The 54,883-nt window shown below is 64.1% G+C and carries 58 protein-coding genes and 1 riboswitch (1 of these 59 cut by a window edge); of the genes, 27 read left to right on the top strand and 31 right to left on the bottom strand.

Annotated elements, in window-relative coordinates; translation table 11 throughout:
- Positions 1-572 carry the 3' portion of a helix-turn-helix transcriptional regulator gene (locus BLT75_RS11450; protein ID WP_245706495.1) on the top strand. 523 nt of this gene lie to the left of the window's left edge, so only the last 572 of its 1,095 coding nucleotides appear in the window; the start codon falls outside the window, past its left edge; the stop codon is at positions 570-572.
- Between the two features lie 4 nt (positions 573-576).
- On the opposite strand, the gene nqrM is transcribed toward BLT75_RS11450, so the two are convergent.
- From nqrM to BLT75_RS11435, 3 genes are all read right to left on the bottom strand, one after another.
- Entirely contained in the window at positions 577-813 is a 237-nt protein-coding gene (gene nqrM / locus BLT75_RS11445) for a (Na+)-NQR maturation NqrM (RefSeq protein WP_093031338.1), read from the bottom strand.
- Positions 814-833: 20 nt separating this feature from the next.
- Positions 834-1,859, bottom strand: a complete 1,026-nt coding sequence (locus BLT75_RS11440) for an FAD:protein FMN transferase (RefSeq protein WP_245706493.1) — start codon at positions 1,857-1,859, stop codon at positions 834-836.
- A gap of 62 nt (positions 1,860-1,921) precedes the next feature.
- Positions 1,922-2,110, bottom strand: coding sequence for a hypothetical protein (locus BLT75_RS11435; protein WP_093031334.1), 189 nt, complete (start codon positions 2,108-2,110; stop codon positions 1,922-1,924).
- Positions 2,111-2,215: 105 nt separating this feature from the next.
- Here BLT75_RS11435 and BLT75_RS11430 point away from each other — a divergent pair, with 105 nt between their 5' ends.
- Positions 2,216-2,740 carry a CBS domain-containing protein gene (locus tag BLT75_RS11430; RefSeq protein ID WP_093031332.1) on the top strand — a complete coding sequence of 175 codons (525 nt, stop codon included), beginning with the start codon at positions 2,216-2,218 and terminating at the stop codon, positions 2,738-2,740.
- A 69-nt stretch (positions 2,741-2,809) separates the two neighbouring features.
- Here BLT75_RS11430 and nqrF read toward each other — a convergent pair whose 3' ends face one another.
- The 6 genes from nqrF to BLT75_RS11400 are packed head-to-tail and all read right to left on the bottom strand — an operon-like array spanning position 2,810 to position 8,657.
- Positions 2,810-4,030: an NADH:ubiquinone reductase (Na(+)-transporting) subunit F gene (gene nqrF / locus BLT75_RS11425; protein WP_093031330.1), complete on the bottom strand. Its 1,221-nt coding sequence runs from the start codon at positions 4,028-4,030 to the stop codon at positions 2,810-2,812.
- A gap of 13 nt (positions 4,031-4,043) precedes the next feature.
- On the bottom strand, positions 4,044-4,652 hold the full coding sequence (nqrE, locus tag BLT75_RS11420; protein WP_093031328.1) for an NADH:ubiquinone reductase (Na(+)-transporting) subunit E: 609 nt from the start codon (positions 4,650-4,652) through the stop codon (positions 4,044-4,046).
- Entirely contained in the window at positions 4,652-5,305 is a 654-nt protein-coding gene (locus BLT75_RS11415) for an NADH:ubiquinone reductase (Na(+)-transporting) subunit D (RefSeq protein ID WP_093031325.1), read from the bottom strand. Before BLT75_RS11415 ends, nqrE begins: the two co-directional genes overlap by 1 nt.
- Entirely contained in the window at positions 5,305-6,108 is an 804-nt protein-coding gene (locus BLT75_RS11410) for a Na(+)-translocating NADH-quinone reductase subunit C (RefSeq protein ID WP_093031322.1), read from the bottom strand. Before BLT75_RS11410 ends, BLT75_RS11415 begins: the two co-directional genes overlap by 1 nt.
- Positions 6,101-7,309, bottom strand: a complete 1,209-nt coding sequence (locus BLT75_RS11405) for an NADH:ubiquinone reductase (Na(+)-transporting) subunit B (protein ID WP_093031320.1) — start codon at positions 7,307-7,309, stop codon at positions 6,101-6,103. Before BLT75_RS11405 ends, BLT75_RS11410 begins: the two co-directional genes overlap by 8 nt.
- A gap of 4 nt (positions 7,310-7,313) precedes the next feature.
- Positions 7,314-8,657: a Na(+)-translocating NADH-quinone reductase subunit A gene (locus BLT75_RS11400; RefSeq protein ID WP_093031317.1), complete on the bottom strand. Its 1,344-nt coding sequence runs from the start codon at positions 8,655-8,657 to the stop codon at positions 7,314-7,316.
- A gap of 499 nt (positions 8,658-9,156) precedes the next feature.
- On the opposite strand from BLT75_RS11400, the gene BLT75_RS11395 reads away from it, so the two are divergent.
- Both BLT75_RS11395 and BLT75_RS11390 read left to right on the top strand, forming a co-directional pair.
- The gene (locus tag BLT75_RS11395) at positions 9,157-9,609 is read left to right on the top strand and encodes a DODA-type extradiol aromatic ring-opening family dioxygenase (protein WP_245706492.1); all 453 of its coding nucleotides are present in this window, start codon (positions 9,157-9,159) and stop codon (positions 9,607-9,609) included.
- Positions 9,610-9,635: 26 nt separating this feature from the next.
- The gene (locus tag BLT75_RS11390; RefSeq protein WP_093031314.1) at positions 9,636-10,487 is read left to right on the top strand and encodes a fumarylacetoacetate hydrolase family protein; all 852 of its coding nucleotides are present in this window, start codon (positions 9,636-9,638) and stop codon (positions 10,485-10,487) included.
- A 127-nt stretch (positions 10,488-10,614) separates the two neighbouring features.
- On the opposite strand, the gene cmk is transcribed toward BLT75_RS11390, so the two are convergent.
- Positions 10,615-11,232 (bottom strand): (d)CMP kinase, encoded by a 618-nt coding sequence (gene cmk, locus BLT75_RS11385; protein WP_093031311.1) that lies wholly within the window; start codon positions 11,230-11,232, stop codon positions 10,615-10,617.
- Complete coding sequence (gene aroA, locus BLT75_RS11380) at positions 11,229-12,575, bottom strand: 3-phosphoshikimate 1-carboxyvinyltransferase (RefSeq protein ID WP_093031308.1); 1,347 nt, start codon at positions 12,573-12,575, stop codon at positions 11,229-11,231. The genes cmk and aroA overlap by 4 nt, the downstream gene beginning before the upstream one ends.
- A gap of 157 nt (positions 12,576-12,732) precedes the next feature.
- Here aroA and BLT75_RS11375 point away from each other — a divergent pair, with 157 nt between their 5' ends.
- Positions 12,733-13,563 (top strand): hypothetical protein, encoded by an 831-nt coding sequence (locus BLT75_RS11375; RefSeq protein ID WP_093031305.1) that lies wholly within the window; start codon positions 12,733-12,735, stop codon positions 13,561-13,563.
- A 5-nt stretch (positions 13,564-13,568) separates the two neighbouring features.
- On the opposite strand, the gene trmB is transcribed toward BLT75_RS11375, so the two are convergent.
- The 8 genes from trmB to BLT75_RS11335 form a co-directional block, all read right to left on the bottom strand.
- Complete coding sequence (trmB, locus tag BLT75_RS11370) at positions 13,569-14,282, bottom strand: tRNA (guanine(46)-N(7))-methyltransferase TrmB (RefSeq protein ID WP_176827954.1); 714 nt, start codon at positions 14,280-14,282, stop codon at positions 13,569-13,571.
- 102 nt (positions 14,283-14,384) lie between these two features.
- Positions 14,385-15,566 carry a methionine adenosyltransferase gene (gene metK / locus BLT75_RS11365; protein WP_093031300.1) on the bottom strand — a complete coding sequence of 394 codons (1,182 nt, stop codon included), beginning with the start codon at positions 15,564-15,566 and terminating at the stop codon, positions 14,385-14,387.
- A gap of 6 nt (positions 15,567-15,572) precedes the next feature.
- Positions 15,573-15,623: riboswitch (SAM-SAH riboswitch) on the bottom strand.
- A gap of 31 nt (positions 15,624-15,654) precedes the next feature.
- Complete coding sequence (gene lnt, locus BLT75_RS11360) at positions 15,655-17,172, bottom strand: apolipoprotein N-acyltransferase (RefSeq protein ID WP_093031297.1); 1,518 nt, start codon at positions 17,170-17,172, stop codon at positions 15,655-15,657.
- On the bottom strand, positions 17,169-18,056 hold the full coding sequence (locus BLT75_RS11355; RefSeq protein WP_093031294.1) for a hemolysin family protein: 888 nt from the start codon (positions 18,054-18,056) through the stop codon (positions 17,169-17,171). The genes lnt and BLT75_RS11355 overlap by 4 nt, the downstream gene beginning before the upstream one ends.
- A 33-nt stretch (positions 18,057-18,089) precedes the next feature.
- Complete coding sequence (gene ybeY / locus BLT75_RS11350) at positions 18,090-18,584, bottom strand: rRNA maturation RNase YbeY (protein WP_093031291.1); 495 nt, start codon at positions 18,582-18,584, stop codon at positions 18,090-18,092.
- A 101-nt stretch (positions 18,585-18,685) separates the two neighbouring features.
- Positions 18,686-19,702: a PhoH family protein gene (locus BLT75_RS11345; RefSeq protein ID WP_093031288.1), complete on the bottom strand. Its 1,017-nt coding sequence runs from the start codon at positions 19,700-19,702 to the stop codon at positions 18,686-18,688.
- Positions 19,703-19,840: 138 nt separating this feature from the next.
- The gene (locus BLT75_RS11340) at positions 19,841-20,146 is read right to left on the bottom strand and encodes a hypothetical protein (protein WP_093031285.1); all 306 of its coding nucleotides are present in this window, start codon (positions 20,144-20,146) and stop codon (positions 19,841-19,843) included.
- Positions 20,147-20,159: 13 nt separating this feature from the next.
- Positions 20,160-20,747 carry an OmpA family protein gene (locus BLT75_RS11335; protein WP_176827952.1) on the bottom strand — a complete coding sequence of 196 codons (588 nt, stop codon included), beginning with the start codon at positions 20,745-20,747 and terminating at the stop codon, positions 20,160-20,162.
- 466 nt (positions 20,748-21,213) lie between these two features.
- On the opposite strand from BLT75_RS11335, the gene BLT75_RS11330 reads away from it, so the two are divergent.
- Positions 21,214-21,537 (top strand): hypothetical protein, encoded by a 324-nt coding sequence (locus BLT75_RS11330; protein ID WP_176827950.1) that lies wholly within the window; start codon positions 21,214-21,216, stop codon positions 21,535-21,537.
- 12 nt (positions 21,538-21,549) lie between these two features.
- Here BLT75_RS11330 and miaB read toward each other — a convergent pair whose 3' ends face one another.
- Positions 21,550-22,869: a tRNA (N6-isopentenyl adenosine(37)-C2)-methylthiotransferase MiaB gene (miaB, locus tag BLT75_RS11325; RefSeq protein ID WP_093031279.1), complete on the bottom strand. Its 1,320-nt coding sequence runs from the start codon at positions 22,867-22,869 to the stop codon at positions 21,550-21,552.
- A gap of 124 nt (positions 22,870-22,993) precedes the next feature.
- On the opposite strand from miaB, the gene BLT75_RS11320 reads away from it, so the two are divergent.
- Entirely contained in the window at positions 22,994-23,860 is an 867-nt protein-coding gene (locus BLT75_RS11320; protein WP_093031275.1) for a hypothetical protein, read from the top strand.
- A 76-nt stretch (positions 23,861-23,936) separates the two neighbouring features.
- Here BLT75_RS11320 and BLT75_RS11315 read toward each other — a convergent pair whose 3' ends face one another.
- Positions 23,937-24,734, bottom strand: coding sequence for a phytanoyl-CoA dioxygenase family protein (locus BLT75_RS11315; protein ID WP_093031272.1), 798 nt, complete (start codon positions 24,732-24,734; stop codon positions 23,937-23,939).
- 90 nt (positions 24,735-24,824) lie between these two features.
- Between BLT75_RS11315 and BLT75_RS11310 the strand changes: the two genes are divergently transcribed.
- Positions 24,825-25,721 carry a LysR family transcriptional regulator gene (locus BLT75_RS11310; protein WP_093031269.1) on the top strand — a complete coding sequence of 299 codons (897 nt, stop codon included), beginning with the start codon at positions 24,825-24,827 and terminating at the stop codon, positions 25,719-25,721.
- On the opposite strand, the gene irrA is transcribed toward BLT75_RS11310, so the two are convergent.
- Positions 25,722-26,141, bottom strand: coding sequence for an iron response transcriptional regulator IrrA (irrA, locus tag BLT75_RS11305; protein WP_093031266.1), 420 nt, complete (start codon positions 26,139-26,141; stop codon positions 25,722-25,724). It lies immediately after the preceding gene.
- 188 nt (positions 26,142-26,329) lie between these two features.
- Here irrA and fabA point away from each other — a divergent pair, with 188 nt between their 5' ends.
- The 3 genes from fabA to BLT75_RS11290 all read left to right on the top strand — a co-directional run bounded on the left by fabA (position 26,330) and on the right by BLT75_RS11290 (position 29,001).
- A complete protein-coding gene (fabA, locus tag BLT75_RS11300; protein WP_093031263.1) occupies positions 26,330-26,839 on the top strand; it encodes a bifunctional 3-hydroxydecanoyl-ACP dehydratase/trans-2-decenoyl-ACP isomerase in 510 nt (169 codons plus the stop codon).
- A gap of 134 nt (positions 26,840-26,973) precedes the next feature.
- Positions 26,974-28,203: a beta-ketoacyl-ACP synthase I gene (gene fabB / locus BLT75_RS11295; RefSeq protein WP_093031260.1), complete on the top strand. Its 1,230-nt coding sequence runs from the start codon at positions 26,974-26,976 to the stop codon at positions 28,201-28,203.
- 6 nt (positions 28,204-28,209) lie between these two features.
- On the top strand, positions 28,210-29,001 hold the full coding sequence (locus BLT75_RS11290; protein ID WP_093031257.1) for an enoyl-ACP reductase FabI: 792 nt from the start codon (positions 28,210-28,212) through the stop codon (positions 28,999-29,001).
- A gap of 85 nt (positions 29,002-29,086) precedes the next feature.
- Here BLT75_RS11290 and BLT75_RS11285 read toward each other — a convergent pair whose 3' ends face one another.
- Entirely contained in the window at positions 29,087-29,515 is a 429-nt protein-coding gene (locus BLT75_RS11285; RefSeq protein WP_093031254.1) for an FKBP-type peptidyl-prolyl cis-trans isomerase, read from the bottom strand.
- A gap of 127 nt (positions 29,516-29,642) precedes the next feature.
- Here BLT75_RS11285 and BLT75_RS11280 point away from each other — a divergent pair, with 127 nt between their 5' ends.
- The 10 genes from BLT75_RS11280 to BLT75_RS11235 all read left to right on the top strand — a co-directional run bounded on the left by BLT75_RS11280 (position 29,643) and on the right by BLT75_RS11235 (position 39,414).
- Positions 29,643-30,329: a haloacid dehalogenase type II gene (locus tag BLT75_RS11280; protein WP_093031251.1), complete on the top strand. Its 687-nt coding sequence runs from the start codon at positions 29,643-29,645 to the stop codon at positions 30,327-30,329.
- Positions 30,329-31,156, top strand: a complete 828-nt coding sequence (locus tag BLT75_RS11275) for an alpha/beta fold hydrolase (protein WP_093031721.1) — start codon at positions 30,329-30,331, stop codon at positions 31,154-31,156. Before BLT75_RS11280 ends, BLT75_RS11275 begins: the two co-directional genes overlap by 1 nt.
- Positions 31,153-32,127 carry a threonine ammonia-lyase gene (locus BLT75_RS11270; protein ID WP_093031248.1) on the top strand — a complete coding sequence of 325 codons (975 nt, stop codon included), beginning with the start codon at positions 31,153-31,155 and terminating at the stop codon, positions 32,125-32,127. The genes BLT75_RS11275 and BLT75_RS11270 overlap by 4 nt, the downstream gene beginning before the upstream one ends.
- 102 nt (positions 32,128-32,229) lie before the next feature.
- Positions 32,230-33,018 carry a 3-oxoadipate enol-lactonase gene (gene pcaD / locus BLT75_RS11265; RefSeq protein ID WP_093031243.1) on the top strand — a complete coding sequence of 263 codons (789 nt, stop codon included), beginning with the start codon at positions 32,230-32,232 and terminating at the stop codon, positions 33,016-33,018.
- 17 nt (positions 33,019-33,035) lie between these two features.
- Entirely contained in the window at positions 33,036-33,749 is a 714-nt protein-coding gene (locus BLT75_RS11260) for an alpha/beta fold hydrolase (RefSeq protein ID WP_093031240.1), read from the top strand.
- On the top strand, positions 33,749-35,086 hold the full coding sequence (locus BLT75_RS11255; RefSeq protein ID WP_093031237.1) for a class-II fumarase/aspartase family protein: 1,338 nt from the start codon (positions 33,749-33,751) through the stop codon (positions 35,084-35,086). The genes BLT75_RS11260 and BLT75_RS11255 overlap by 1 nt, the downstream gene beginning before the upstream one ends.
- A 60-nt stretch (positions 35,087-35,146) precedes the next feature.
- Positions 35,147-36,346 (top strand): TCR/Tet family MFS transporter, encoded by a 1,200-nt coding sequence (locus BLT75_RS11250; RefSeq protein WP_093031234.1) that lies wholly within the window; start codon positions 35,147-35,149, stop codon positions 36,344-36,346.
- An 86-nt stretch (positions 36,347-36,432) separates the two neighbouring features.
- The gene (locus BLT75_RS11245; protein WP_093031718.1) at positions 36,433-37,524 is read left to right on the top strand and encodes a Zn-dependent alcohol dehydrogenase; all 1,092 of its coding nucleotides are present in this window, start codon (positions 36,433-36,435) and stop codon (positions 37,522-37,524) included.
- 269 nt (positions 37,525-37,793) lie between these two features.
- Complete coding sequence (locus BLT75_RS11240) at positions 37,794-39,026, top strand: mandelate racemase/muconate lactonizing enzyme family protein (RefSeq protein WP_093031715.1); 1,233 nt, start codon at positions 37,794-37,796, stop codon at positions 39,024-39,026.
- A gap of 103 nt (positions 39,027-39,129) precedes the next feature.
- Complete coding sequence (locus tag BLT75_RS11235) at positions 39,130-39,414, top strand: ArsR/SmtB family transcription factor (RefSeq protein ID WP_093031712.1); 285 nt, start codon at positions 39,130-39,132, stop codon at positions 39,412-39,414.
- A 20-nt stretch (positions 39,415-39,434) separates the two neighbouring features.
- On the opposite strand, the gene BLT75_RS11230 is transcribed toward BLT75_RS11235, so the two are convergent.
- Entirely contained in the window at positions 39,435-40,430 is a 996-nt protein-coding gene (locus BLT75_RS11230) for an AraC family transcriptional regulator (protein ID WP_093031231.1), read from the bottom strand.
- A gap of 98 nt (positions 40,431-40,528) precedes the next feature.
- Between BLT75_RS11230 and BLT75_RS11225 the strand changes: the two genes are divergently transcribed.
- Both BLT75_RS11225 and BLT75_RS11220 read left to right on the top strand, forming a co-directional pair.
- Entirely contained in the window at positions 40,529-41,737 is a 1,209-nt protein-coding gene (locus BLT75_RS11225) for an acetyl-CoA C-acetyltransferase (protein ID WP_093031708.1), read from the top strand.
- A 12-nt stretch (positions 41,738-41,749) separates the two neighbouring features.
- Positions 41,750-43,894 carry a 3-hydroxyacyl-CoA dehydrogenase NAD-binding domain-containing protein gene (locus BLT75_RS11220; protein WP_093031228.1) on the top strand — a complete coding sequence of 715 codons (2,145 nt, stop codon included), beginning with the start codon at positions 41,750-41,752 and terminating at the stop codon, positions 43,892-43,894.
- Positions 43,895-43,970: 76 nt separating this feature from the next.
- On the opposite strand, the gene BLT75_RS11215 is transcribed toward BLT75_RS11220, so the two are convergent.
- Positions 43,971-45,662 (bottom strand): thiamine pyrophosphate-binding protein, encoded by a 1,692-nt coding sequence (locus tag BLT75_RS11215; RefSeq protein WP_093031225.1) that lies wholly within the window; start codon positions 45,660-45,662, stop codon positions 43,971-43,973.
- Between the two features lie 104 nt (positions 45,663-45,766).
- Here BLT75_RS11215 and BLT75_RS11210 point away from each other — a divergent pair, with 104 nt between their 5' ends.
- Positions 45,767-46,456 (top strand): GntR family transcriptional regulator, encoded by a 690-nt coding sequence (locus tag BLT75_RS11210; protein ID WP_093031222.1) that lies wholly within the window; start codon positions 45,767-45,769, stop codon positions 46,454-46,456.
- A gap of 7 nt (positions 46,457-46,463) precedes the next feature.
- The gene (locus BLT75_RS11205; protein ID WP_093031218.1) at positions 46,464-47,204 is read left to right on the top strand and encodes an aspartate/glutamate racemase family protein; all 741 of its coding nucleotides are present in this window, start codon (positions 46,464-46,466) and stop codon (positions 47,202-47,204) included.
- A gap of 151 nt (positions 47,205-47,355) precedes the next feature.
- Here the strand turns inward: BLT75_RS11205 and BLT75_RS11200 are convergent, their stop codons facing one another.
- The 6 genes from BLT75_RS11200 to BLT75_RS11175 all read right to left on the bottom strand — a co-directional run bounded on the left by BLT75_RS11200 (position 47,356) and on the right by BLT75_RS11175 (position 53,012).
- Positions 47,356-47,601 carry a MoaD/ThiS family protein gene (locus BLT75_RS11200; protein ID WP_093031215.1) on the bottom strand — a complete coding sequence of 82 codons (246 nt, stop codon included), beginning with the start codon at positions 47,599-47,601 and terminating at the stop codon, positions 47,356-47,358.
- The gene (locus tag BLT75_RS11195; protein WP_093031212.1) at positions 47,594-49,855 is read right to left on the bottom strand and encodes a xanthine dehydrogenase family protein molybdopterin-binding subunit; all 2,262 of its coding nucleotides are present in this window, start codon (positions 49,853-49,855) and stop codon (positions 47,594-47,596) included. The genes BLT75_RS11200 and BLT75_RS11195 overlap by 8 nt, the downstream gene beginning before the upstream one ends.
- Positions 49,855-50,334: a (2Fe-2S)-binding protein gene (locus BLT75_RS11190; RefSeq protein WP_093031209.1), complete on the bottom strand. Its 480-nt coding sequence runs from the start codon at positions 50,332-50,334 to the stop codon at positions 49,855-49,857. Before BLT75_RS11190 ends, BLT75_RS11195 begins: the two co-directional genes overlap by 1 nt.
- Positions 50,331-51,212: an FAD binding domain-containing protein gene (locus BLT75_RS11185; protein WP_093031206.1), complete on the bottom strand. Its 882-nt coding sequence runs from the start codon at positions 51,210-51,212 to the stop codon at positions 50,331-50,333. Before BLT75_RS11185 ends, BLT75_RS11190 begins: the two co-directional genes overlap by 4 nt.
- 183 nt (positions 51,213-51,395) lie before the next feature.
- Positions 51,396-52,232, bottom strand: a complete 837-nt coding sequence (locus BLT75_RS11180; protein ID WP_093031203.1) for a tryptophan 2,3-dioxygenase — start codon at positions 52,230-52,232, stop codon at positions 51,396-51,398.
- Positions 52,233-52,235: 3 nt separating this feature from the next.
- A complete protein-coding gene (locus BLT75_RS11175; protein WP_093031200.1) occupies positions 52,236-53,012 on the bottom strand; it encodes an alpha/beta hydrolase in 777 nt (258 codons plus the stop codon).
- A gap of 273 nt (positions 53,013-53,285) precedes the next feature.
- On the opposite strand from BLT75_RS11175, the gene BLT75_RS11170 reads away from it, so the two are divergent.
- Together BLT75_RS11170 and BLT75_RS11165 are read left to right on the top strand one after the other, a co-directional pair.
- Positions 53,286-54,086, top strand: a complete 801-nt coding sequence (locus tag BLT75_RS11170; protein ID WP_093031197.1) for an enoyl-CoA hydratase family protein — start codon at positions 53,286-53,288, stop codon at positions 54,084-54,086.
- A gap of 108 nt (positions 54,087-54,194) precedes the next feature.
- On the top strand, positions 54,195-54,883 hold a 689-nt coding region (locus BLT75_RS11165; RefSeq protein WP_176827948.1), incomplete at its 3' end, for an acyl-CoA dehydrogenase family protein.

The following is a 54,883-nucleotide window of genomic DNA, read 5'->3' as shown; positions in this document are numbered from 1 at the left end:
TTCTCGACGACCGTATGAACGTGATTATGGGCAACGAGGAGTTCCGGCGACAAACCGAAGAGGCAGGCGTGTTCCGCAAGGATCCGCGCGGGCGGCTTTCGTTCCGTCAGGACAGCGATCTGGGCCGGGCACGGGCGCTGATGACCGGGGTCGAAGGACACGGGCGGTTTGGGGCGCGTCCCCGAAAGGAGGCATTGGAGGTCGATCATTCAGGCGGCCCTGCGGCCACCGGTGCCCTGTGCATCGACATATCTCCCTTGCACAAGAACCGCGAACTGGGAGAGGGGCCGGTGGCCGGGTATCTGTTGATGAGCACGGATACCAGCCGCCGCTATCGGCTTGAGTTGCCCACGATAGCCTCGCTCTTCGACCTGAGCAACGCGGAATGCGCCGTGCTGGAACTTATGGCCGAAGGCAAGACCAACAAGCAGATCGCCCAAGAGCGTGGCCGTTCACTGGATACGGTCAACGCTCAGGTGAAATCCATCTTGCTGAAGTCGAACTGCGCCAACCGCACCCAGGCGATCCGGATGGTCACGAATATTTCGTCGGGATTTCTGGTCCGGGACTGAGACGTTACCCGGAGCGTTCCATGTCGGCCGCCACCTTGCGGGCACGCGGGCATTGCAGACGATCGCGCAGCGGGCTGTCGGGGTCGATCTCCTTGGAGCAGACAACGCAACGGTCGGCCCCGGATATGGCGTTCAGGCCACCGCAGCTCCCCTTGATCCGCTTGCCCATCAGGATGACGCCAAGGGACATGCCCAGCATCACGATCATCAGCACGAAAAAGGCCAGCAGAAATGTTGTCATCTCGGGTGTCCTGTCCAGGGTCAGTCAGCGTTGAGCAGGTCGGCAAAAGCGCTGCTCTGTGCCGTCATATAGGCATCTTCGCCGCCTTGCACATCCCTTTCGATGAAATACACGGCGAGTTCATTGGCTTCAGCAATCTTCAAACCCTCGTCGAGGCCCAGCACCAGCATGGCGGTGGCCCAGGCATCGGCCATCATGGCAGTGTCGGCGATCACGGTGACCGAAGTGGTGCGGTGGGTTACCGGGCGGCCGGTGACCGGGTCGAGGATATGCGAATAACGGCGACCTTCGTGTTCGAAGTAATTGCGGTAATCGCCCGAGGTCGCCATGCCGTGATCGCTGACAGGCACCACCAGCTGAACGCTCTGGGCGCCCTGATCGGGGCGTTCGATGCCGATGCGCCAGGCCTCGCCCTTGTCGTTCTGCCCTTTGGTGACGAGATCGCCGCCGATTTCGACCAGGTAGCTTTCCGCACCCAGATCCGCGAGCGTGCGCGCCACGGCGTCGACGCCGAAGCCCTTGGCGATGGCGCTGAGGTTGATCCCCGTCTCCGGACGGGTCTTTGTGATGGTCCCGGCCCCGGCATCCAGCGTCAGCCGACGGGTCTGCCCGACGCCTTGCAGGGCGGTGGCGATCGCATCGTCAGCGGGAATCGGATCTTCGGGTTTGCGCGGGCCAAAGCCCCAGAGCTCGATCAGCGGGCCGAGTGTCACGTCGAACTTGCCACCCGATTTCTCGTGCACCTCGTTGGCGGCGGTCATCACGGTGACGAAATCCCCCGACACCGGCATCGGCGCGGTCTGCTTACTCGCCGAAAAGGTCGAGACCTCGGAATTGGGATCCCAGTTCGACATCTTGCCATTCACGGCAGTCAGCGTCTCGGTGACCGCAGCCGCAAGCATCGCCTCGTCCAGGCCGGGGCCGATGGCTGTGACGTGATAGGTGGTACCCATCGTGTCGCCCGAGAGTTTCACGACGACCGGTTCTTCGTCGAAGAGACAGGCGGAGAGCAGGAGAGTGGCAGAGAGGGCAAGCCAGCGGAGCATCGGTAAACCTCGGCGATTTCGCAGCTGCGGCATAGGCCAGCGGCGGAGCGGTGTCAAACGCCTCAGGGTCGCAGCGGCAGGAAGGCGAGCAGCAACAGGCCGATACCCGCCGGAACCCCGTAGAGCCAGAGCCGCAGGCGGGGCGCGGGGGGGTCAGCCTTCCATGTCTTGCGATAGCCGTGGCCGCAAACCACCACCACAAAGAAGATCAGCGCGGCGGAAAACGGGGTCAGGTACAGGGTGTCGATCATCGCGGTCTTGCCGATTTTCGGGCCAGAGCATTTGGGGCCTTCCCGGATCGGTCTGCCGGGGTAAGATGGAGGTGAACCCGCAGCAGGACAGGAGGAGACCCGCGCATGGCACCCACCTCATATCAGCCGCCGACCCGGGGCGACAAGACCGACACGACAACCTACAGCCAGACGGTCGACTCGAACCTGGCGCATTCGCAATCAACTGTGGCCAAGCTGCTGGAGGGCAAGGGCGACGCGATATTCTCGGTCCGGCCCAGCGACACCATCGGGCATGTCGTGGGCGTGCTGAAGGAACGGCGCATCGGCGCCGTGGTGGTGACGGACCAGAACGGCGCGCTGCAAGGCATCCTGTCCGAGCGTGACATCGTGCGGCGCATGGCGGAAACACCGGGTCAGACCCTGCCGCAGCAGGTTGAGGCGCTGATGACGAAAACCGTGCACACCTGTACGCCGGAACAAACGCTGACAGATGTGCTGACGAGAATGAACGAGGGCCGGTTCCGCCACATGCCGGTGATTCAGGACGGCAACCTGTGTGGCATGATCACCATTGGCGACGTGGTGAATTTCCGCCTGCGCGAGCTGGAATACGAGGCCCTGCGGATGAAGCAGATGATCGTCGGGTAAGTCGCGTGGGCGAAAATTCGTCGAATTTTCGGACCCGAGATTATTCGACGAATAATCTCGGGTTTCTCTTTATCCGCCGAAATCGTCCAGCATGATATCTTCGCGGTCGACGCCGAGGTCGAGCAGCATCTTGATTACCGACTGGTTCATGATCGGCGGGCCGCACATGTAGAACTCGCAATCTTCAGGCGCGGGGTGGTTCTTGAGATATTCCTCGAACAGGACGTTGTGGATGAAGCCGGTATAGCCGGTCCAGTCGTCGCCGGGCTGCGGATCGCTGAGCGCGACGTGCCATTCGAAATTCTCGTTCTCGGCTGCCAGTTCGTCGAAATCCTCGACAAAGAACATCTCCTTGCGCGAGCGTGCGCCGTACCAGAAGCTGATCTTGCGCTTGGATTTCAAGCGCTTGAGCTGGTCGAAGATATGGCTGCGCATCGGCGCCATGCCAGCGCCGCCCCCGATGAACACCATCTCCTTGTCGGTGTCGCGGGCGAAGAATTCGCCGAACGGACCCGAGATGGTGACCTTGTCGCCCGGTTTCAGGTTGAAGATGTAGGACGACATCTGTCCGGCCGGGATGCCTTCAGAGCCCGGCGGCGGCGAGGCCACGCGGACGTTGAGCATGATGATGCCCCTTTCTTCGGGGTAGTTGGCCATCGAATAGGCGCGTTCGATCGGGGCGGTCACGGTGGACTTGTATTGCCACAGGTTGAACTTGTCCCAGTCCTCGCGGTATTCCTCCTGAATGTCGAAATCGGTATAGGCCAGCTGATGCGCGGGGGCCTCGATCTGGATGTAGCCGCCGGCGCGGAAGTTGACGTTCTCGCCCTCGGGCAGTTCCAGCACCAGCGCCTTGATGAAGGTGGCTACGTTATCGTTGGAACGCACGGTACATTCCCACTTCTTCACGCCAAATACCTCTTCGGGCACCTCGATTTCCATGTCCTGCTTGACCGCGACCTGGCAGGAGAGCCGGTCGCCGCAGGCGGCTTCGCGCTTGGTGATGTGGCTTTCCTCGGTCGGCAGGATCGAGCCACCGCCCGAGTGCACCTTGACCCGGCATTGGGCGCAAGTGCCGCCGCCGCCGCAGGCCGACGGCACGAACAGCTTCTCGGCCGCCAGCGTCTGCAACAGCTTGCCGCCGGCGGGGACCGAGATTGTCTTTTCCCCGTTGATGGTGATGTTCACGTTGCCACTCGATACCAGCCGCGAGCGGGCCATCAGGATGATGCTGACCAGCGCGATGACGATCAGGGTAAAGAGGACGACGCCCAGCGAAAAGGTTTCCATCGGTTCCGCCCCCTTACAGCTTGACGCCCGAGAAGGACATGAAGGCCATGGCCATCAGCCCCGCGGTGATGAAGGTGATGCCAAGACCCTGAAGCCCGTCGGGCACGTCGGAATATTTCAGCTTTTCGCGCACACCGGCCATGGCGGTGATCGCCAGCGCCCAGCCGAAGCCCGAAGAGAGGCCATAGGTCGCCGCCTCGGCAAAGTTGTAGTCGCGCTCGACCATGAACAGCGATCCGCCCAGGATCGCGCAGTTCACCGTGATCAGCGGCAGGAAGATGCCAAGCGCGTTGTAAAGCGGCGGGAAATACTTATCGAGGATCATCTCGAGGATCTGAACCATCGCCGCGATGACTCCGATGTAGGAGATCAGGCCAAGGAAGGTCAGATCGACATCGGGGAACCCCGCCCAGGCCAGCGCGCCGGGTTTCAGCAGCGTGTTCAGCAGCAGGTTGTTGGCGGGCACGGTGATGGCCTGCACCACCATGACCGAGATGCCGAGGCCAAGCGCGGTCGAGATCTTTTTCGAGACCGCGATGAAGGTACACATGCCAAGAAAGAAGCTGAGCGCCAGGTTCTCGACGAATACGGCCTTGACCGCGAGGGAAATCAGCCCTTCCATCAGTGCGCCTCCACCGACTGGATCTTGAATTCACGTTCCTCGACCTGCTTGGGCTTCCAGGTACGGAAGGCCCAGATGATCAGACCGATCACGAAGAAGGCCGAGGGCGGCAGCAGCAGCAACCCGTTGGGCACGTACCAGCCGCCGTTGTTGACGGTTTGCAGGATGGTGACGCCAAAGAGCGAACCCGAACCGAACAGTTCGCGGATCACGCCGACCAGCATCAGGATCAGCCCGTAGCCCGCGCCGTTGCCCACCCCGTCGATGAACGAGGCGACCGGCGGGTTCTTCATGGCGAACGCCTCGGCCCGGCCCATCACGATGCAGTTGGTGATGATGAGACCCACGAAGACCGACAGGGTCTTGGAGATCTCGAAGGCATAGGCCTTGAGGATCTGGTCGACCAGGATCACAAGGCTGGCGATGATCACCATCTGCACGATGATCCGGATTGAGCTGGGGATCTGGTTACGCAGCATCGAGATGAAGAAGGAGGAGAACGCCGTCACGAAAGTTACCGCCAGCGCCATGACAAAGGCCACTTGCAGCGACGTGGTGACCGCCAGCGCCGAGCAGATGCCCAGAACCTGAAGCGTGATCGGGTTGTTGTCGACCAGCGGATCGACGAGCAGCGATTTGCGTGTCTGGGCCATCAGATCTCTCCTGCCTTCAGCCGTTCGAGGAAGGGGCCATAGCCCTGTTCACCCATCCAGAAACGGACCAGGTTGTCGACGCCGACGCTGGTCAGGGTCGCCCCGGCCAGCGCATCGACATGGAACTCGGGGCCCGCCGGCGGCACGGTCTTGGCGACCGTGATCTTCAGATCGCCCGCCTCGTCGAACAGCTTCTTGCCCTTCCACAGAGCCTTCCAGCGCGGGTTGTCCACCTCGGCGCCAAGGCCGGGCGTTTCGCCATGCTGGTAGAATTGCAGGCCGAAGATATCGTTGCCGTTCTCTTCGAGCGCGACGAAGCCGTAGAGGGTGGACCACAGGCCATAGCCCTCGACCGGCAGGATCACCTTGTCGATGGCGCCGCTTTCGTCGCGCAGCAGATAGACCATCTGGAAATAGACCTGGTCGCCGAGACCGGCGGGATCCTCATCGAGCGCCCGCACGATGGCGGGGTCACGGGAGGAGGCCAGCGCGTCATAGTCGTCGAGCGGGATCGAGTCGGTGAAAGCGCCGGTCGAAAGGTCGAGCACATGCGGCTCGAAGGCGGCGAACGCCTCTTGCACGTCGATGCCGGGTTCGTAGATGCCCGCGACCTGCAACACGTTCACCTGCTTGTCGCGCTGGCGGTTGACCTCCTGCACGGGGCGCAGGACGACAGCCGCCGAAGACACGATCATCGAGGCGACCAGGCAAACGGCCACCGCCACGAATATGGTCTTGCCCACCGAATCCGGCGGCGCGGCGAGGAAACGGGCAATCAGGCCCTGGTTCCGGGTCTCAGACATGGCGGCGCGCCCTCCGTTTGATGTTGGCCTGCACGACGAAATAGTCGATCAGCGGCGCGAAGACGTTGCCGAAGAGGATGGCAAGCATCATGCCTTCGGGGAAGGCGGGGTTGACCACGCGGATCAGCACGACCATGACACCGATCAGCGCGCCATAGATGTAGCGGCCGATGTTGGTGTGGCTGGCCGAGACCGGCTCGGTCACCATGAAGACCATGCCGAAGGCATATCCGCCCAGCACAAGGTGCCAGTACCAGGGCATGGCGAACATCGGGTTGCTGTCCGATCCGATCAGGTTGAGCAGCAGCGAGAAGCCGATCATGCCCGCCATGCACCCGACGATCAGGCGCCAGTTGGCAATCTTAGTCAGCAAGAGGAAGGCAAGGCCAATCAGGCAGGCAAGCGTCGAGGTCTCGCCGAAACTGCCCTGGATGGTGCCATAGAAGGCGTCCATCCACGTGATGCCGTTCGCCGCCAACTGCTGGTAGCCATCCGCCGCCGATACCGCCAGCGCGGTGGCGCCGGAAAACCCGTCGACCGGGGTCCAGATGCTGTCGCCGGACATGTCGGCCGGATAGGCAAAATAGAGGAAGGCACGGCCCACCAGCGCGGGGTTGAGGAAGTTCTTGCCGGTTCCGCCAAAGACCTCCTTGCCGATCACCACGCCAAAGGAGATGCCAAGCGCCACCTGCCACAACGGCGCACTGGCCGGCAGGATCAGGGTGTAGAGCATCGAGGTCACGAGGAAGCCCTCGTTCACCTCGTGACCCCGCACGGTGGCAAAAATCACCTCCCAGATGCCGCCGACGATCAGTGTCGTCAGGTAGATCGGCAGGAAATAGAGGAACCCGTGCGCCACGTTGGCCAGCGGGTTGGCCGCATCCAGCGAAATGCCAAGCGCCTGCAGGATAGCGATCCGCCAGCCGGTGGCCGCCTCGGCGCCCAGCATGGCGATGGCGGAATTGGCCTGGTAGCCGGTGTTCCACATACCCCACAGGATGCAGGGGATGGTGGCGATCACGACATATGTCATGATCCGCTTCATATCGACATAGGACCGGGCATGCGGGGCGACGGTGGTCACCGTCTTGGGGGTGTAGAGAAAGCTTTCCACCATCTCGTAGACGGGGAAGAGTTTCTCGTACTTGCCGCCCTTGGTGAAGTTCGGCTCGATCCGGTCAAAGAAGTTGCGCAACCCCATGGGCTCAGCCCTCCTTCTCGATCTTGGACAGGCAGTCGCGCAGCGCCAGCCCGTATTCGTATTTGGCCGGGCAGGCGAAGCCCACGAGCCCGAGGTCTTCCTCGTCCAGTTCCAGCGCGCCGAGCGCCTGCGCGGTGTCGGTGTCCATCACCAGAAGGGCGCGCAGGAGTTGGGTGGGCAGGTAATCCTGCGGCATCAGTTGCTCGAACGTGCCGATGGGCACCATGGCGCGGCGGCCGCCGTTCAGGTTCGAGGTGAACTTGAAAAGCTTGCGCGAAAAGGCGGAACCCAGCACCGGCTGCACCGCGTATTTCGTCGGCATCGGAAGTATCCAGCCAAGGGTGTGCTGCTTGCGGTCCTCTTCGATCAACGCGACCTGACGGGCGAAGCGGCCGAGATAGGCAAACGGCCCGGTGGCGTGGCGGCCGGTCAGAATCGAGCCCGAGATCACGCGCACGGGGGCGTCGATCGAAATCTCGCCTGCGGTCATCGTATCGGTCGACGCCCCCATGACGGTGCGGATCAGGCGCGGCTGGCGGGCGGCGGGACCGGCCAGCGCGATCACGACCGAGGGGTCGATATGGCCGGTGTCCAAGAGCCGCCCGATGGCGATCACATCCTGGTAGCCGATGGTCCAGACCGTTTTTGCGGCGCTGGAGGGGTCGAGGAAATGGATATGCGTCCCGGCCAGACCTGCGGGGTGCGGGCCGTCGAAGATGGCGGTCTCGACGCCGGCGGCGTCGCCGCCGGGGATCGCATCGCCCGGCTTGTGGCAGAGCCAGGTTTTGCCCTCTGTCAGCAGCGCGACCGCCGCCAGTCCGGTGGCAAAGGCGCTGCCCGCGTCATTGATGACGGTGGCGGCGTCAGCGGCCAGCGGCTCGGTATCCATCGCGGTGACAAAGATCGCGTCCGGCTTGCTGCCAGGTGCAGGCATCTTGGAATAGGGCCGGGTACGGAACGCGGTCCAGAGACCGGCGGCGCAGAGCTTCTCGGTCAGGCCCTCGGGCGTCTTGCCATTGCCGATGGAGGCAAAGTCCAACCCCGGATCGGCGGCATCCGTCACCTCGATCACGACGCTTTGCAGCACCCGGCGCGCACCCCGGTTGATCGCGGCGACGCGGCCGGTCATCGGAGCGACGATCATCGCCTCGGGCACGTCCTTGTGACAGAAGAGCGGCGTGCCACGGCGGACCTCGTCCCCCTCCTGCACCAGCATCCGGGGTTTCAGCCCGATGTAATCGGGCCCGAGAACCGCGACCGTGCCGACGGTGGGGCCGGAGTGGATGATCTGTTCCGGCGCACCGGAGACAGGCAGGTCCAATCCCTTTTTCAATCTGAAATTCTGCATGTGATCGCTACGTTCTTCTCGTGTCCGATTCCCGTGGCGGGCCCTGGTTAGTGCATGGGACCCCTCAGGCAAATACCCGGAAACGCTGAATGTCTCCGGTGCCGCGCAGGCGACATTTTTGTGAACCGTCCCTTATCGCGCGCACCTTTAAGGGAGAGGCCCACCGAAAGCAAATGCCCTTAGGTCTTTAATGGTGTGAAAAGCGTCCGTTTTGGGCGCTAACGGCGATTTTTTCTGCAATGCAGCGACGAGTTTGCAACATGATGTCGCAGCCATCGGGGCCTGTTTGCCCGCTTGCCCGGCATCCGGGGGCGTCGCAGAAATGACTGCGGCCCGGCTTTAATTAACATGATAATTAAAGATTGCTCTGAAGCATTCGCGGTGAGTGATCTTTCGACATGGCTTGCCGCACTGGACAGCCATCTTGCGCGGTTTCGCGAGGCAGGCATTGCAAATCGCACCGGCGAGCAGGACAGGTCCACCGGGGCCGATCCGGTTCATGAGCCGGGAACACGAGATGAAGGTGGTATCGGTCGCGGTCTGGCGCACTGTGCGCGACCATGACGAGAGCCGTATCGTGGAAGAGGCGAACCGGGTTTCGGTCGAGGCCAGCGACAGCAAGATGCTGATGGTCGCCTCGGGCTCTCTGAACCACAAGATCTGGGCCATCAAGAATTATGCCGCCCACAACGGCGCCTTTACCAGCAGTTCCGAGTTCAACCGGCAGATGGACCTGCATGTGCAGGAGTTGTGGAAGCGCGGCGATCATGCGACCTTTCTGAAGATGCTGGGCGATTATGCGCGGTTCTGCTGCGGCGAGGGGTCGATGCACGATACCGCCATGCTGTACGGGGCGCTTGGCTGGGACAGCTACGACAAGCCCTGCGAGGTGGTGACCGAGTATTTCCCCTCGTCCGGGACCGGTCAGACCAACGTGATATTCCCGGTCTGATATCCGGGACAGACAAGAGGAACGCCATGAAATTCGCCACCATCTCGTCCGAGGGACAGGAGTATTACGGTATCGTCCGCGATGACGGGTTCCTGGCGCTGTCGCCCGATTTCCCGCACTGGCCCGACTTGCGCGCGGTGATCGCGGCGGGCGGCCTGCGCGACCTGGCGCATGCCGCGATGGGCCGGGGGGTGACGCATACCGATTTCACCTATCTGCCGCCGGTTCCCAACCCCGGCAAGATCATCTGCGTCGGCGTCAACTTCCCCGAGCGCAACGCCGAGTATCTCGATGGCAGCGAGCAGCCGAAATACATGTCGCTTTTCGTGCGGTTTCCCGAAAGCTTCGTCGGACATGGCCAGCCGCTGATCCGTCCGCCGGAAAACCACACGCTGGATTACGAGGGCGAGATGGCCGTGGTCATCGGCAAGGGCGGGCGGCGCATCCGGGCCGAGGATGCCTATGACCATATCGCCGGACTCAGCATCTGCAACGAAGGCACCATTCGCGACTGGGTGCGGCATGCCAAGTTCAACGTCACCCAGGGCAAGAACTGGGACCGTTCGGGCGCGATCGGGCCGTGGATGGTGCCCTTTACCCATCCCGCGCAGATCGACGCGGCGCGGATCACCACCCGGGTCAATGGCGAGGTGCGGCAGGACGATGCGCTGGCCAACATGATCTTTCCGGTGCGCGAGGAGATCGCCTATATCTCGACCTTCACCACGCTCAATCCGGGCGACATCATCGTCACCGGCACCCCCACCGGCGCAGGCGCGCGGTTCGATCCGCCGCGCTACCTGAAACCCGGCGACATGGTCGAGGTCGAGGTGACCGGTATCGGCACGCTGGTCAACGGGGTGGAGGACGAGGCATGACGCCCGAAGAGCATGCGAACGCCGCCGGGCAGCTCAGAGGTCTTTGCCCTATTCAGAAACTCGTCGATTAGCCGGCGTTGCAAACAGATGCTGGCGCCGCCTCCGATTTACTCAACGCCTGAAAGGATCAGCCTTTCGCGGACATCCTGGCTTCGATGACCGCGATGGCGGCGGCCAGCGCGGCGTCGATATCCAGCGCGCTGGTGTCGAACATGACCGCATCCTTCGCAGGTTTCATTGGGGCTGCGGCGCGTTCGGCGTCGCGCGCGTCGCGCTCCTTCACGTCGGCCAGCACCTCTTCGCGCGTCATCCGGCTGCCCTTGGCCGCCAGTTCCAGGTAACGCCGTTCGGCGCGCACCTCGGCGCTGGCGGTCACGAACAGCTTCACCTCGGCCTCGGGACAGATCACGGTGCCGATGTCGCGACCATCCAGCACCGCGCCACCCGCGCGACGGGCAAAGGCGCGCTGGAAATCGACCAGCGCGGCGCGCACTGCCGGAATGGCGGCCACCTTGCTGGCGGCCTGCGCCACTTCGGCAGTCCTCAGATCGGGCCGGTCCAGATCCTCGGCCGTCAGGGCAAGCGCCGCGGCCTCGGGCGTTTCGCCGTCAAGCATCCGACGGCCCACCGCCCGATACAGCAACCCGGTATCGAGATGCGCGAACCCGAAGCGGGCCGCGACCCCCTTCGAGATCGTGCCTTTACCTGCCGCTGCCGGACCGTCGATTGCAACGGTAAAGCTCATGTCCGCTCCAGCCTGGCCCCCAGGCCGCCCATCAGCGGCTCGAAGATCGGGAAGGATGTGGCGATCGGGCTGCCATCGTCGACCGAGACGGGGGCCTGCGCGCCCATGCCCATCACCATGAAGGACATGGCGATCCGGTGATCCAGGAAGCTCTCGCAGGTGCCACCGCCGGGCACATTGCCGATGCCGAGCCCATGCACGGCCCACCAGTCCTCGCCCTCTTCGACCGTCACGCCATTGGCGCGCAACCCGCGGGCCATCGCGTCGATGCGGTCGCTTTCCTTGACCCGCAGCTCCTTGACGCCGCCCATCATGGTCACACCTTCGGCGTTGGCGGCGACCACCGACAGGACCGGGTATTCGTCGATCATGCTGGCGGCGCGCTCGGACGGGACGGTGATCCCTTTCATGTCGGGCGAATAGCGCGCGCGCAGGTCGGCGACCGGTTCGCCCCCCTCAGTACGCTCGTTCTCGTAGGTCAGGTCGGCGCCCATCTCGCGCAGCGTGGTGAAGAGACCGGCGCGCGTCGGGTTCAACCCGATGCCCGGCACCAGCACGTCCGAACCGGGCGTGATCAGCGCGGCGCAGACCGGAAAGGCAGCGCTCGAGGGGTCACGCGGCACCGCGATGACCTGCGGTTTCAGCTCGGGCCGGCCGGTCAGGGTGATGACGCGGCCTTCGTCGGTATCCTCGACCGTCACCTCGGCGCCGAAGCCCGCCAGCATCCGTTCGGAATGGTCGCGGGTGGCCTCCTTCTCGATCACCACGGTCTTGCCGGGCGCGTTGAGCCCGGCCAGCAGCACCGCCGATTTCACCTGCGCCGACGGCACCGGCACCACATAGCGCACCGGAACCGGATCGGCGGCGCCGACGATGGTCATCGGCAACCGGCCGCCCTTGCGGCCCACCGATTGCGCGCCGAACAGCGCCAGCGGATCGGTCACCCGCGCCATCGGGCGCTTGTTGAGGCTGGCGTCGCCGGTAAAGGTCGCGGTGATCGGCGATGTCGCCATTGCCCCCATGATCAGCCGCACGCCGGTGCCGGAATTGCCGCAATCGATCACCTGTTCGGGCTCGGCAAAACCGCCGACCCCGACGCCCTGCACCGTCCAGGTGCCGTCGGCGTGCCGCGTGACCTCGGCCCCGAAGGCGCGCATCGCCTTGGCGGTGTCCAGCACGTCTTCACCTTCGAGCAGGCCGGTAATGCGCGTTTCACCCACGGCCATGGCGCCGAGGATCAGCGAGCGGTGCGAGATCGACTTGTCTCCCGGCACATCGGCGACACCGCTCAGCGGGCCGCAGGGATGCGAGGTCATGGGGATGGGGGTGCCGTGTCCGGACATGCGGGAAACCTCTTTCTTGCTTCGCCCAAGCCCTAAACAATCGGCCGGAAACGGTCCAGAGCGTTTTGCACGCTGCATTCCGGCGGTTCGTCGACGCCGCGGGATGTGATAGCATTGGTGGCCACGGGCATAATCAACCAAAGACAGGGAACGGACTATGCCGGAAAACACCAACATCCTGACCACCGGGCCGACCAGGTGGATCCAGCCCAGGCAGCCCGAAAAGGACCCGATGCAGGCGCAAGACCTGCGCACACAAAACAGGCTGGCCTTTCTCGTTGGCCTCGTCGCGCTCTGCCTGCCGATCATCATGTTCCTTGGGGCGCGTCTGGATGGCGACTGCTATCGCGACAGCATCAGCCACTACTATTACGCGCAGATCCTGGGCTCGATCTTCGTGGGGCTTCTGAGCTTTATCGGCGGTTTCATGATCGCTTATTCCGGCGAACACTGGATCGAGGATACCGGATCCTTCATAGCCGGGATGGGTGCGTTTTTCGTCGCCATCTTTCCGACCGTCGGCAACGGGTGTGAAGATCATCCGGGGTTCCTGTCGAGAGTGTTCGTCCAGTATCACGCGGGGCCGCCCGACCGTGTGGTGCCAATGCCGGATGGCAGTTTCTTCATGCTGTTCCCGGATGTGGGGGATATTCACACAATGGCGGCGTCGGTCCTGTTCATCTACCTGGGCATCTACTGTCTGGTGGTGATGCGGCGGATCGTGCCCGAGCGCCATGTCCGCGACAATCGTCTGATCGAGAGCAAACGCCGGCGCAATCTGCTCTACGGGGTATGCGGCTATACAATCCTTGGCTGTGTGACGTTCCTGGCCTGCATCGGGTTCCTTACGGGTCCGGCATTCAAGGTGTGGTGGAACGCCTGGAACCTGACCTTTGCCTTCGAAACCACGATGCTGTGGGCCTTTGCCCTGGCCTGGTTCAGCAAGGGTCGGCGGTTCAGCGCGCTGAACGATCCGATACCGGGTTGATCGCGTCAGTCGCGGGCGCGGCGAAAGGTCAGATAATGCGGCACCCGGCCTTCGCGCAGCGCCTTCTGCTCGTAGCGGGTCGAGATCCAGTCCTCCCAGGGCTGGCGCCAGTCGGCGGGAGTTTCGGCCAACCATTCGAATCCGGCGCGCGGCACTTCCTCCAGCGTCTGGCGGACATAATCGGGAATGTCGGTGGCAACCCGGAAGATGGCGCCGGGTTTGAGCACGCGCGCCAGCGGGTCCAGATGTTCGGGCGTGACAAAGCGGCGGCGATGGTGGCGCTTCTTGGGCCAGGGATCTGGATAAAGCAGGAAGGCGCGCGAAATGCTCTGTTCCGGCAGCACGTCGAACAGGTCGCGCACGTCGCCGGGGTGGACGCGGATGTTTTCCGCCTCGGCCGCCCGGATCTTGCCCAGGAGCATCGCCACGCCGTTGATGAAAGGTTCCGCCCCGATGATGCCGATGTCACGGTTCCGCGCCGCCTGGTGCACCAGATGCTCGCCACCGCCAAAGCCGATTTCCAGCCAGACGTCGCGCCCGCCGAACATCGCCCCCAGATCGAGCGGCGCGCGGTCGGGGTTGTCCTCCCAGCTCACCGCGCCCGGCGACAGGGGCGTCAGGTCTTCGTCCAGATAGGTCCGCTGGTTCGGTTTAAGGGTCTTGCCCTTGATGCGGCCATAGAAGTTGCGGCGCGGGCGGTCGGGGGTGGTTTTGCTCATGGCCGCCGGGTTACTGCGAGCGCGCGCCGGGCGCAAGACGCGAACCCGTTCCTGACAACGCGAAAGGGGCGCAGTGTCCTGCGCCCCTTGTCGGTTTCCGGGTCAGACCGCCTTCTTGAGCGCTTCGACCAGATCCGTCCGTTCCCAGCTGAAACCGCCGTCGGCCTCGGGGTCACGGCCGAAATGGCCATAGGCCGCCGTGCGCTGGTAGATCGGCTTGTTCAGGCTCAGATGCGTACGGATACCGCGCGGGGTCAGGTTCATGACCTTGGGGATGGCCGCCTCGATCTCGGCATCGGAGACCGTGCCCGTGCCGTGGGTGTCGGCATAGATCGACAGCGGGGCCGACACGCCGATGGCATAGCTGAGCTGGATGGTGCAGCGTTCTGCCATGCCGGCGGCGACCACGTTCTTGGCAAGGTAGCGCGCGGCATAGGCGGCCGAGCGGTCCACCTTGGTCGGATCCTTGCCCGAGAAGGCGCCGCCGCCATGCGGGGCGGCTCCGCCGTAGGTATCGACAATGATCTTGCGACCGGTCAGGCCGGCGTCGCCGTCCGGGCCGCCGATGACGAACTTGCCGGTCGGGTTCACGTGCCAGACGGTGTCGCCGGTGATCCAGCCCTCGGGCAGAACCTCGTGAATATAGGGCTCGACGATGGCGCGGATATCAGCGCTGGTCAGCGCTTCGTCCAGATGCTGGGTCGAGAGCACGATCGACGACACACCGACCGGTTTGCCATCGCGATAGATCACCGACAGCTGCGATTTCGCATCCGGGCCAAGCGCCGGTTCGGTGCCGTTCTTGCGCACCTCGGCCAGCCGGCGCAGGATCGCGTGGCTGTACTGGATCGGCGCCGGCATCAGCGCCGGGGTCTCGGTGCTGGCGTAGCCGAACATGATGCCCTGGTCGCCGGCGCCTTCGTCCTTGTCGCCGGACGCGTTCACGCCCTGGGCGATATGCGCCGACTGTTCGTGCAGCAGGTTGGTGATCTCCACCGTCTGATGGTGGAACTTGTCCTGCTCGTAGCCGATATCCTTGATGCAGGCGCGCGCGATTTCGTCGATGCGGCCCATATACTCACGCAGCTTGTCCTTGTTCGACAGGCCGACTTCGCCGCCGATCACGACGCGATTGGTGGTGGCAAAGGTTTCACAGGCAACCCGCGCTTCGGGTTCCTCGGTCAGAAAGGCGTCGAGAACGGCGTCGGAGATCCGGTCGCAAACCTTGTCCGGGTGCCCTTCGGAAACGGATTCCGAAGTGAAGATGTAGTTCTGTCGGGACATGCAAAGTGCTCCATTAATGATTACCCATGCCACGCCAGGAAGCCGTTGTGGCAGGTCTGAGCCGGGATACGCCCCGCATTTGTTGAGGTCAATCGCTATTTATCGCGGCAGGTCGAACCGGAATCCGGGCAACACCGATCAACAGGACGAGCATCGCCAGAACCACAGGCAGGTCGCCGGTCTGGCTGTAGGCCGTGGGGGCCAGCGGCAACGGCAGTTCGGCATCCGCGTAGCCTGCCTGATTCAGGGGAATGGCTGTCGTGATCCGGCCCAGCGGGTCGATCATCGCCGAAACGCCAGTATTCGCTACCCGCACCATGGGCAGGCCCTGTTCGATTGCACGCATGCGCGCCTGTGCAAGGTGCTGATACGGTCCGGACCAGGTTCCGAACCATGCGTCATTGGTGAGTTGCAACAGAAAATCGGGCCGATCCGGTGCGCCGTTGACGTCCTGCGGAAACACGGCCTCGTAACAGATCAGGGGCAAGGCTGCACCGATACCCGCAATCCGGATCACGGCCGGTCCCGGACCAGAACTGAACCCCTGCCCATCCCGGCTTGCAAAACCCGAGATCCCGATACGCTCCAGCAGATCGCCAAAAGGAACATATTCGCCGAACGGCACCAGGTGGTGCTTGTCATAGACTTGGTCCACATCGCCACCTGGCCCCAGAACCGCCATCGAGTTGAAGATGCGCGGGCCGCTCGCACGGTTGGCCCCGATCACGACCGGAGCGCCGCGCGCGGCATCAGCGATCTCCTGAAGGACCGGCCCGGCTCTTTCGAGCCAGTAAGGCAAGGCGGATTCCGGCCAGACAACCATATCTGGCCGAGGCCCGGCGCCGGTAAACTCGATCTTCCTTTCCAGAAAAACAGGATACCAGTCGGGATCCCATTTCTGGTGTTGCGGGGCATTCGGCTGCACCAGACGCACGGTCTTGCCTGACATCGCAATATCGGGCCGTCCGGAATCAGCGGCGGCGATCGCCAGTCCGAAGGCGACAGCCGGCAGACACCGGAGCAGAAGAGCGGCCCCCCCGCGTCCAAGCGCCAGTGCAGCGCCGGGCAACAGCGCAACCAGCAGCGTGATCAATGCCAGACCATTCGGCCCGGACCAGGCCAGCAGCAGCGACGCATCGGTGCCGACCCAGATCTGCGCCAGACCGGCCCATGGAAAACCGGAAAAGACATAGCCGCGGGCGCATTCCGCCACCCCGAGCGCCAGGGCCAGGAGCAAGATCCGCTGTTCGGCTCCACGCCAGGGCATTGCTGCCAGGGCAAAGGCGGCAGCCCAGAACAGCGCCAGGCCACCGGCGATCAAGCCAAGGGCAAATGGCGCCATCCAGCCATGGCGGGCCACGTCGACCATGAAGGGTTCCACGATCCAGACAAGCGCATGGCCGAAATATCCGGTGGCAAAAGCCCAGCCGGTCCAGGCCGCCTGCCCGCGCGACCGCGCCGCCTGAAAAAGGGCGGGCACCGTAAGCAGTGCGGCAATCGTCGCCACCCAGATCGAAGTCGGGGCCAAACCCAAAGCTGCTATGACGCCCAGAGCGGCGGCCAGTGCCATGCGCTGCCACAGCCGCCAACCGGACAGAAAGGTCATGCCGCGGCTTCGGGGATCATGACACGCAGCCGCTTGATGCGGCGTGGATCGGCATCCATGACTTCGAACTCAACGCCTTCCGGATGCAGAACGACTTCGCCACGGGCCGGTATACGGCCTGACAGCATGAAGACGAGACCGCCCAGCGTGTCGATCTCCTCTTCGTCCACGTCCTCGTGGCTGGTCAGGGATCGACCGATTTCCGCCTCGAACTCGTCCAGCGGCGTCTTCGCCTGCGCGATATAGCAGCCGGGACGTTCCTTGACCCAGGTCTGCGCCTCGTCAGTATCGTGTTCGTCCTCGATCTCGCCCACGACCTGTTCGATCAGGTCCTCGATCGTCAGCAGGCCGTCGACCCCGCCATATTCGTCGATCACAAGCGCCATATGACGGCGTTCCGTCTGCATCTTGGTCAGGAGCACTCCGATCGACATCGAAGGCGGCACGAACAGCAGCGGCCGCAGCATCGACGCAAGATCGAAGGCGGCGGAATTGCCGTTGAACCCGTGGGTCAGCGCCAGATCCTTGAGGTGAACGAATCCCAGCGGTGTATCCAACGTGTTCTCGTAGACGGGAATTCGGGTCAGACCGCTATCGCGGAACACCTGAACCAATTCATCCTTGGATATGGTCACGGGCACCGCGATGATCTCTGCGGTCGGGATGGCCACGTCTTCCACCCGCATGCGCCGCAGGTTCAGAAGGCCAGGCATGGCCACAGGCGCCGCAGAGGTGCCTTCGGGCTCGGTCTTTTCTTCGCCTTCGCCCGTCGAGAACGCATCCATGATGCGTGTGAAAAATCCAGATCTGTCTGCGTTCGTTTCGCCGGTAACATCCGGTTGCGCGCTATGCGCTGCGCTAGAACTGCCTTCTATGTCGCCCATTATTCCGAATCCAATCCAGAGCCCCTTGGCCCGTCATCCCGCATAATATGGGTCATCTATGCCCAGATTGCCAAGTATCTCGGTCTCCAAACCTTCCATCAACGTGGCGTCTTCGTCACGGATATGGTCATAACCCATCAGATGTAACACCCCATGAACGATCAAATGCGTCACATGATCGCCCATCGGTTTGCCCGCCGCCTCGGCCTCTTGCCGGCAGGTCTCAAAGGCAATTGCGATGTCCCCAAGCTCGGGGTCAGGGCCTGACGGCAGATCCGGGGGCGAACCAGCCGTTTCCGCTGCCCGCTCCTCGGAAGGCCAGGACAACACGTTGGTCGCAGCCGGCTTGCCCCGGAAGTCCCGGTTCAGATCGGCGATCCGGGCGTCATCGCACCCCATCACGCAGACTTCCCATTCATCGGGGTCCAGTCCCAGATGCGCCAGAGTGGCACGCACCGCCTTCTCGGACAAAGGCTCGAGTCCGGCGGCTTCCCATCGTGGGTCTTCAATTATCACATCGGCAACCATGCCGCCCTCTTATCCGAGGCGGAAAGCCTGGGAAACAGCAATCTTTGGGGTGCAACGCGCGCGCCCGGCTTTCACCGTGACCCGGCTCCCGCAGGGCAGTCTCAGGTCGGGATGTCCTTTTCATAGGCTTCGATGATCGCTGCGACCAATGGATGCCGGACAACGTCTTTCGAGGTGAAATAGTTGAAACTGATCCCCGGGACCGGCTTCAACAGCCGTTCGGCATCGGCCAGTCCCGACATCACGCCGCGCGGCAGGTCCACCTGGCTGATGTCGCCGGTGATCACCATGCGGCTGCCCTCGCCCAGACGGGTCAGGAACATCTTCATCTGCATGGTGGTGGCGTTCTGCGCCTCGTCGAGCACCACAAAGGCATTGGCCAGGGTACGGCCGCGCATGAAGGCCAGCGGCGCGATCTCGATCTTCTTTTCCTCGATCAGCTTGGCCACCTGCTTGCCCGGCAGGAAATCGTTCAGCGCGTCATAGAGCGGCTGCATGTAAGGATCGACCTTGTCCTTCATGTCGCCGGGCAGGTAACCCAGCTTTTCGCCGGCCTCGACCGCCGGGCGGCTGAGGATGATGCGGTCGACCAGCCCGTTGATGAACATTGTGACGCCGACCGCCACCGCCAGATAGGTCTTGCCGGTGCCCGCAGGCCCGATGCCGAAGGCCAGTTCATTCTCGAACAGCGACTTGACGTAGGCCTTTTGCGCCTCGGTGCGCGGTTCGACCGGTTTCTTGCGGGTCTTTATCTCGAATCTTCCGCCCAGGAACATTTCCAGCTGGTCACCGTCGCGCGGGTCAGCGTCTTCGGTAGCTCGGACCATGCGAAGTTCCCGATCCACATCGGCGCCTTCGACAGGGCGGCCCGATTGCAGACGTTCGTAAAGCGCTTCAAGGATCTCGCCCGCTCGGGCGCGCGCCTCGGGGTCGTCGCCGAGAATCGACAGGTGATTGCCACGCCGCACGATCTGCACGCCGAGGACCTGTTCTATAAGCACCAGGTGACGGTCGTGTTCGCCGCACAAGTCAATCAACAGCCGGTTGTCGGGGAATTCCAGGTGCAGGTCCGTCTGGACGCTGCCATCTTGCGGTTTGATCAGGGCGCCGAGGGCCATCCGCTCTCCTGTTGTCGAAGTCCTGGATTCAGCGTAGCCAAGATATTGTAGCCGGTGCAAGCGTGGCCGCAAAGTTTTCACCAACCTGAAACAAAAAAGACCGCCCCAAGGGCGGTCTTTTCACAAGATTTCGGCACATCAGATCGGATCGGAGAAGGTCGACCCGGACTTGAAGGGCCCCGTGGCCATATTGCGCGGCAGTTCGCTGTTGCAGACCGGCTTGCCGTCCGGAGTCCGCCGCAGGTCGGCATAGCCTTCAAGACCATCGTCGATGATCCAGTGTTCACACCCGGCCGGATCGACCCAGATACCTGCGGTCAACAGCGACAGGTCGCCGCTTTTTCCATCCAGGATGTTGCGGTCGCGCGTCTTGTCGACGGCCGTATCACAAGCCGAAATCGCGAACGCCAGAACCAGAGCGGCAGCCCCCTTGATAATGGTCATCTCCAGCTCTCCCCTAACGCACACAATAGATTTCGACACGGCGGTTCTGCGCCATGTTGGCGGCGCTGGTGTTCGGCACACGAGGGTCACGCTCTCCATATGCGCGGATGTCGCCGATACGCGCGCCGACGGAACGGGCGACTTGAGCAACCGCGTTTGCGCGCCGCTCGGAGAGGCGGATGTTGTATTCGTCCGAGGCACGGCTATCCGTATGCCCGGCAATCACGAAATACCGCGTGTTCGGCATTGTCTTGCGGAAGAACTCTTGCAGCCGCGCCTTGCCCGCCGAATTGATGGAGTGCTTGTCGGTGGCAAAGAACTGATCCGTGGGCATCATTCCGCAGAGCATTCCACGGCGGCACACTGGTTTCCCATCAGGGTAGACATGCGGTGTCATGTAGCCTTCGGCGCCGTCGTCCATCACCCAGTGTTCGCAGCCATCAGGATCCACCCAGATCGTCGGAACATAGCGTTCACCGACGATGGTCCGCTGCGTCCCCGAGGTTTCGGACTGCGCCGCAACCGGGACGGCAGCGCCCCCGCAAACCGCAAGGGCAACCGCAACCGCGACCACCGCTCTCTTGAGATTGAAATCAGTCACCTTGGAAAATCCTCACCTTGCCCCCCGGGTTCCGCGACCGGCTCCAAGAGCCGGAACACCGAATGCGAAACTCGTACAACCATATGAAAATTCGGTATATCTGGGAAGAGAAATCCACCACATATTGTGTTCCTTTTGGCCACAGTCCCAAAGAAGTGTTGGAATTGTGTTCAGGAACGCCCGCAACTCAGCCTGCCGGCCGCAGGTGAGTCGCAGCCCATCCGGGGAACGCAGCTATCGGCACCCAAGCCTGCGGATTGTGCCGCAGTACGCGACAAAACACCATGCTCCCCGGGGATTTCCGGTCCTGCCCGCAACAATTGACCGGCCAAACCCCAATTTGGGCAGCTATCGCAATGGGTTGCAATTCGATAGAATGGTTCTGCCTGTCCGGATATCCGGAACAGGTCGGCGTCGGGCTGTACGGCGCTGTTACATATTTTCTGTCAGACGTGGGGGTATTGACATGAAAGCCTATCTGGTCGCCGGGTTGATCCTGGCGAGTACTGTCGTTGCATCCGGCTCGGCCCTGGCGCAGCAGCGTCCGACCAAACCCGGAACGGACGCCTACAACATCACCATCAGCTGCTTCCGCGGACCGACCCGGGACGTGATCTGGGACCGCCCCAACGCGGTCTTCGTCGAGGACCTGGTCAAGGTCGGCTATTCCTATCCGCAGGCGCATGCGATCGGTGAACGCATCTGCCGTGACGAATGGGGCGTCGGCCAGCATGACTACATGCGGACCTCGCTGCTGGAGATCATGGCGAAAACACCGCCATCGCACTGACCGGGTACGACCTCAGACCGGTTCGCCTGCCAGCGAATTCGCTCTCGAGGCCACGATCCGGACCCGCGCGATCTGACCGGCGGCCAAGCCGGGTGCCTGCACGTGGACCGCGTGCAGGTATTCGCTCTTGCCGACCATCTGTCCGGCAAGACGGCCGGGCTTCTCGAACAGGACGCTGACCTCGCGGCCAACCATGCTGTCCTGAATCTCGCGCTGATGACGTGTGATCACCGCTTGCAACCGTTGCAGCCGGTCATCGGCCTCGACCGGGTCGACCTGTGGCCGCTCTGCCGCCGGGGTGCCGGGGCGGGTCGAATATTTGAACGAATAGGCATAGCCATAGCGGACCTGCTCCACCAGGTCGAGCGTGGCCTGGAAATCGGCCTCGGTCTCTTCGGGGAAACCGACGATGAAATCGCCCGACATCAGGATATCGGGCCGCGCGGCGCGAATGCGCTCGACCAGCCTCAGGTAGCTGTCGGCGGTATGGCTGCGGTTCATCCGCTTCAGTATCCTGTCCGAGCCCGCCTGCACCGGCAAATGCAGGTACGGCATCAGCTTGGCACAGTTGGCATGCGCCTCGATCAGGTCGTCGGTCATGTCATTGGGGTGGCTGGTGGTGAAGCGGATACGCTCGAGCCCGTCGATCTTGTCCAGCTCCCAGATCAGCCCGGCCAGCGACATGTCGCCGTTGGGCCCCGCGCCGTGATAGGCGTTGACGTTCTGGCCCAGAAGCGTGATCTCGCGCACGCCACGCTCGACCAGATCGCGCGCCTCGGTCAGGATGCGGTCAACCGGGCGGCTCACCTCGGCCCCGCGGGTGTAGGGCACAACGCAAAAGGCGCAGAACTTGTCGCAGCCCTCCTGCACCGTCAGGAACGCGGTCGGGCCGCGTTTCGCCTTGGGCCGGCCTTTCAGTTTCTCGAACTTGTCCTCTTCGGGGAAATCGGTGTCGAGCGCCTTTTCGCCGGCGCGCGCCTTGGCCTCCAACTCGGGCAGGCGGTGATAGCTTTGCGGCCCGACCACCAGATCGACCAGCGGCTGGCGGCGCATGATCTCCTCGCCCTCGGCCTGGGCGACACAGCCCGCCACGCCGATCTTGAGATCGGGTTTGGCGGCCTTCAGCCCCTTGAACCGGCCCAGTTCGGAATAAACCTTTTCCGCCGCCTTCTCTCGGATATGGCAGGTGTTGAGCAGGATCATGTCGGCTTCTTCGGCGCTTTGCGTCTCGACATAACCTTGCCCACCAAGCGCCTCGGCCATGCGCTCGCTGTCATAGACGTTCATCTGGCAACCATAGGTCTTGATGAAGAGCTTCTTGGGTTCGGACATCGGACGGGCCTTTGTTTTCGCGGGATCAGCGGCGGCCTCTACAGGGTTCGGGCCTCGCTTGCAATGCACGCGCAATTAACCGAAGTTGTCCCAGAATGCCAGACAGGCAAGGATCAAGTGCGGCATGGAATACGCATCTCTCGACCATTTCCTGAGAACCGGGACCGAAGCGCTGGCCCAGGGTCCGGTGGCGATGATCTTTGTCGAGGACGATGTGGAACTGGCCACCACGATGCGCCATCACTTCCAATGCGGCTTCAATTCGGTATTGGCCTTCATGCCGGACGCTTTCCCGCTGCCTGCGGATGTCGAAAACCGAATTCACCGCATTCCCTTCGACTGCGGCACGCCTCAGATGGTTTTCGACGCGATCAACCGCGTCATCGAGGCCGCGCCCGGCATCTGGATGTATTACTGCTACAATGCCGAGTACCTTTTCTATCCGTTCTGCGAAACCCGCAGCGTTGGCGAGATGCTGACCTTTCACGGCGAAGAGCGGCGCGATGCCATGCTGACCTATGTCATCGACCTCTATGCCGACGACCTGAGCGCGTTTCCGATCGGAGTTTCCCTTGACCGCGCCTTTCTGGATCGGTCCGGCTATTACGCTCAGGCCCGCAAGGATCCCGAAACGGGCTATCCGCGCGAACGGCAGCTGGATTTCTTCGGGGGCATACGCTGGCGACACGAGGAACACATTCCCAAGGACAGCCGCAAGATAGACCGCATATCGCTGTTCAAGGCCAAAGCGGGGCTGAAGATTCTGCCCAATCACACGTTCGAGGACCAGGAATACAATACCTATGCCTGTCCCTGGCATCACAACCTGACAGCCGCGATCTGTTCGTTCCGGACCGCCAAGGCATTGAAACGCAACCCCGGATCCACATTCGAGATCCAGAGTTTTCGCTGGCACAACTCCACTCCTTTCGAATGGCATTCGCGCCAGTTGCTCGACCTAGGGCTGATGGAACCGGGGCAGTGGTTCTGACCGCGCCCGCTGCTTCGTCTTTGCGAAAACACTCCGGGGGAGCCGCAGCCCTGGCCGCGGCCGGGGGCAGAGCCCCCTATCGCCTGAACAGGACGGGGAACCAGTCCTCGCGCAGGCGCTGGCCCGGCACCATGTCGTGACCCGGATAGGGCGGCGAGGTGCGACCCGGACGCTCGACATAGCGGGCATCGTCACCCACCAGCCGCAGGGAAAACGCGCGCCGCCGTGACGCGCTGGTATTGCCGCGCGCGCCGTGCAGCACCCGGTAGTTGAAGGCCACGGCGTCGCCCGGCTCCATCTCGAACTCCACGATGCGCATGCCTTCGGCCTCGGGGTCGGGGATCGGCATGTACTGGCCTTCGTCGGGAAAGAACTCCTCTTCGCTGACCCAGCGGGTCGGCAGCACTTCCTTTTCCCACAGGTGCGAACCGGCGACGCACCGCAGCGTCGCTTCTTTCACCGCGTCGAGGGGCGACCAGAAGCTGATGGTCTGCCGTCCGTCGACGAAGTAATACGGTCCGTCCTGGTGCCAGGGTGTCGGCATCGAGGTGCCCGGCTCCTTGACCAGCACGTGATCGTGAAACATCTGAGCGGATTGCGATTGCATCAGATCGGCGGCGACCTCGGCGGCAGGCGAGGCCTCGGCCACTTCGCGGAACTCGGGGATCCGTTCCCAATTGCAATAGTCATCGAAGAACAGGCCGGTATGGCCTTCTTTCCGGTTTTCCGAAGCATAGGGTCCCGGCGCGGCCATGTTCGCCGCGATTCCGGCACGAAGAGTTTCGACGTGATCGGCAAACAGGCCCTTCACAAGCACGACGCCATCGCGCTGGAAGGTCTCGATCATCTCTGGCGTGACAAGCGGGTGCGGCATTGGGGTCTCCGGCGGCTGAGGTTCGCCCAGGGTTTTTGCTCAAATTACCCCTCTGTTCAAATCATATCTGCGAAACTAAAGAATAACCTCATGTTATATCTTACCCTGCGCCAGTATGAATATGTCTGCGCCGTGGGCCGGCACGGCAGCCTGTCGGCGGCGGCGGGGGCGTTGCATGTCTCGCAACCGGCGCTGTCGGCGGCGCTGGCGCGGATCGAAGGGCATCTGGGCCACCCGCTGTTCATCCGCAGGCGCGGGTCGTCCATGGCCGTCACGCCCGAAGGGCGACGGTTCATCGCCGAGGCCGAGGCGCTGTTGGCCGACGCCGCCCGGATCGAGGACCCCGCGCATCCGCGGCCCGCAAGGCAAAGGCTGCACCTGGGATGTTTTTCCGATCTCGCGCCGTTCCTGCTGGCGCCCGCCCTGCGCGCCCTGCGAGAGGCGATGCCGGATGTTGCGGTCAGTTTTCGCGCCGAGGGGTTCGAAGCGATCATATCCGGCCTGCTCAAGGGGCAGGTGGATCTGGCCCTGACCTATGACCTGGGACTGGATGCGGGGTTTCACCGCGAGTCGCTGTTCGACAGTCGGCCCCACGCGGTGATGTCGACCGATCATCCCCTGAGCCGGGGAGCGCCGCCTGATCTGGCCGCGCTGACCGGCTATCCGCTGATCCTGTCCGACGAAGGTTTGTCAGCGCAGCACATGCTGGGGCTGTTTCGCACACGGGGTCTGAACCCGGTCGTTGCGCATCGCGCCGCAACGCTCGAATTGCTGCGCAGCCTGGCGGCCCATGGCGAAGGGGTCGGGATCAGCTATGCACGACCCTTTCACGAAACCAGCTATGACGGAATGCCGCTTTTGTGCCGCGAGATTGCAGACCCGGATCTGGGCGAATCCGTCATCCTTGTCCGCCATGGGGCTGGACCTGTCGACGGCACAACGGAGCGCGCGGGGCAGGTGCTGGCCGGTCTTTTTCGGCCTCGTTGATCAGGACTTGCGGCGCAGCCGGATAACCACGTCGACCGAGGCGATCTCGACCCCCTCGGGCGCTTGCGGAAGGCGCTGGATGACCAGCTGATCCGACGGCGCATCCGACAGGCGCCCCTCGTCCTCCCAGAAGAAATGCGGGTGATCGTGGGTGTTGGTGTCGAAATAGCTTTTCGATCCGTCCACCGTGATTTCCTGAAGAATGCCCGCCTCGCAGAAGGCGCGCAGCGTATTGTAGACGGTGGCCAGCGATACCGCGGCGCCGCGGGATTTCGCCGAATCGAACAGGCTTTCGGCGGTCACGTGTCGGTGCTTGCCATCGCCCACCAGCAACTCGGCCAACGCCACCCGTTGCCGCGTCGGGCGTAAGCCTGCGGCAGCCAGCCAGTCAGAGGCGATTTCCTGAGATTTGGGCGTCATATTGCAGTCCTGTTTGCGGCTGAATGCATATATAAGGTCGCCACAGCAGGAATTTCAAATGAAATTCATTTGCATCTTGCCCGAGGCGTGCCGTCACACCTTTTACCACTGCCCTTGCAGGACAAGCTGGGGCGATGCTAGACGGGGCCAACAAGGCACGAAATTTTCCATGCAGGAGACCCAAACACATGGCGCAATTTCCAAGCAGCTTTGACAAGGACGATCTGCTTAAATGCGCCCGTGGTGAATTGTTCGGCCCCGGCAATGCGCAACTGCCTGCGCCGCCGATGCTGATGATGGACCGGATCACCGAGGTCTCTGCCGATGGCGGCGCCCATGGCAAGGGGCATATCCGGGCCGAGTTCGACATCACCCCGGACCTGTGGTTCTTCGAATGCCATTTCCCCGGCAACCCGATCATGCCCGGCTGTCTGGGGCTGGACGGTCTGTGGCAATTGACCGGGTTCAACCTGGGCTGGCGCGGCTGGCAGGGGCGCGGCTACGCACTTGGCGTGGGCGAAGTGAAACTGACCGGCATGGTCCGGCCCGACCGCAAGATGCTGACCTACAAGGTGGATTTCACCAAGGCGATCCAGACCCGCCGCCTGACCATGGGCGTGGCCGACGGCATCGTCGAGGCCGATGGCGAAGTGATCTACCAGGTCAAGGACATGAAGGTAGCGCTCAGCGAAAGCTGAGCCGCTACACGGCCGTTGCCTGCGCGGATCGTCGAGGATATCCGCTTCGGACCGGCTCTGATGGCTTCCCTCCACTTGCGCCTCGCCGGCGCACTGGCCTAGATAGGCTGAAGCAGAGGATAAGGAGAACACGCATGCGCCGTGTCGTCGTCACCGGATTGGGCATCGTTTCGTCCATCGGGAACAATGCCGAGGAAGTCACCGCCTCGCTCAGAGCCGGGCGCTCGGGGATCGAGGCTTGCCCCGAAATGGCGGAACACGGCTTTCGCAGCCAGATCGCCGGAACGTTGAAGATCGACGTCAAGGAGCACGTGGACAAGCGCACCCTGCGGTTCATGGGGCCGGGCGCGGCTTATGCCCATATCGCCATGAGCCAGGCAATTGCCGATTCCGGCCTGACCGAAGATGATATCGTGAACCCGCGCACCGGCCTGGTTGCGGGCTCTGGCGGGCCGTCGACCAGCGCCATGCTGGCGGCGCATCAGGCGGTGTTGAGCAGCGGCGCGACCAAGCGGATCGGGCCCTTTGCCGTGCCCAAGTGCATGTGCTCGACGATCTCGGCCAACCTGGCCACCGCGTTCCGGATCAAGGGCCTGAACTATTCGATCACTTCAGCCTGCTCGACCTCGCTGCATTGCATCGGCAATGCCGCTGAACAGATCATGATGGGCAAGCAGGACGTGATGTTCGCCGGCGGCGGCGAGGAGCTGGACTGGACGCTCAGCTGCCTGTTCGACGCAATGGGCGCGATGTCCTCGAAATACAACGACACGCCCGAGAAGGCCTCGCGCGCATTCGATCAGGACCGTGACGGTTTCGTGATCTCGGGCGGCGGCGGCATCGTGGTGCTGGAAGAGCTGGAACATGCTCTGGCGCGGGGTGCCAAGATCTATGCCGAGGTGACCGGATACGCCGCCACTTCGGACGGGCATGACATGGTGGCGCCCTCGGGCGAGGGCGGCGAACGGGCGATGCGGCTGGCAGTGTCCACCCTGCCCGAGGATCGCAAGATCAGCTATATCAACGCGCATGGCACCTCGACCCCGGTCGGCGACCTGGGCGAGGTCGAGGCGGTGCGCCGAGTCTTTGGCGAAGGCAACGTACCCCCGATCAGCTCGACCAAATCGATGACAGGCCACGCCCAGGGCGCGGCTGGGGCGCTCGAAGCGATCTTCTGCCTGCTGATGCTGAAGCATGACTTCATCACGCCGTCGATCAATGTCGACACCCTGGCCGAAGGAATCCGGCCCGGCGAGGTCGCGACCAGCTACGTGGAAAATGCGGGACTGGATTCGGTGATGACGAACAGTTTCGGCTTTGGCGGCACCAACGGTTCGATGGTGCTGAGCAAGTTCAGGGGGTAAGGGCGCATGTCGAGAATTCTAAAGGGCAAACGCGGCCTGATCATGGGCGTCGCCAACGATCACTCGATCGCCTGGGGCATCGCCCGCGCCATGCACGCGGCCGGCGCGGAAATGGCCTTCACCTACCAGGGCGAGGCGTTCGGCAAACGGCTGGAACCGCTGGCGGCAAGCATCGGCAGCGACTTCATGGTCGACGCCGACGTCACCAACGATGAGTCGCTCGACCGGGCCTTTGCCCAGCTTTCGGAGCGTTGGCCGACGATCGACTTTGTCGTTCACGCCATCGCCTATTCGGACAAGTCCGAACTGACGGGGCGGTTCCTGAACACGACACGGGCGAATTTCAAGCATTCGATGGATGTGTCGGCCTACAGCTTCATCGAGGTTGCGCGCCGTGCCTACCCGCTGATGCAGGAGAATGGCGGCACGCTGCTGACCCTGACCTATCAGGGGTCGAACCGGGTGGTGCCGAACTACAACGTCATGGGCGTGGCCAAGGCGGCGCTGGAATCCGCGACACGCTATCTGGCCAACGACCTGGGCCCCGATGGTATCCGCGTGAACGCGATCTCGCCCGGCCCGATGAAGACGCTGGCGGGCGCGGCGATCGGCGGGGCGCGCAAGACCTTCAAGTTCTGCGACCAGAACGCGCCACTCCGGTCGAATGCGACACTCGAAGCCGTCGGCGGCACCGCCGTCTACCTGGTCTCGGATGCCGGCGCCTGCACCACGGGCGAGATCATCCGGGTTGACGGCGGGTTCCACGTTCTGGGCATGCCGCAGCCCGAATCCATGTAGCGCCCCAGATTTTTCGACGAAAAATCTTGGCCGGCGCACCCGGTTTTTGAGCAATGCCCCGCTCCATCGGACCGGGGCATTTTCATCAGTTGATCGACACGATCTCGATATCGAAGATCAGATCCTGACCTGCCAGCGGATGATTGGCGTCCAGCGTCACTGTGGCTTCGGTCACCTCGACGACGGTGACCGGCACGACCCGCCCGTCAGGCGCCTGCATCTGCAACTGGGTTCCCAGATCCAGCGGGATGTCATCCGGGATGCCTTCACGCGGGAGCGCCTGACGCGCGTCGGGATTGAGCGGCCCGTAGGCTTCGCGACAGGGTACTTCCACCCTTTTGGTGTCGCCAACCTCCATGCCGGGAAGGGCCTTGTCCAGACCGGGAATGATCTGGCCCGACCCAACTTCGAACTGCAACGGATCGCGCCCCTCGGAACTGTCGAAGGTCTTACCGTCGAGCAGCGTTCCGGTGTAGTGGATGCGTACCGTGTCGCCTTGTTTGATCTGGGTCATGCCGTCCTTACCTTGTTTCCAATCAAAGAACCGCCCAACCTAAGGCCTGGAGCGCCAATGTAAACCCCGGCCCCTTTCGCACCGGGCGAGCCTGTGCAAACCTTCGCCGCAACGAGGAGGACCCCGAATGCCAATTAACACCTGCGTCTTCGACGCTTACGGCACGCTGTTCGACGTGGCGGCCGCCGCTCGGCAGGCAGCGTCGGAACCCGCTTGCGCCGCGATCAAGGACTGCTGGCCGCAACTGGCGAATCACTGGCGTCTGAAGCAGTTGCAGTACAGCTGGCTGCGCGCGATCACCGGGGCGCATACGGATTTCTGGGAGGTTACCCGGGACGGGCTCGACTGGGCGCTGGATGCGGCCGGCCTGACCGGCGACCCGGCCCTGCGCCAGCGGTTGCTGGATCTCTACTGGGAGCTTCAGGCCTATCCCGAGGTGCCGGCCATGCTCAAGGCGCTGAAGGCTTCAGGAAAACAGACGGCAATCCTGTCGAACGGATCGCCCGACATGCTGGATGGCGCGGTGCAGTCGGCAGGGCTGGGCGCGGTTCTGGATGACGTCCTGTCGGTGGAAAGCGTGGGCATATTCAAGCCGGACCGGCGGGTTTACGACCTGGTGGGCCAACGGTTCGGTTGCGCGCCCGACGAGGTTCTGTTCGTCTCCTCCAACGGCTGGGACGCCGCTGCCGCCGCAGGCTACGGGTTCCGCACCGCGTGGGTGAACCGTGCGGGCGAACCGGTGGACCGTCTTCCCTGGACCCCGGACATCATCCTGTCGGACCTGACCGGCATTCCGGACCTGGCGGAGGCATGATGCCCGATTTTGTCACCACCGACGGGCTGCGGCTCCATTTCGAGGACGAAGGCAGCGGTGCGCCACTCCTGTGCCTGGCCGGTCTGACCCGGTGCAGCCGCGATTTCGAGTTCCTTCGCCCGCATGTGCGCGACCTGCGCCTGATCCGGCTCGACTATCGAGGCCGGGGGCGTTCCGACCATGATCCGGACTACATGAAATACAACGTCCTGCGCGAGGGCCAGGATGCGCTGGAATTGCTGGATCATCTGGGGCTGGAAAAGGTCACGATTCTGGGGACGTCGCGCGGCGGGATGATCGCCATGACCTTGGCCGCCAGCCACCCCGAACGCCTGTCCGGGGTCATCCTGAACGATGTTGGGCCGGTGATCGAGGCAGCCGGGATCGCCCGCATCATGGACTATGTCGGCCGCAAGCCGGTCTCCAGAACTCATGAACAGGCCGCTCTCGTGCTGAAACAGGCGATGGAACCGCAGTTTCCCGGCGTTCCGCTCGAGATCTGGCGCAGGCAGGCCGAGATCCAGTACGAGGCGACCCCGGACGGGCTTGCGCTGCGCTATGACGACCGGTTGCACAAGGCCTTGCTGGAGCAGGCCGCGACAGGTGCCATTCCCGATCTCTGGTTGTTCTTCGAGGCCTTGCGCGATATTCCGACCGGCGTGTTGCGGGGCGCCAATTCCGACATCCTGAGCGGGGCGACGGTGGCCGAGATGCACCGCCGACATCCCGGACTGATTTCGGCCGAGGTGCCCGACCGGGGACACGTTCCATTCCTGGACGAACCGCAATCGCTCGACATCATACGCCGCATTCTGGAGACCACATGAGTTCCGTTGAAATGATCGAGGCGGCCGCAGCCCGGCTGGCAGGTCACGCCCGCCGCACGCCGCTGTTGTCGTCACCCTTTCTGGACGATATTGCCGGGCGGCGACTGCTGGTCAAGCCGGAGTGCCTGCAGCATACCGGCAGCTTCAAGTTCCGCGGCGCATGGTCGGCGATTTCAGCGCTGGATCCCGAGATTCGCGCGCGGGGCGTGATCGCCTTTTCCTCTGGCAACCACGCGCAGGGCGTGGCCCATGCCGCGACCTTGCATGGCATATCGTCGGTCATCGTGATGCCGTCGGATGCACCGAGGCTGAAGATCGAGAACACACGCGCATTGGGGGCCGAGGTGGTCCTGTACGACCGGGGCCGTGAAAGCCGCGAAGAGATCGGCGCCGCGATCGCCCGCGAACGCGGGCTGACCCTGATCAAGCCCTATGACGAGCCGCAGGTGATCGCCGGACAGGGCACCGTGGGGCTGGAGATTGCGCAGGAGGCCGCGGACATGGGTGTGGAACGCGCCGAGGTGCTGGTCTGCTGCGGCGGCGGCGGGCTGACCTCGGGCATCGCGCTGGCGCTGGAGAGCCGCGCGCCGGGCATGCGTGTTCGCCCCGCCGAGCCCGAAGGGTTCGACGACACTCGGCGCTCGCTTGCCGGCGGATCAATCATCCGCAATGCCAGCGAGACCGGCAATATCTGCGATGCGATCCTGACGCCGCAACCGGGGCAGATCACCTTTCCGATCCTTCAGCGCCTGTGCGGACCCGGTCTGGCCGTGACCGAGGACGAGGCCCTGCACGCCATGGCATTGGCCTTTTTGCGGCTCAAGATCGTGCTCGAACCGGGGGGCGCGGTGGCGCTCGCTTCGGCGCTCTTCCGCCGCGACGCATTGCAGGAGGATACGGTGATCGCGGTCGCCTCGGGCGGCAATGTCGATGCAGGCCTTTTCCGGGTCGCGCTCGACCGGTTCGCGTGAACCGCGACATTCGGCGCATTGACGCCAGGTCGCGTCAGAGCGCTTTACCTGACCAAGGGTCAATTCGTACTGTAAGAACGAGATAGACGGGGAGAAAGAGACATGCGGTTTGCCGATCTGGGGGATATCCGGCTTCACTACAGGATCGATGGCGATCCGGGCGGGGCACCGGTGGTATTCGCCAATTCGCTCGGCACCGATCTGCGGCTCTGGGATCCGATCCTGCCCCATCTGCCTGCCGGACTGAAACTGATCCGCTATGACAAGCGCGGCCATGGATTGAGCGACGCACCAGACGCGCCCTATACGATGGGCGCACTGGTGCGCGATGTCGAACGGCTGCTCGACATGCTCGAGGTGCGCGAGGCGCTGTTCGTGGGGCTCTCCATCGGGGGCATGATCGGCCAGGGGCTGGCCGTCAAGCGGCTCGACCAAGTGCGCGCGCTGGTGCTGTCGAACACCGGGGCCAAGATCGGCACCAAGGAGATGTGGGAACAGCGGATTGCGGCGGTGCGGGCGGGCGGGATCGAATCGCTGGCCGATGCCGTCATGGAACGCTGGTTCTCGCGCGGGTTCCGGGCCACGCCGGAACTGGGACTCTGGCGCAACATGCTGGTGCGACAGCCGGCACAGGGGTATGCCGGATGCAGCGCGGCAATATCGGGCACGGATTTCTACACGCCGACCAGCGGGCTGCGCCTGCCCTGCCTGGGCATCGCCGGGGACGAGGATGGCGCCACCCCGCCCGATCTGGTCCGCGAAACCGTGGATCTGATCCCGGGTTCGCAGTTCCATCTGATCCGCAAAGCGGGCCACCTGCCCTGCGTGGAACAACCAGAGGCCTATGCCGCCCGGCTGGTTCAGTTCATCCGCGAAACGGGTCATATCTGAAGAAAGGAGACGCAGGCATGGCCGATTTCCTGTTGGTGCATGGATCCTGCCATGGGGCATGGTGCTGGCGCGACCTGATCCCCGCGCTGCAAGAGCGCGGCCATACGGTGCGCGCGATCAACATGCCAAGCCACGGGTCCGATGTGACGCCAATCGCCGAAGTCACTCTGGAGAGCTGCCGCGACGCAGTGCTGGCGGCCAGCACACCCGATACGTTGATCGTGGGGCACAGCTGGGGCGGCTATCCGATCAGCGCGGCGGCGGAACATGATCCCAAGGCGATGCGCGGCCTGATCTACCTGTGCGCCTATGTGCCGATCTCGGGCCTTTCCATGGTCGAGATGCGCAAGCGGGCCAAGCGGCAACCTCTGTTGCAGGCGGTGGTGAAATCCGACGACGGGCTGTCCTTTACCATCGACCCCGAGCACGTACCGGCACTGTTCTATCACGATTGCCCGGCAGACCGGGTTCTTTACGCCCAGCCGCGCCTCTGCCCGCAAGCGATCAAACCGCAGAGCACACCGCTCATCATGACAGAACGCTACCAGAGCGTGCCCAAATCCTATATCCGCTGCGCCGACGACCGGACCATTCCCCCCGAGTACCAGGAAGAGATGACCGCGGACTGGCCACCCGAACGGGTTCATGTCATGAACAGTTCTCACTCGCCTTTCTTTGCCGACCCGCAAGGTCTGGCGCGCCTGCTGACCCGGATCGAAGGACAGTTCTGATGGCCGCATCGGTCTTTGACAGCGCGCATCTGGCGCGGCTTTTCCAGACCGCCGAGGTCGGGCGTCTATTCACCGATGGTGCCGAGATCCGCGCCATGCTGCTGACCGAGGGCATGCTGGCAAAGGCACAGGGCGAACTGGGCGTGATTCCACAGGATAGCGCCGGGGCGATCCAGCGCGCGGCGATGGAAATACATCTCGACCCCGGCGCGCTGGCGCAGGCAACGGGCGCCAACGGGGTCTCGGTCCCGGCGCTGGTCGCGGCGTTCCGAACCGAGATGCAGGCCCCCGAACATGCGCAATACGTGCATTGGGGCGCGACCTCGCAGGATATTCTCGACACCGGGCTGATGCTGCGGCTGCGGCAGGCAGTGTCGGTGGTCGAGCGTGATCTGGGCCAGCTCCTGACCGCGCTTGCGGGTCTGGCCGAGGCGCATGCCGACCTGCCGATGGCCGCGCGCACCTATGGGCAGCACGCGACGCCCACCAGTTTCGGTGCGCTGGTCGCCGCCTGGGGCGCGCCGCTGGTCGACCTGCTGGGGGAATTGCCGGAGCTGCGCCGGGCCTGTCTGGTGGTGTCGCTGGCGGGTGCGGCGGGCACCGCCTCGGCGCTTGGCCCGAAAGCCGCGGAAACCCGGGCGGCGCTGGCGAGGCTGCTCAATCTCGGCGATCCGGGGCGCAGCTGGCACACCGACCGCACGCCGGTCCTGCGGCTGGCGGACTGGTTTGCCCGCGTCGGTCTTGCGCTTGGCAAGATGGGCGAGGACCTGACCGAACTGACCCAGACAGGGATCGGAGAGATCTCTCTGGGCGGCGCCGGTTCATCCTCGACCATGCCGCAGAAACAGAACCCCGTCGGCCCGGCGGTGATGGTGGCGCTGGCCCGGCAGGGTGCCGGGCTGCTGTCGGTCCTGCATGGGGCGGCGATGCACCGGCACCAGCGCGACGGGGCGGCCTGGTTCACCGAATGGATGTGCCTGCCGCAGATCGTTCTTGGCGCGGCGGCGGCCGCGCAGACGGCGGTCGCGCTGGTCAGGGGGCTGGAACCCGACGCGCAGGCGATGAACACGGCGCTGACCGGCGGACTGGGCCTGATCCATGCCGAAGGCTTGAGCTTTGCGCTGGCCGGGCTGATGCCGCGCCCCGAGGCGCAGGCCGCGACCAAGGCCCTGTGCAGGGAGGCCACGGACAGCGGAACGCCTCTGGATGTGCTGGTCGCCCGGGACTGGCCACAACTGGACGCCGCCGCGCTGACCGACCCCGCGCGCCAGATGGGCAGCGCGCCGGGTGACGCCCGCGCCTTTGCCGCCCGTGTCCGTACCCTGTCCCTCGAATAGAGGGTTTGCAACGCCCGGCCGCATGGATAGTGTCCGGGAAACTAAACCGGACGGTTCAGAGTGCGCCTGCCTTTTCTCTTCATCCTGATCACCGTGATGATCGACGCGATGGGGATCGGCCTGATCATGCCGATCATGCCCGACCTGATCGTCGAGGTGCAGGGCGGCACGCTGGCCGATGCCGCGTTCTGGGGCGGTATCCTCAGCACGGCCTTCGCGGCGATGCAGTTTCTCTTTGCCCCGGCGGTTGGCAGTCTCAGCGATGCGGTCGGGCGGCGGCCGGTGCTGCTGGTGTCGCTTTTCGTGATGGCGCTCGACTATGTGGTGATGGCGCTGGCCGGATCGATCTGGCTCTTGCTGCTGGGGCGACTGGCGGGTGGGATCACCGCCGCCACCCATTCCACCGCCGCCGCCTATATGGCCGATGTCTCGTCACCGGAGCAAAAGGCGGCGCGGTTCGGCCTGCTGGGCGCGGCCTTTGGCCTGGGTTTTGTGCTGGGGCCACTGGTCGGCGGGTTGCTGGGCGAATTCGGCACCCGCGCCCCGTTCTGGGCGGCGGCAGTCTTGGCCGGATTGAACTTTATCCTCGGCCTGTTCGTGATGAACGAGACGGTGAACGACACCAACCGGCGGCCATTCAACTGGTCAATCGCCAATCCGCTTGGCGCGTTCCGGATGCTGGGCAGGGTGCCGGGCCTCAAGGGGCTCTTGTGGGCCTATTTCCTCTATTCCGTGGCGATCTACGTCTATCCGGCGATCTGGTCCTATTTCTCGCAGGAACGGTTCGGCTGGTCGCCACGCATGATCGGCCTGTCGCTGGCAATTTTCGGTTTCCTGATGGCCGTCGTACAAGGCGGGCTGCTCCCGCGCATCACCCGCCGCATCGGCGAGCGGCGCACGGTGATCTGGGGCCAGGTGTTCGACTTCGCCGGGTTCGGCGCGCTGGCCTTCATCACCAGCGGCACGCTGGCGCTGATCCTGATCCCGATCACCGCAATGGGTGCGATCGTGCCGCCCGCCTTGCAGGCGATCATGTCGCGCAGCGTGGCCGATGACCGGCAGGGCGCGTTGCAGGGCGTGATGACGGCGGTGCATGCCCTGTCGATGATCGTCTCGCCCCTGCTGATGGCCAGCGTCTTTGCCCGGTTCACCGGCCCCAATGCGCCGGTCTATCTGCCAGGCGCGCCGTTTCTGGTCGCGCTTGTCCTGATGGCCGCCGGGCTGGCGATCTTTCTGCGCACCAGAACTGCCGCCGCGTAACACAGGCGTATCTGCCGGTTTCCGCCTTGCGGCACCGGGCCCGAACATTCACCCTGTGGTAAATTATGATCGGGGAGGAGACCGGAATGCAGACCATCCGTGCAGCCGTATGCCACACGTTCAACGCGCCGCTGGTGATCGAGGACATCCTGCTGGCCCCGCCCGGCACCGGCGAGGTCGAGGTGACGCTGGATGCCGTAGCGATCTGCCATTCCGACATCTCTTATGCCGAGGGCGCGTGGGGCGGGCATCTGCCCGCGGTCTACGGGCACGAGGCGGCGGGAACCATCAGCGCGGTCGGAACCGATGTGCAGGGGTTCGAGATTGGGGATCCGGTGGTGGTGACCCTGATCCGGTCCTGCGGCACCTGCCCCAACTGTGCCGGTGGCAAGCCCACGATCTGTGAAAGCCCGTATGATGGCGTCAAGGGGCCGCTCAGAACCGCCGACGACAAGCCACTGCTCCAGGCCATGGCCTGCGGCGCATTCGCCGAAAAGGTCGTGGTCAGCCAGCGCCAGATCGTGAAGATCCCGACCGACATGGGAAGGGACGTGGCCTGCCTGTTGTCATGTGGTGTGATCACCGGCGTCGGGGCGGCGGTCAACGCCGCCCGGCTGCGCGCCGGGCAGGACGTGGTGGTGATCGGCGCAGGCGGCGTCGGGCTCAACGCCATCCAGGGGGCGCGGATCGCGGGCGCGCGCCGGATCGTCGCCGTGGACATGACCGAGGAGAAGCTGGAGATCGCCCGCGATTTCGGCGCCACCCATGGCGTGTTGGCGACCGGTCCGAAACCCTGGCGTGCAGCCTACAAGGCGCTTGGCGGGCGTGGCGCCGATGCGGTGCTGGTCACCGTGGGCGCGGTGCGCGCCTATGACGAGGCACCCAAATACCTGGGCTGGGGCGGCAGGGTGGTGATGATCGGCATGCCGCATTCTGGCGGCATGGCGCAATACGAACCGATGGGTGCCTCGTACCAGGGCCATGGCTTCATCGGCTCCAAGATGGGCGACGTGGTGATCCAGCGCGATATTCCCTGGATGATCGACCTCTACCAGCAAGGCCGGCTGAAACTGGACGAACTGATCTCGGGCCGCTGGTCGCTGGACCAGATCAACGAGGCGATCGCCGACACCAAGACCGGTTCGGCCAAACGCAACGTGATCCTGTTCGATCGCTGACCGGCGCCATTGCTTGCCGGTCGGCGGCAGATCGGTGGCGGACTCCCGGCATTGCAGAACGATGCCATCGGCTCCGGCAGGGTGCGCTTCATGGAGTGGCGCACGACCGTGCCTGCCTGCCACATGCCGGACAACCCGTCACCACCCGCCGCCGGCGTGGCCTTGACGAATTTGTTCCACAAAACCGGGCACAAGCGACATTCAGTGCCGCTTTGGGCATTGCGAAGCCGCCGCGCCGGCGGCACCCTCTCGCCAAAAGGGAGACACGCATGCGCCTGCAAGACCTCGATATCATCGTTACAGCGCCCCCGGCACCGGGCTGGGGCGGGCGCTACTGGATCCTCGTAAAAGTGACCACAGACACCGGGATCACCGGCTGGGGCGAATGCTACGCCTCCTCCGTGGGTCCGCAGGCGATGAGCCATGTCATCCGCGACGTGTTCGAACGCCACATGGCAGGCGAGAATCCCGAAAACATCGAGCTGATGTTCCGCCGGGCCTATTCCAGCGGCTTCACCCAGCGGCCCGACCTGACCGTGATGGGTGCCTTCTCGGGGCTGGAAATCGCCTGTTGGGACATTCTGGGCAAGGACCGGAACCGGCCCGTCCACGCCCTGATCGGCGGGCGGATGAACGAGCGCATCCGCGCCTATACATACCTCTACCCCCTGCCCCATCACAGCATGGCGGAATTCTGGACCTCGCCCGAACAGGCCGGCGAATGCGCCGCCGAGATGGTCCGGCAGGGATACACGGCGGTCAAGTTCGACCCGGCCGGCCCCTACACGATGCGCGGCGGGCACATGCCTGCGATGACCGACATCTCGCTTTCGGTCGCCTTCTGCAAGGCGATCCGCGAGGCTGTCGGCGACAAGGCGGACCTGCTGTTCGGCACCCATGGCCAGTTCAACACCGCCGGTGCGATCCGGCTGGGTCAGGCTCTGGAGCCCTATTCGCCGCTCTGGTTCGAGGAGCCGACCCCGCCCGACAATATCGAGGACATGGCCCGCGTCGCCCGCAATGTGCGCATCCCCGTGGCCACGGGCGAGCGGATGACCACCAAGGCCGAGTTCGGCGCGGTGCTGCGCGCGGGCGCCGCCGAGATCCTGCAACCGGCGCTGGGGCGCGCCGGCGGCATCTGGGAGATGAAGAAGGTCGCCGCCATCGCCGAACTGTTCAACGCCCAGATGGCCCCGCACCTGTACGCGGGGCCGGTGGAATGGGCGGCGAACATCCAGCTTGCGGCGTCGATCCCGAATATCCTGCTGCTCGAAAGCATCGAAACGCCCTTCCACGACAAGCTGATCAAGGGTTCGATCCGGGTCGACAACGGGTTTGTGATACCTTCGGATGCCCCGGGTCTTGGAATAGACGTCGACGAAGAACTTGCCCGGGCGCACCCGTTCACCGGCCATGACCTGCACCTGAACATGCAGGAAGCGCCCTGCGACTATCAGAACGGCAATGCTTTCCAGGGAGGGGCGCCCGCAAAGGAGGGGTGACATCGCACAGGTGCTTGATGCATATTACCGCCGTTAAAGTTCAAGGACCGTTGGCGTGACGCTGAGCAACCCGCAACCCATCAAACCCGAAATTCCACATGACATGGAAAGCCGTGCGGCACATGCCGCAGCCTTTCTCAAGACGCTTGCCCACGAAGGGCGATTAATGATCCTCTGCCACCTGGGGGCAGGCGAGAAATCGGTCGGTCAACTGGAAGAGTTGCTGGACATCCGGCAGGCGGCGGTCAGCCAGATGCTTGCGCGTCTGCGCGAAGAAGGTCTTGTCTCGACCCGACGCGAAGGCAAGACCGTTTTCTATTCGCTGTCGGACAACAATACCGAACAACTGATCGGCCTGCTTTACTCGCTGTTTTGTAGCTCGGAATAGATTGTGCGGGTTGGCCGGATTCAGAATTCGGAAATGCGGTATGCGCGCGGTGTCAGGCCGGTCCAGCTGCGGAAGGCCCTTATGAACGCGCTTGCCTCGCTGAACCCGGTACGGGCGGCGATGTCTTCGACGGTTGCGTCTGTGGTCGTAAGAAGCCGGACCGCCAGGTCGCGCCGAACCTGCTTGCGGATATCCGAGTAGTCGACCCCGTCCCGTTTCAGGCGGCGACGCAAGGTATGCGCCGCAATGCCCAGTGTCGCCGCGATCTTGGGCATGTCCGGCAACTGACCGTCTGCGCCAAGCAGGCTTTCGACGGCGACTGCCACCTCCAGCGGCAGTCCGGTCGTGCCATCCTGCGGCAGGAATGCATCGAGCGGCGTGCGGCGGGCATAAGCGGCTGCTTGATCCTCGCTGCGCAAGACCGGCAGGCGGGACAAGGACAGCGGAATGGCCAGGCCATTGCTGACCTGCCCGAATTGCATCGGCGCGCGGTGAAACATGGCGCGATAAGCCCCCGCATGGCCGGGCGCGGGGTAATCGAACCAGGCTCCGTTGATCGCGCCACGGTTGCCCGCCATCCATGCCAGCATCCGGCTGATCAGCACCAGAACCAACTCGACCGCCGTGCTGTTCAGCACCTCGCGCCCCGGAATGCGGGTCATTTCGAACAGCAGGTTGGCGCCGTTCTGCCGCAATGAAAAGCGAAAGGAATTGTCCATCAGGTCCATGAACCCGACCGCCCGCGCATAGGCCGCGCCCAGCGTGTCGGCATGGCTGACATGGGCCGCCATGATCGCATGGGTCCCAACCCGCTGCGCGCGGTGATGTAAGCCCCCCAGTTCGTCATCCAGCGCCAGCGTCACCGCCCGGACAAGGCGCACGAAATCGGGCGCCTCCAGCGCACCGACAACGCCGGACAGACCCGCCCGCGCCAGGATGCCCACCGGATCGGCACCACGCGAAACCGCGCCTTCGAGAATGTTGGCGACAATCGCCGCCGGGATCGTGACCGCCATGATTGTCACTTAATGTCTATTTTTCTGCACCGCCAGATCATTGTGTTCCTCGCCTCAGCGCCCCTAGGCTGTCGCCCAAACCCTCAGGAGGAATGGTCATGGCAACATCCGCCTATATCTATGACGCCCTGCGCACGCCCCGGTCGCGCGGCAAGAACACCGGCGCGCTTTACGAAGTGAAACCCATCCAGCTGGCCGCCGGTCTCTTGCGCGAGATGCAGGCCCGGCACGATCTGGACACCGCGCGCGTGGGTGACGTGATCCTGGGGTGCACGGCTCCTGTCGGCGATCAGGGCGCCTGCGTCGCCAAAGCCGCCGTGCAGGCCGCCCATTGGGACGAGGCGGTGCCGGGCGTACAGCTCGACCGGTTCTGCGCCTCGGGGCTCGAGGCCGTGAACATGGCGGCCGCCAAGGTGGGATCGGATCAGGAGGAACTGGTGGTCGCGGGTGGCATCGAATCGATGAGCCGCATTCCGATGCTCAGCCAGGGCGGCGCGATGTTCACCGACCCCGATTTCGTGATCGACCAGAACTCGGCCCCGCAAGGCATCGGCGCTGACCTGATCGCCACCATCGACGGCTACAGCCGCGAGGATGTGGACGCCTTCGCGATGGAAAGCCAGCGCCGCGCGGCGCACGCCCGCGACAGCGGCTGGTTCGACCGCTCGGTGGTGCCGGTGCGCGACGAAAACGGCATCACCATCCTGGAGCGGGACGATTTCATCAAACCCGAGACCGACATGCAGAAACTGGGGGCGCTCAACCCTTCGTTCGCGCAGATGGGTGTATTTGGCTATGACGAGATGGCGCTGGCCAAATACCCGCAAGTGGCGCGTATCAACCATGTGCATACGCCCGGCAACAGCTCGGGCATCGTCGACGGGTCGTCCGCCGTACTGATCGGGTCAGAAAAGGCGGGCCGCGATCTGGGGCTCGAGCCGCGCGCGCGCATCGTCTCGGCCACGGTCATCGCCACCGATCCGGTGATCATGCTGGCCGGTCCGGGTCCCGCGGCCAAGAAATGCCTCGCCAAGGCGGGGCTGAAGGTGTCCGACATCGACATCTGGGAAATCAACGAGGCCTTTGCCTCGGTCGCGCTGCGCTACATGAAGGATCTCGAAATCGACCACGAGATCACCAATGTGAACGGCGGCGCCATCGCCATGGGCCACCCGCTGGGTGCCACCGGGGGGATGCTGGTTTCAACGGTGCTCGACGAGCTGGAGCGCCGCAACGCCAAACGCGCGATGATCTCGCTCTGTGTCGGTGGCGGCATGGGCATCTCGACCCTGATCGAACGTCTGTGAGGGAGCGGCAGAATGGGTGAGTTTCACTACGACAAGGATGCCGACGGCATCGTCACCGTGACCATGGACATGGACGGGCCGGTCAACGCGATGAATGCCGAGTTCTGGCCGCTCTTTGCCGGAACCATGGACCGGATCGAGGCCGAACCGGACCTGAAAGGCGTGATCTGGACCTCGGCCAAGGACACGTTCTTTGCCGGCGGCGATCTGAAGATGCTGAAAAGCATCGAGCCTGACGGGGTCGAGGCGTTGTTTGAATCGGTCGAGGCGACCAAGGCCGTGATGCGCCGGATGGAGAAACAGCCCGTGCCCCATGTCGCCGCGATCAACGGCGCCGCACTTGGGGGCGGGTTCGAGATCTGTCTGGCCTGCAACCACCGCATCGCCGCCGACAACCCAAAAACCAGGATCGGCCTGCCCGAGGTCACACTGGGCCTGTTGCCCGGTGGGGGCGGCGTCGTCCGCCTGACCTGGATGCTGGGGCTGGAAGGTGCGATGCCCTTTCTGCTCGAAGGACGGCAGGTCTCGCCCGAAAAGGCACTCAAGGCCGGACTGATCCATCAGGTGGTCCCCGCCGACCAGTTGTTGACACGCGCCCGCGATTATATCCTTTCGGTGCAGGGGGATGCGGCGGCGGCGACCCAGCCCTGGGATACCAAGGGCTACAAGATCCCCGGCGGCCCCTCGACCGCACCGCATAACATGACCCGCATCGCGGGCGCTGCCGCGATGCTCTACAAGAAGACGCGCGGGCTGATGCCTGCGCCCGCGCGCATCCTCGACATCATGACCGAGGCGGCGGGCAAGGTCGATTTCGACACCGCCACCCGATACGAAAGCCGCCGGTTCGTGTCGCTGATCCCTCTGGCCAGCACCAAGAACATGATCGAGACGCTGTTCTTCGGCATGAACAAGGTCAACGGCGGGGCCAGCCGGCCCAAGGGTGTTCCGCCCTCCAGGGTACAGCGTCTGGGCATACTGGGCGCGGGCATGATGGGCCAGGGCATCGCGTTTTCCGCCGCCATGTCCGGGTTGCCCGTGGTGCTCAAGGACCGGACGATGGAGGCGGCGGAACGCGGCAAGGCCTATACCGCCGGTCTCTTGGACAAGCGAGGCAAGCAGGGCCGGATGAGCGCCGAGGAGCGTGAGGCGGTGCTGGCGCTGATCACCCCCACCGACCAGACCGAGGCCCTGAAAGGCTGTGACCTGATCATCGAGGCGGTGTTCGAAAAGATCGACATAAAGGATGCGGTGCTGGCCGAGCACGAGGCGCTGCTCGCTGAAAACGGCATCTGGGGTTCCAACACATCGACCCTGCCGATCACCCGGCTGGCCAGTGGCGCGGCGCGGCCGGAAAACTTCGTGGGCCTGCATTTCTTCTCGCCCGTGGACAAGATGCCGCTGCTGGAAATCATCGCCGGTGAAAAGACCTCCGACGAGACGCTGGCGCGCGCCTTCGACTTTGCCCGCCAGATCGGCAAGACTCCGATCATCGTCGGTGACAGCACCGGCTTCTATACATCGCGCACCATCGGCACCAAGATCATCGAAGCGGTGGAACTGGTGACCGAGGGCCATGACCCGGTGCGCATCGACAACCTGTCGCGCCTGACCGGCATGCCCACCGGCATGTTGACGCTGCTGGACGAGGTGCAGATCAAGCTGGTGACCGACATCTACGACACCCAGGTCGAAATGGGCCTCTTGGACCCCGAGAAGGAACAGAACCCCGCCGCCCGCGCCATGCTGGCCGAGATGATCAGCCAGCACGGCCGCCACGGCCGCGCCACCGGCAAGGGGTTCTACGACTACGACACGCAGGGCAAGACGATCTGGCCCGGCCTTGCCGCCTGGCGCAGGGAGGGGGCCGATATCCCGGACGAGGATATCAAGGACCGCATCCTGTTCCGGGCCGTGCTGGAAAGCCTGCGCTGCCTGGAGGAAGGCGTTCTCCGCACGGTCGAGGACGGCAATGTCGGTTCGATCCTTGGGATCGGAGCCCCGGTCCATACTGGTGGCTACATCCAGTACGTCAACACCTATGGCCCGGCCCGGTTCCTGGCCCGGTGCGAGGAACTGGCAGGCAAGTATGGAGCACGCTTTGCCCCGCCGAATATCCTCAAGACGCATGTGGCCGCAGGCCGGGCCTTCGCCTGAGACCAGGGGGCGCGGGAGGCTGGCCTGCGCTCGCCCAGCCCCGCAGGTCAGATGTTCGCGGGTCCGGGCTTCCGCCTTAGCCCATCCAGCGGCGGACGGGGGCGTTGCTTTCCTCAAGCGGCTGGGTGATCACGTCAACCAGCGTCGGCCCGTCGTGGGCGATGGCCTCGGCCAGCACCCGTTCCAGATCGGCGGGATCCTCGACCCGCCAGGATTTCACCCCAAAGGCCGCCGCAATGGCTGCGTTGTCGGTGCGGTTGAAATCGACATTGTAATAGCGCGACTCCTTGTCGGCGAACTGGCTGGCCTTGATCCAGCCGAATGTCGCGTTCGAGAAAACCACATAGGTGATCGGCGCTCGCGATCTGCAGACGGTCTCCAGTTCGCCCATGGTGAACCCGAACGATCCGTCGCCCATCAGCGCCACCGTCTTGGAGGAGGGCCGCCCGTACCAGGCCCCCAGGGCCGCCGACAGCGAATATCCCAGCGCCCCATGCGCCCGGTTGGTGATGAAATACCGCCCCGGCCGCGGCAACTGGTAATAGGCTGAGAAATAGGGGCAGCTGGTGCCGGGATCGGACACGACCGTCGCATCTTCGGGCAGGGTGTTCATCAATGCGCGGATCACCCGCTCGGGCCGGATCGGCGCCTGATCGGAGCGTGCCAGTGTCTCGAACGCTTCGAACTTGCGCCGTTTCCTGTCGGCAATCGCCGCCGCGCCGCCAAAGGTTTCTGCCCCCTGCCCACGCGCGTCCAGCACCGCGTTCACCTGGGCCAGCGCCAACCGCAGATCGCCCACCACCGCGACCTCGGTGCGGTAATTGGCGTTCATCACCATCGGGTCATTGTCGAAATGCACGATGCGGGTGCCGGGCCCCGGCGCCTCCCAACGGGCGGTTGTCGTCGATCCTGCCCGGCAGCCCATGAACACCACCAGATCGGCGGCTTCCATCATCTCCCATGTCTCGTCGGTGCCGCCGTTCGACCCGACCACGCCCAGACAGTTGGGATGGGTCTCGGCCAGCGACCCCTGCCCCGAGATCGAGGTGGCCACCGGAATATCGAGCCGGGTGGCGAACTGTTCCAGCTCCTCCCAGGCCTGCGCGATCACCACGCCGCCGCCGCAGACGATGAGCGGGTTTTTCGCCGACAGGATCGCCTCGACCGCGGCCTCGGCTGCGCCCGGCGCGGGGGCCTGCGGATAGGCCGGATAGCTGGCGGTCGCCGGATCGGCCCAGATATCGGCCACATCCACCGGGTCGTATTGCACGTCATAGGGCAAGCCGATATGCGCCGCCCCCGACCGGCCCGTGGTCATCGCGCGGAACGCCGCCCGCACCATGCGCGGGATGTGGTCGGCCCGGCTGATCACCGTGTTCCACTTGGTCAAGGGGGCCATCAGCGCCTTCTGGTCCACCTCGGTCAGCGGGTACTTGCCGTAGGAGGCGACCGAGATATCGGTGGTAATCCCCAGCACGGCATAGGAGCTTTCCGAGGCCTCGATCAGACCTGGCAGGATATAGGTGGCGCCGCCGCCCGATGGCCCCTCGGCCACGCCGACACGGCCGGTGACGCGCGCATAGCCATCCGCCATATAGGTCGCGCAACGCTCGTCGCGGGTCAGCACATGCATGATCTGATGATCGAGCCGTAGCATCGCATCGTAGAACGGCAGCGTGGTATCGCCGCAAAGGCCAAAGATATGCCGCACGCCCTGCGCCTCCAACATCCGCACCATCGCCTCGGCGCCGTTCATCCGGTTGCTCATCGAATCCTCCACACAATACTGCGTTCATAACTGTATACAGATTTGCATCACATCTTGCGCACAAGTCAATCCCGCAATATCCTGCGCCAAAATCAGGGGCAGAGATGGCCAGAACCGAAAGCAACGTTGACCGGCTTTATGATGCGCTTCGGCGCATGGCGACGGATTTTTCCTTCAAACCGGACGCGCGCATCAACGAAAGCGCGCTGGCCAGCCAGCTCGACGCCTCGCGCACCCCGATCCGCGAGGCATTGAACCGGCTGGTAGCCGAAGGGTTCCTGACCTTCCACTCGGGTCGCGGTTTCTTCTGCCGCTCGCTCTCGCCGGAACTGGTGATGGATCTTTACGAGGCCCGAGTCGCGGTCGAGGTCGAGGCGGTGCGGCTGGCGGCCTGCCGCGGCGATGAACGTGACATCGCGATCCTGATGCAGGAACTTGAGGAAATCGCACCCGACTACACCTCCGGGGCGGATACCGAGGCGCTGCTGGCGATGGACGAGCGGTTTCATACCCGGCTCTGCGCGCTCTCCGGCAATGCCGAGCTGGCACGCATGCTGGCCAATCTCAACGACCGTATCCGCTATCTGCGCCTGATCGACCTGCGCCGGCTGCAGGCCATCGGACTGCACGGTCAGACCATGGTGTCAGCCCATCAGCGCATCCTGGATGCGGTGGCCCGGCGCGATGCCGACCAAGCCATGGCCGAGATGCGCGCCCATATCGAACGCCGCCGCGAAGGCGCCACTCAGGCGGTGCGCGACGCCTACGCACAGTTGTACGTTCCAGAACGTTGAGGGCATTATGTCAGTACAAAACGGAGGAAAGACGGTCTTCGGGGCCGCGGTCGGCATCCTGATGCTGGAAACCCGCTTTCCACGAATCCACGGCGACATGGGTAACGCGATGACATGGCCCTTCCCGGTCCATTACCGTGTGGTGCGCGGCGCCTCGCCGGACCGTGTGGTGCGCGGCGACCCGCGCGCGCTGCTCGACGCGTTCATCGAGGCCGGGCGCGATCTGGTGGCGACCGGGGCCGACGGGATCACCACCAATTGCGGCTTCCTGGCCCTGGTGCAGGACGAATTGCGCAGCGCGCTCGGGGTACCGGTCGCGACCTCGTCGCTCATGCAAGTGCCCATGGTGCAAGCTCTTTTGCCGCCGGGCAAGAAGACCGTGATCCTGACCATTTCCAAGGCGACGCTGACACCGGCGCATCTCGCTGCGGCCGGCGCGCCCCTCGATACCCCTGTCTTCGGCACCGATGCCGGCCGCGTGTTCACCCGCGACATCCTGGGCGACGCGCCCTCGATCGATTTCGCCGCCTGCCGCCAGGATCTGCTGGATGCAGCGGACGAGATCCTGGCTCAGGAGCCTGATACCGGGGCCATCGTCCTGGAATGTACAAACATGGTTCCCTACGCCGCCGACATCCGCAAACGCACCGGCCTTCCGGTCTATTCGATCCATTCGATGATCCAATGGTTCCAGGCGGGACTCATGCCCCGCAAATTCACCCTCGACCTGGACGACCCGCGCGCCTGAGACCACAAATCCGGCAACCCTGTTGCAGCTTCTTTCTGGTGCCCAAATACTCCGGAGCGCGAGGCAGAGCCTCGCATGGAAACCGCCGCGCAGCGGCGCACGGCCCAACGCCCGCAGGTGCCCCGGCAGGGGCGGCGAGGGGGGCGGGAGCCTATCCGCCCCGGATCCGTTGCATCAGATAGACTTCGGCGCCGTCCGGGATCGGTTCCGTCAGGCCCGAAGCGATGACACGACCATTGATCGTGACCGACACGCCCGCGTCGATGGGCGCTTGCAGCTGCGGATACGCGCGCACCAGCGCGTGCAGCATCTCGCCGGTGTCAGTGGCTTCCACCTCCACCACCTCCAGCCCGCCGGTCAGCGCCCTGAGGCCGGACCAGAGATGAACCTCAACCATGGGCCTTGAGCGCGGACAGGATGCGCGGCGGCGACATCGGCAGGTTGCGCATGCGCACACCGGCGGCAGCCGAAACTGCGTTGGCGATAGCCGCCAGCGGCGGGCAGATCGAGGTTTCACCCACCCCGCGCACACCGAAGGGATGTCCCGGATTGGGCACCTCGACAATCACCGTATCGATCATCGGCAGGTCCGAGGCGACCGGAATACGGTAGTCAAGGAAGACGCTGTTCTGCAGCCGACCGTCCTCTCCATAGATGTATTCCTCGTTCAGCGCCCAGCCGATGCCCTGCGCAGCGCCACCCTGGAACTGGCCTTCGACATAGGTCGGATGGATCGCCTTGCCCGCGTCCTGGATCACGGTATAGCGCACAACCCGTGTCTTGCCGGTCTCCGGATCGACCTCGGCATCGACGATATGGGTGGCAAAGCTGACACCGGCCCCTTCGGGCGTCGCTTCGAAATGGCCCGAGATCGGCCCGCCGGTGCGGCCCATATCGGCAGTGATATCGGCCAGCGGCAGCGGGTCGAAGTCTCCGGCGTTGGGGCCCGAGGGCACCGCGCAGCCGTTTTCCCATTTCACCGCGTCCACCGGGATGCCCCATTTCTTGGCCGCGCGCTCGCACAGTTTCTCGACCGCGTGACGCGCGGCCTTGATGGTGGCCAGCCCGCTAGCATAGGTCACCCGGCTACCGTGGCTGACATCGTTGTAGCCAAGCGTTGCCGTATCGGCGATGGTCACGCGGATGTTGTCATAGGGAATGCCCAGTACCTCGGCCGCCATCAGCGCCATCGAGGCGCGGCTACCGCCGATATCGGGTGTGCCCACCATGACCTGCGCAGAGCCATCCTCGCTCAGCGCCAGCGAAACCGAGGTTTCGCCGCCGTGGTTGAACCAGAAACCGCAGGAGATCCCCCGCCCCTGTCCCGGTTTTAGCGGTGCCGAGAGATGCGGATGCGCCTTGGCGGCTTCCAGCGTCTCCACCAGCCCGATCCGTTGAAAGCGCGGACCATAGCTCGCCTTGGTGCCCTCGCGCGATGCGTTCTTGAGCCGCACCTCGATCGGATCAAGACCAAGCTGGTTGCACAGCTCGTCGATCACCGATTCCACGGCAAAGGCAGCCATCGGCGAACCCGGCGCGCGATAGGCCGCCTGTTTCGGGCGGTTGGTCATCACGTCATAGCCGACCTGCCGCACATTTGTCAGGTTGTAGGGGGCAAAGGCGCACATGGCGGTGTATTCCGCCGGACCGCCGGGAAAGGCACCGCCCTGCAGGCGGAAAATGCCCTCGGCCGCGGTGATGGTGCCATCCTTTTTCATCCCGATCTTGATGTCCATCGAGGCAGAAGCGGTCGGCCCGGTGGCGCGGAACACCTCGGACCGGCTCATCACCAGTTTCACCGGCTTGTTTGCCTTGCGCGACAGGGCCAGCGCCACCGGCTCGATGAACACGGTCGTCTTGCCGCCGAACCCGCCACCGATCTCGGAGGCGGTGACCCGCAGGTTCGCGGTTTCGATCCCCAGAAGCGCGGCGCAGGTTTTCTGAACGATCCAGTGGCCCTGGGTGCAGCACCACAGCTCGCCCTTGCCATCCATGCCCAGCGTGGCAAGGCAGGCATGCGGTTCGATGTAGCCCTGGTGGGTCGCCTCGGTGGTGAAATGATCCTCGATCACCAGATCAGCCTCGGCAAATCCCGCCGCCACATCGCCATGACCGCTTTCGTGCATGCGGACCACGTTCGGGTGCATTCCCTCGGGCACCGAATAATCCGTCGCGCCTTCGCGGATCACCGGCGCGTCGGCCTGCATCGCCTTGTCCACGTCGGTGACATGGGGCAGCACCTCGTATTCCACCTCGATCAGCTTCAGCGCATCACGCGCCGCAAGCGCCGAGGTGGCGGCAACAGCGGCCACCGCATGTCCATCGTAGAGGGCCTTGTCACCGGCCATGACGTTTTCCAGCACGTTCCAGAACTCGCCTTCCAGACCCGGTGCAAAGGGTACTTGGTCCGAGAAATCGGCGCGGGTGACTACCGCCTTCACATCCTTCAGCGCCTCGGCACGTGACGTGTCGATGCGCAGGATGCGCGCATGGGCGTGCGGGCTGCGCAGGATTGCGCCATGCAGCATGCCGGGCGCGTGGGCATCGGCGCCAAATTTCGCGCGGCCGGTCACCTTGTCCAGCCCGTCGGGCCGGTTCGGGCGGGTGCCCACAAAGGCGAAATCCTTGGTCTTGAGATCGTCGAGCGCCATTATACCGCCTCCCTCATGTCCCTGGCCGTGTCCATCACGGCGCGGATGATCTTGTCATACCCGGTGCAGCGGCACAGGTTCCCGGCCAGCCAGAAGCGAACCTCTTCCTCGGTCGGGTCGGGATTCTGTTCCAGCAGCGCCTTTGCCGCGACCAGGATGCCGGGTGTGCAGATGCCGCATTGCAGGGCCGCATAATCGATGAATTTCTGTTGCAACGGGTGCAGGACATCGCCGTCGGCAATGCCCTCGACGGTACCGATCTCCTTGCCCTCGGCCTCGACCCCCAGCACAAGACAGGAGCAGACCAGCCGCCCGTCAAGCGTCACCGAACAGGCGCCACAATCGCCGGTGCCGCAGCCTTCCTTGGCGCCGGTCAGACTGAGCTTGTCACGCAGGCAATCGAGCAGGGTTTCGCGCGGGTCGCAGAGATATTCGACCGCATCGCCATTGACGGTGGTGGATACGTGAATCTTGCTCATCCGTGATGTCCCTTGATGATTTCGCCCTTGGCCCGGGCATAGGCGATGCGCGCCACGCGCCTGGCCAACACGCCGGCCACCTGGGTGCGGAATTCGATCGTCCCGCGCTTGTCGTTGATCGGCTTGCAGGCGGCCGATGCGGCGGCGGCCAGCCGATCCAGAGCGGCGTCATCCAGCGTGGAGCCGACAATCGCGGCGGCGGCGTCCTCGACCAGCAGAACGGTCGGCGCGACCGCGCCGAGCGATACGCGCGCCTCGGAGATCGTATCGCCATCCAGGCGCAGATTCACGGCACATCCGACCACCGCAATATCCATCTCGCTGCGCGGAATGAACCGCAGATAGGCATCGCCCGCATGCTCGCCCCGCGCCGGTATATGCAGGGCCGAAACAACCTCGCCCTTGGCCAGAGAGGTCCGGCCGGGTCCGGTCGGAATGGAGCCGACCGGCACCTTGCGCTCTCCGTTCGGGCCAGTGACGGTTGCCGTGACACCCGCGGCCACCATGGCCGGCACGGAATCGGCGGCGGGCGAGCCGTTGCAAAGGTTTCCCGTCAGCGTGGCGCGGCCCTGCACCTGGGTCGAGCCCACAAGGTTCATCGCCTCGACCACGCCGGGCCAGTCGGCAACCAGGGCCGCATGTTCGCCCATCTCTGCGCCGGATACTGCGACACCCAGGGTCCAGCTGCCATCCGCGTTTCGCGTTATGTCGCGGGTCCCCGGAATTTTCTTGATGTCGATCAGCGTATCGGGAGTGACGATATCGGCCCGCAACTGCACCAGAACATCCGTTCCCCCCGCCAGAAACCGGGTGGTCCCAGTGGCGGCGGCGGCCAATTGCGACGCCTCGGCGAAACTGGCCGGGCTATGATACTGCATGTTTCTACCTCTTGCCTGTTGGGCCTGAGCCATTGGCTCGTGGCGACGTTAGACCACCAAATCGGCCTCGTCCATGTCTGGATCGACCAGAAAGTTACCCCTTCCGTGTCGCCTTTGAACAAGTCGAAGCGCCAATTTCTGCCAGACGAAGAAGATTCGTCGAGTTTTCTCGTGGCTATTCGTTCAGAGTTCGGTCCGGAGATGCCAGAGTTCGGGGAAGAGTTCGACTTCGAGCATCCGGCGCAAATACTGCACACCCGAGGTTCCGCCGGTTCCCCTCTTGAAGCCGATGACACGTTCAACCGTTGTCACGTGGTTGAAGCGCCAGCGGCGGAAGTAATCTTCGAGATCGACCAGTTTTTCGGCCAACTCGTAAAGGTCCCAGAACCTGGCCGGGTTCTCGTAAACCATTTTCCATGCGCGCTGGATGTCGGCATCGGCGCTGTGCGGGTTGTCCATCCGAAAAGCCTGGGATGGAAACGATACGCCTGTGGCTGCCGACAGAGCACCCAGAGAAACGTGATAAAGCGAAGGCCGCTGCAACTCGTCCGCCAGCATCGCATGCAGTTCGGGCCTGTGTTCGTGAACCTTCATCAAGGAAACGTTCCGGTTGCCAAGAACATATTCGATCAACCGGTACTGATGCGACTGGAACCCCGACGAATTTCCGAGGGCATTGCGGAACGTGGTATAGTCGCTGGGCGTCATCGTCCGCAGCACGTCCCATGCTGAATTGAGCTGATCAAAGATCCGCGCGACCCTTGCAAGCATCTTGAAGGCAGGGCGAAAATCGCCACCCGCGCTCAAAACTTTGCGCGCGGCGCCAAGTTCGTGCAGCACCAGCCGCATCCACAATTCGCTGGTCTGGTGCTGGATGATGAACAGCAATTCGTCATGCGCATCGGATTGCGGGTGATGCGTCGCCAGCAGCTCGTCCATGTGCAGATAGTCGCCATAGCTCATGTCACTGGCATAGGACATCTTTGCGCCGTCCCGGCTGGGATCATAGGCTTTGGACATGGATCAATCCCTAAGAAGTTCACACAGCAGCGCCGAGCCGGGGCGTCCCAGTTCCTCGACGACCGAGAAATGCTCGTGACCCGGCGCGAAGACATTGGGCACATTCCAGGTCTCGGCCAGCAGGCGCGTCTGGCGCAGCAGTTCCGGGCGTTCGTTGGCGCCCACCCAGCATGTCACCGATAAGCCAGGGCGGCGCGGCAGCCGAGCCGGACTTTGCGCCTCTGCCTCTGCCGCATCCAGGCACAGAACCTCGTTCATCCGGGTCTCAAGCAAGGGACGCAGATCGTGAATGCCGCTGATCGACACCACGCGATCAAGGCGACCGGGCAGCGGTCCGTCCGCGCACGCCATACGCGCAACCAGATGCCCGCCGGCGGAATGGCCCGCCAGTCGCACCGGACCAGCAACGTGGCGCGCAGCCTCTTGCGTCGCTGCGCGAACTTCCTCGACCATGCGGGTCAATCGCGCTTCGGGCGCCAAAGTGTACGAGGGGATCGCCAGCGCCCAGCCGTCCGCCACAGTCCCGGCGGCGAGATGCGACCAGTAGCTCTTGTCGAATTTCTGCCAATACCCGCCGTGCACGAAGACGACGAGACCCTTTGCAGTCTCGCCCGGACGGAAGAGATCGAAACTGTTCCGCGGATTGTCTCCATAGGGGATGTCGAGTTCACCCCCAAACTCCGCCCGCCAGTCGGCCGCCCGCGCGGCCCAGAGCGATGCAAGCCTGCCCGAGCCCGGGACATAGCTGGAGTTGTCGAATGCATCGTCCCAGTCAATCATCGCAGGCCCTCTTCGATCCGCTGCCAGCCTAGGATGTGTTCCGATGTATTTCAAGTCTGAAAGTTTATGCTTGAAATACTTGTGCCACCGCATATCCTGACCGCACCGTGCGCGGCCCTCGGTCACGCTCGGGTGGAAAAATATGACAGTGTCGCCCGGAGGCATTGGATCTGACGAAGGGAAGCGGCGTCGGCGAGCTTCTTGGAGCGCTGGGGCGTGAGGAGGCTGCGGCGATGACGGATCATTTGACACGCATTCTGAAGGAGGGTCGCGATGCGGTTTGAGCCCGAACATTTTCTGTGCCGGATCGAGGAGGGGGTGGCGACGGTTTCGCTGGACCGGCCCGAGCGCAAGAACCCGCTGACCTTCGCCAGCTATGCCGAGTTGCGCGACTGGTTCCGGGCGCTGCAGTACGAGGATGATGTCCGGGCGGTGATCTTTGCGCCCAACGGGGGCAATTTCAGCTCGGGCGGGGATGTGCATGACATCATCGGGCCGCTGACGCGGATGAACATGAAGGAGCTGCTGGCCTTTACCCGGATGACGGGGGACCTGGTCAAGGCGATGGTGGGCTGCGGCAAGCCGGTGATCGCGGCGGTTGACGGGGTCTGCGCGGGGGCCGGGGCGATCATCGCGATGGCCTCGGACCTGCGGATCGCGACGCCGGAGGCGAAGGTGGCCTTCCTGTTCAACCGGGTGGGGCTGGCGGGCTGCGACATGGGCGCCTGCGCGATGCTGCCGCGGATCGTCGGTCAGGGGCGGGCGGCGGAACTGCTCTATCTGGGCCGGTCGCTGGGCGCCGAGGAGGGGCTGTCCTGGGGGTTCTTCAACCGGGTGGTGCCGCAGGCGGAACTGCTGGCGCAGGCCGGGGAGATGGCGGGCCGGATCGCGGCGGGGCCGGCCTTTGCCAACATGATGACCAAGACGATGCTGGCGCAGGAATGGTCGATGTCGCTTGAGCAGGCGATCGAGGCCGAGGCGCAGGCACAGGCGATCTGCATGCAGGGCCAGGATTTCCACCGGGCCTATCATGCGTTCGTGGCGCGCGAGACGCCGGTGTTCATGGGCGACTGAGGCCGGGCCGGGGCGCTGCCCGTCGCCATTGTCGCTCGGACCGATGGCGCACCGATGGCAGCCCGGAGTATTTGGGACCAGAAAGAAGCAGGGGCGGGGAGGAGAGAGATGGCGGACCGGAGTTTCCTGAGCTGGCCGTTTTTCGAGGAGGGCCATCGCGCCCGCGCCGCCGGGCTGGAGGCCTGGTGCGCCGGGCTGCGGGTGGATCACGGCGATGTGGACGCGGCCTGCCGCAGGCTGGTGGCGGAGCTGGGCGCGGGCGGCTGGTTGCAGGCCACGGGCGCGGCGGCGGGCGAGCGGCTGGATGTGCGCAGCCTGTGCCTGAGCCGCGAGATCCTGGCGCGCCATGACGGGCTGGCGGATTTCGCCTTTGCCATGCAGGGGCTGGGGACCGGGGCGATCTCGCTTTTCGGGACGCCGGCGCAGCAGGCCGAGTGGCTGCCGCTGACGCGCAGCGGCCGGGCGATTGCCGCCTTTGCGCTGACCGAGCCGCAATCGGGCTCGGACGTGGCCAATTCCACCATGACCGCCACGGTCGATGGCGACGGGTATGTGCTGAACGGCGAGAAGACCTGGATCTCGAACGGGGGGATCGCCGATGTCTACACGCTGTTTGCGCGCACCGGCGAGGGGCCGGGGGCGAAAGGGCTGAGCGCTTTCGTGCTGCCGGCGGGGCTGCCGGGGTTCGAGGTGGCCGAGCGGCTGGAGGTGATGGCGCCGCATCCGCTGGCGCGGCTGAGGTTTTCGGATGTGCGGGTGCCGCGCGCGGCGCTGCTGGGCGCGCCAGGGGCGGGGTT

This window comes from Ruegeria marina (genome assembly GCF_900101475.1).
GTDB classification, from domain to species: Bacteria; Pseudomonadota; Alphaproteobacteria; order Rhodobacterales; family Rhodobacteraceae; genus Ruegeria_B; species Ruegeria_B marina.
The sequence above is the reverse complement of the archived record's forward strand: the minus strand, read 5'-3'. Positions and strand labels throughout refer to the sequence as shown.

Bases quoted from the DNA above. Each gene is read 5' to 3' on its own strand.
- BLT75_RS11330 (WP_176827950.1), top strand. From the start codon at position 21,214: ATGAAAGCCTATCTGGTCGCCGGGTTGATCCTGGCGAGTACTGTCGTT.
- BLT75_RS11180 (WP_093031203.1), bottom strand. From the start codon at position 52,232: ATGTCCAAAGCCTATGATCCCAGCCGGGACGGCGCAAAGATGTCCTAT.
- BLT75_RS11390 (WP_093031314.1), top strand. From the start codon at position 9,636: ATGAAATTCGCCACCATCTCGTCCGAGGGACAGGAGTATTACGGTATC.
- BLT75_RS11245 (WP_093031718.1), top strand. From the start codon at position 36,433: ATGCAGACCATCCGTGCAGCCGTATGCCACACGTTCAACGCGCCGCTG.
- BLT75_RS11375 (WP_093031305.1), top strand. From the start codon at position 12,733: ATGCCGGAAAACACCAACATCCTGACCACCGGGCCGACCAGGTGGATC.
- BLT75_RS11315 (WP_093031272.1), bottom strand. From the start codon at position 24,734: ATGCCGCACCCGCTTGTCACGCCAGAGATGATCGAGACCTTCCAGCGC.
- miaB (WP_093031279.1), bottom strand. From the start codon at position 22,869: ATGTCCGAACCCAAGAAGCTCTTCATCAAGACCTATGGTTGCCAGATG.
- BLT75_RS11260 (WP_093031240.1), top strand. From the start codon at position 33,036: ATGGCCGATTTCCTGTTGGTGCATGGATCCTGCCATGGGGCATGGTGC.
- BLT75_RS11285 (WP_093031254.1), bottom strand. From the start codon at position 29,515: ATGACCCAGATCAAACAAGGCGACACGGTACGCATCCACTACACCGGA.
- BLT75_RS11235 (WP_093031712.1), top strand. From the start codon at position 39,130: ATGGAAAGCCGTGCGGCACATGCCGCAGCCTTTCTCAAGACGCTTGCC.
- BLT75_RS11430 (WP_093031332.1), top strand. From the start codon at position 2,216: ATGGCACCCACCTCATATCAGCCGCCGACCCGGGGCGACAAGACCGAC.
- BLT75_RS11270 (WP_093031248.1), top strand. From the start codon at position 31,153: ATGAGTTCCGTTGAAATGATCGAGGCGGCCGCAGCCCGGCTGGCAGGT.
- nqrF (WP_093031330.1), bottom strand. From the start codon at position 4,030: ATGGAAACCTTTTCGCTGGGCGTCGTCCTCTTTACCCTGATCGTCATC.
- BLT75_RS11400 (WP_093031317.1), bottom strand. From the start codon at position 8,657: ATGCAGAATTTCAGATTGAAAAAGGGATTGGACCTGCCTGTCTCCGGT.
- ybeY (WP_093031291.1), bottom strand. From the start codon at position 18,584: ATGGTTGCCGATGTGATAATTGAAGACCCACGATGGGAAGCCGCCGGA.
- BLT75_RS11200 (WP_093031215.1), bottom strand. From the start codon at position 47,601: ATGGTTGAGGTTCATCTCTGGTCCGGCCTCAGGGCGCTGACCGGCGGG.
- cmk (WP_093031311.1), bottom strand. From the start codon at position 11,232: ATGAGCTTTACCGTTGCAATCGACGGTCCGGCAGCGGCAGGTAAAGGC.
- BLT75_RS11230 (WP_093031231.1), bottom strand. From the start codon at position 40,430: ATGGCGGTCACGATCCCGGCGGCGATTGTCGCCAACATTCTCGAAGGC.
- fabA (WP_093031263.1), top strand. From the start codon at position 26,330: ATGGCGCAATTTCCAAGCAGCTTTGACAAGGACGATCTGCTTAAATGC.
- irrA (WP_093031266.1), bottom strand. From the start codon at position 26,141: ATGACGCCCAAATCTCAGGAAATCGCCTCTGACTGGCTGGCTGCCGCA.
- BLT75_RS11170 (WP_093031197.1), top strand. From the start codon at position 53,286: ATGCGGTTTGAGCCCGAACATTTTCTGTGCCGGATCGAGGAGGGGGTG.
- BLT75_RS11435 (WP_093031334.1), bottom strand. From the start codon at position 2,110: ATGATCGACACCCTGTACCTGACCCCGTTTTCCGCCGCGCTGATCTTC.
- aroA (WP_093031308.1), bottom strand. From the start codon at position 12,575: ATGTCCGGACACGGCACCCCCATCCCCATGACCTCGCATCCCTGCGGC.
- BLT75_RS11195 (WP_093031212.1), bottom strand. From the start codon at position 49,855: ATGGCGCTCGACGATCTCAAGACCAAGGATTTCGCCTTTGTGGGCACC.
- BLT75_RS11355 (WP_093031294.1), bottom strand. From the start codon at position 18,056: ATGGGCGACATAGAAGGCAGTTCTAGCGCAGCGCATAGCGCGCAACCG.
- BLT75_RS11280 (WP_093031251.1), top strand. From the start codon at position 29,643: ATGCCAATTAACACCTGCGTCTTCGACGCTTACGGCACGCTGTTCGAC.
- BLT75_RS11205 (WP_093031218.1), top strand. From the start codon at position 46,464: ATGTCAGTACAAAACGGAGGAAAGACGGTCTTCGGGGCCGCGGTCGGC.
- lnt (WP_093031297.1), bottom strand. From the start codon at position 17,172: ATGACCTTTCTGTCCGGTTGGCGGCTGTGGCAGCGCATGGCACTGGCC.
- BLT75_RS11255 (WP_093031237.1), top strand. From the start codon at position 33,749: ATGGCCGCATCGGTCTTTGACAGCGCGCATCTGGCGCGGCTTTTCCAG.
- BLT75_RS11185 (WP_093031206.1), bottom strand. From the start codon at position 51,212: ATGCAGTATCATAGCCCGGCCAGTTTCGCCGAGGCGTCGCAATTGGCC.
- BLT75_RS11215 (WP_093031225.1), bottom strand. From the start codon at position 45,662: ATGAGCAACCGGATGAACGGCGCCGAGGCGATGGTGCGGATGTTGGAG.
- BLT75_RS11275 (WP_093031721.1), top strand. From the start codon at position 30,329: ATGCCCGATTTTGTCACCACCGACGGGCTGCGGCTCCATTTCGAGGAC.
- BLT75_RS11240 (WP_093031715.1), top strand. From the start codon at position 37,794: ATGCGCCTGCAAGACCTCGATATCATCGTTACAGCGCCCCCGGCACCG.
- BLT75_RS11225 (WP_093031708.1), top strand. From the start codon at position 40,529: ATGGCAACATCCGCCTATATCTATGACGCCCTGCGCACGCCCCGGTCG.
- BLT75_RS11405 (WP_093031320.1), bottom strand. From the start codon at position 7,309: ATGGGGTTGCGCAACTTCTTTGACCGGATCGAGCCGAACTTCACCAAG.
- BLT75_RS11340 (WP_093031285.1), bottom strand. From the start codon at position 20,146: ATGACCATTATCAAGGGGGCTGCCGCTCTGGTTCTGGCGTTCGCGATT.
- BLT75_RS11345 (WP_093031288.1), bottom strand. From the start codon at position 19,702: ATGGCCCTCGGCGCCCTGATCAAACCGCAAGATGGCAGCGTCCAGACG.
- BLT75_RS11320 (WP_093031275.1), top strand. From the start codon at position 22,994: ATGGAATACGCATCTCTCGACCATTTCCTGAGAACCGGGACCGAAGCG.
- BLT75_RS11190 (WP_093031209.1), bottom strand. From the start codon at position 50,334: ATGAGCAAGATTCACGTATCCACCACCGTCAATGGCGATGCGGTCGAA.
- BLT75_RS11210 (WP_093031222.1), top strand. From the start codon at position 45,767: ATGGCCAGAACCGAAAGCAACGTTGACCGGCTTTATGATGCGCTTCGG.
- BLT75_RS11415 (WP_093031325.1), bottom strand. From the start codon at position 5,305: ATGGCCCAGACACGCAAATCGCTGCTCGTCGATCCGCTGGTCGACAAC.
- nqrE (WP_093031328.1), bottom strand. From the start codon at position 4,652: ATGGAAGGGCTGATTTCCCTCGCGGTCAAGGCCGTATTCGTCGAGAAC.
- fabB (WP_093031260.1), top strand. From the start codon at position 26,974: ATGCGCCGTGTCGTCGTCACCGGATTGGGCATCGTTTCGTCCATCGGG.
- BLT75_RS11410 (WP_093031322.1), bottom strand. From the start codon at position 6,108: ATGTCTGAGACCCGGAACCAGGGCCTGATTGCCCGTTTCCTCGCCGCG.
- metK (WP_093031300.1), bottom strand. From the start codon at position 15,566: ATGTCCCGACAGAACTACATCTTCACTTCGGAATCCGTTTCCGAAGGG.
- BLT75_RS11290 (WP_093031257.1), top strand. From the start codon at position 28,210: ATGTCGAGAATTCTAAAGGGCAAACGCGGCCTGATCATGGGCGTCGCC.
- pcaD (WP_093031243.1), top strand. From the start codon at position 32,230: ATGCGGTTTGCCGATCTGGGGGATATCCGGCTTCACTACAGGATCGAT.
- nqrM (WP_093031338.1), bottom strand. From the start codon at position 813: ATGACAACATTTCTGCTGGCCTTTTTCGTGCTGATGATCGTGATGCTG.
- BLT75_RS11175 (WP_093031200.1), bottom strand. From the start codon at position 53,012: ATGATTGACTGGGACGATGCATTCGACAACTCCAGCTATGTCCCGGGC.
- BLT75_RS11395 (WP_245706492.1), top strand. From the start codon at position 9,157: ATGAGCCGGGAACACGAGATGAAGGTGGTATCGGTCGCGGTCTGGCGC.
- trmB (WP_176827954.1), bottom strand. From the start codon at position 14,282: ATGAGCAAAACCACCCCCGACCGCCCGCGCCGCAACTTCTATGGCCGC.
- BLT75_RS11220 (WP_093031228.1), top strand. From the start codon at position 41,750: ATGGGTGAGTTTCACTACGACAAGGATGCCGACGGCATCGTCACCGTG.
- BLT75_RS11440 (WP_245706493.1), bottom strand. From the start codon at position 1,859: ATGCTCCGCTGGCTTGCCCTCTCTGCCACTCTCCTGCTCTCCGCCTGT.
- BLT75_RS11310 (WP_093031269.1), top strand. From the start codon at position 24,825: ATGTTATATCTTACCCTGCGCCAGTATGAATATGTCTGCGCCGTGGGC.